At 72.6% G+C, this 57,671-nt stretch carries 46 protein-coding genes (1 of these 46 running past the window's edge); 32 read left to right on the forward strand and 14 right to left on the reverse strand.

The genetic code is table 11. The features are described from left to right. Positions 1-23: 23 nt before the first annotated feature. Positions 24-1,475, reverse strand: coding sequence for a glycoside hydrolase family 3 N-terminal domain-containing protein (locus ACNTMW_RS06680; RefSeq protein WP_426632526.1), 1,452 nt, complete (start codon positions 1,473-1,475; stop codon positions 24-26). Between the two features lie 135 nt (positions 1,476-1,610). On the opposite strand from ACNTMW_RS06680, the gene ACNTMW_RS06685 reads away from it, so the two are divergent. The 7 genes from ACNTMW_RS06685 (at position 1,611) to ACNTMW_RS06715 (ending at position 8,476) form a co-directional block, all read left to right on the forward strand. After that, positions 1,611-2,792 carry an ROK family transcriptional regulator gene (locus ACNTMW_RS06685; protein WP_426632527.1) on the forward strand — a complete coding sequence of 394 codons (1,182 nt, stop codon included), beginning with the start codon at positions 1,611-1,613 and terminating at the stop codon, positions 2,790-2,792. Between the two features lie 51 nt (positions 2,793-2,843). After that, positions 2,844-3,680, forward strand: coding sequence for an ABC transporter ATP-binding protein (locus tag ACNTMW_RS06690; protein ID WP_426632528.1), 837 nt, complete (start codon positions 2,844-2,846; stop codon positions 3,678-3,680). A 212-nt stretch (positions 3,681-3,892) separates the two neighbouring features. Beyond that, positions 3,893-4,306, forward strand: coding sequence for a YccF domain-containing protein (locus ACNTMW_RS06695; RefSeq protein ID WP_426632529.1), 414 nt, complete (start codon positions 3,893-3,895; stop codon positions 4,304-4,306). 71 nt (positions 4,307-4,377) lie between these two features. Further along, positions 4,378-4,929, forward strand: a complete 552-nt coding sequence (locus ACNTMW_RS06700) for a hypothetical protein (RefSeq protein ID WP_426632530.1) — start codon at positions 4,378-4,380, stop codon at positions 4,927-4,929. 147 nt (positions 4,930-5,076) lie between these two features. Continuing rightward, positions 5,077-5,850 (forward strand): enoyl-CoA hydratase/isomerase family protein, encoded by a 774-nt coding sequence (locus ACNTMW_RS06705; protein WP_426632531.1) that lies wholly within the window; start codon positions 5,077-5,079, stop codon positions 5,848-5,850. A 196-nt stretch (positions 5,851-6,046) separates the two neighbouring features. Continuing rightward, complete coding sequence (locus ACNTMW_RS06710) at positions 6,047-7,669, forward strand: acetolactate synthase (RefSeq protein WP_426632532.1); 1,623 nt, start codon at positions 6,047-6,049, stop codon at positions 7,667-7,669. A 78-nt stretch (positions 7,670-7,747) separates the two neighbouring features. Beyond that, positions 7,748-8,476: a phosphonatase-like hydrolase gene (locus ACNTMW_RS06715; protein ID WP_426632533.1), complete on the forward strand. Its 729-nt coding sequence runs from the start codon at positions 7,748-7,750 to the stop codon at positions 8,474-8,476. A gap of 41 nt (positions 8,477-8,517) precedes the next feature. On the opposite strand, the gene ACNTMW_RS06720 is transcribed toward ACNTMW_RS06715, so the two are convergent. From ACNTMW_RS06720 to ACNTMW_RS06730, 3 genes are all read right to left on the reverse strand, one after another. Beyond that, complete coding sequence (locus ACNTMW_RS06720; RefSeq protein ID WP_426632534.1) at positions 8,518-8,925, reverse strand: PLD nuclease N-terminal domain-containing protein; 408 nt, start codon at positions 8,923-8,925, stop codon at positions 8,518-8,520. Between the two features lie 280 nt (positions 8,926-9,205). After that, positions 9,206-9,544 carry a DUF202 domain-containing protein gene (locus ACNTMW_RS06725; RefSeq protein ID WP_426632535.1) on the reverse strand — a complete coding sequence of 113 codons (339 nt, stop codon included), beginning with the start codon at positions 9,542-9,544 and terminating at the stop codon, positions 9,206-9,208. Then, a complete protein-coding gene (locus tag ACNTMW_RS06730) occupies positions 9,541-9,921 on the reverse strand; it encodes a YidH family protein (RefSeq protein ID WP_426632536.1) in 381 nt (126 codons plus the stop codon). Before ACNTMW_RS06730 ends, ACNTMW_RS06725 begins: the two co-directional genes overlap by 4 nt. Before the next feature lie 425 nt (positions 9,922-10,346). Between ACNTMW_RS06730 and ACNTMW_RS06735 the strand changes: the two genes are divergently transcribed. The 5 genes from ACNTMW_RS06735 to ACNTMW_RS06755 all read left to right on the forward strand — a co-directional run bounded on the left by ACNTMW_RS06735 (position 10,347) and on the right by ACNTMW_RS06755 (position 15,682). After that, complete coding sequence (locus ACNTMW_RS06735; RefSeq protein WP_426632537.1) at positions 10,347-11,126, forward strand: electron transfer flavoprotein subunit beta/FixA family protein; 780 nt, start codon at positions 10,347-10,349, stop codon at positions 11,124-11,126. A gap of 14 nt (positions 11,127-11,140) precedes the next feature. Next, a complete protein-coding gene (locus ACNTMW_RS06740) occupies positions 11,141-12,103 on the forward strand; it encodes an electron transfer flavoprotein subunit alpha/FixB family protein (RefSeq protein ID WP_426632538.1) in 963 nt (320 codons plus the stop codon). Positions 12,104-12,220: 117 nt separating this feature from the next. Beyond that, positions 12,221-13,399, forward strand: coding sequence for a cysteine desulfurase family protein (locus tag ACNTMW_RS06745; protein ID WP_426632539.1), 1,179 nt, complete (start codon positions 12,221-12,223; stop codon positions 13,397-13,399). 117 nt (positions 13,400-13,516) lie between these two features. Further along, on the forward strand, positions 13,517-14,614 hold the full coding sequence (gene mnmA / locus ACNTMW_RS06750; protein ID WP_426632540.1) for a tRNA 2-thiouridine(34) synthase MnmA: 1,098 nt from the start codon (positions 13,517-13,519) through the stop codon (positions 14,612-14,614). A gap of 66 nt (positions 14,615-14,680) precedes the next feature. Next, positions 14,681-15,682 carry a uroporphyrinogen decarboxylase/cobalamine-independent methonine synthase family protein gene (locus tag ACNTMW_RS06755; protein ID WP_426632541.1) on the forward strand — a complete coding sequence of 334 codons (1,002 nt, stop codon included), beginning with the start codon at positions 14,681-14,683 and terminating at the stop codon, positions 15,680-15,682. A 40-nt stretch (positions 15,683-15,722) separates the two neighbouring features. Here the strand turns inward: ACNTMW_RS06755 and ACNTMW_RS06760 are convergent, their stop codons facing one another. After that, positions 15,723-16,244, reverse strand: a complete 522-nt coding sequence (locus ACNTMW_RS06760; protein ID WP_426632542.1) for a type II toxin-antitoxin system PemK/MazF family toxin — start codon at positions 16,242-16,244, stop codon at positions 15,723-15,725. 170 nt (positions 16,245-16,414) lie between these two features. Between ACNTMW_RS06760 and ACNTMW_RS06765 the strand changes: the two genes are divergently transcribed. The 6 genes from ACNTMW_RS06765 (at position 16,415) to gatB (ending at position 25,112) form a co-directional block, all read left to right on the forward strand. Continuing rightward, entirely contained in the window at positions 16,415-18,685 is a 2,271-nt protein-coding gene (locus ACNTMW_RS06765) for an MMPL family transporter (RefSeq protein WP_426632543.1), read from the forward strand. Positions 18,686-18,867: 182 nt separating this feature from the next. Further along, positions 18,868-21,006, forward strand: coding sequence for an NAD-dependent DNA ligase LigA (ligA, locus tag ACNTMW_RS06770; RefSeq protein WP_426632544.1), 2,139 nt, complete (start codon positions 18,868-18,870; stop codon positions 21,004-21,006). A gap of 80 nt (positions 21,007-21,086) precedes the next feature. Beyond that, positions 21,087-21,539: an NUDIX hydrolase gene (locus ACNTMW_RS06775; RefSeq protein WP_426632545.1), complete on the forward strand. Its 453-nt coding sequence runs from the start codon at positions 21,087-21,089 to the stop codon at positions 21,537-21,539. 281 nt (positions 21,540-21,820) lie between these two features. Next, complete coding sequence (gene gatC, locus ACNTMW_RS06780) at positions 21,821-22,120, forward strand: Asp-tRNA(Asn)/Glu-tRNA(Gln) amidotransferase subunit GatC (RefSeq protein WP_426632546.1); 300 nt, start codon at positions 21,821-21,823, stop codon at positions 22,118-22,120. 5 nt (positions 22,121-22,125) lie between these two features. Continuing rightward, complete coding sequence (gene gatA / locus ACNTMW_RS06785; RefSeq protein ID WP_426632547.1) at positions 22,126-23,616, forward strand: Asp-tRNA(Asn)/Glu-tRNA(Gln) amidotransferase subunit GatA; 1,491 nt, start codon at positions 22,126-22,128, stop codon at positions 23,614-23,616. Continuing rightward, a complete protein-coding gene (gene gatB / locus ACNTMW_RS06790; protein ID WP_426632548.1) occupies positions 23,613-25,112 on the forward strand; it encodes an Asp-tRNA(Asn)/Glu-tRNA(Gln) amidotransferase subunit GatB in 1,500 nt (499 codons plus the stop codon). The genes gatA and gatB overlap by 4 nt, the downstream gene beginning before the upstream one ends. A 59-nt stretch (positions 25,113-25,171) precedes the next feature. Here the strand turns inward: gatB and ACNTMW_RS06795 are convergent, their stop codons facing one another. Both ACNTMW_RS06795 and ACNTMW_RS06800 read right to left on the reverse strand, forming a co-directional pair. After that, entirely contained in the window at positions 25,172-26,782 is a 1,611-nt protein-coding gene (locus ACNTMW_RS06795) for a metallophosphoesterase (RefSeq protein WP_426632549.1), read from the reverse strand. A 21-nt stretch (positions 26,783-26,803) separates the two neighbouring features. Then, the gene (locus ACNTMW_RS06800; RefSeq protein ID WP_426632843.1) at positions 26,804-28,000 is read right to left on the reverse strand and encodes a PQQ-dependent sugar dehydrogenase; all 1,197 of its coding nucleotides are present in this window, start codon (positions 27,998-28,000) and stop codon (positions 26,804-26,806) included. Positions 28,001-28,161: 161 nt separating this feature from the next. On the opposite strand from ACNTMW_RS06800, the gene ACNTMW_RS06805 reads away from it, so the two are divergent. Then, complete coding sequence (locus tag ACNTMW_RS06805) at positions 28,162-29,076, forward strand: 2-hydroxyacid dehydrogenase (RefSeq protein WP_426632550.1); 915 nt, start codon at positions 28,162-28,164, stop codon at positions 29,074-29,076. A 3-nt stretch (positions 29,077-29,079) separates the two neighbouring features. On the opposite strand, the gene ACNTMW_RS06810 is transcribed toward ACNTMW_RS06805, so the two are convergent. Continuing rightward, the gene (locus ACNTMW_RS06810; protein WP_426632551.1) at positions 29,080-29,451 is read right to left on the reverse strand and encodes a PH domain-containing protein; all 372 of its coding nucleotides are present in this window, start codon (positions 29,449-29,451) and stop codon (positions 29,080-29,082) included. A 114-nt stretch (positions 29,452-29,565) separates the two neighbouring features. Between ACNTMW_RS06810 and ACNTMW_RS06815 the strand changes: the two genes are divergently transcribed. The 3 genes from ACNTMW_RS06815 to ACNTMW_RS06825 all read left to right on the forward strand — a co-directional run bounded on the left by ACNTMW_RS06815 (position 29,566) and on the right by ACNTMW_RS06825 (position 32,607). Beyond that, the gene (locus tag ACNTMW_RS06815) at positions 29,566-30,651 is read left to right on the forward strand and encodes a WD40/YVTN/BNR-like repeat-containing protein (RefSeq protein ID WP_426632552.1); all 1,086 of its coding nucleotides are present in this window, start codon (positions 29,566-29,568) and stop codon (positions 30,649-30,651) included. Then, on the forward strand, positions 30,651-30,926 hold the full coding sequence (locus ACNTMW_RS06820) for a MoaD/ThiS family protein (RefSeq protein ID WP_426632553.1): 276 nt from the start codon (positions 30,651-30,653) through the stop codon (positions 30,924-30,926). The genes ACNTMW_RS06815 and ACNTMW_RS06820 overlap by 1 nt, the downstream gene beginning before the upstream one ends. 676 nt (positions 30,927-31,602) lie before the next feature. Continuing rightward, positions 31,603-32,607 carry a hypothetical protein gene (locus ACNTMW_RS06825; RefSeq protein ID WP_426632554.1) on the forward strand — a complete coding sequence of 335 codons (1,005 nt, stop codon included), beginning with the start codon at positions 31,603-31,605 and terminating at the stop codon, positions 32,605-32,607. A gap of 106 nt (positions 32,608-32,713) precedes the next feature. On the opposite strand, the gene ilvD is transcribed toward ACNTMW_RS06825, so the two are convergent. Next, a complete protein-coding gene (gene ilvD / locus ACNTMW_RS06830) occupies positions 32,714-34,561 on the reverse strand; it encodes a dihydroxy-acid dehydratase (protein WP_426632555.1) in 1,848 nt (615 codons plus the stop codon). Between the two features lie 239 nt (positions 34,562-34,800). On the opposite strand from ilvD, the gene ACNTMW_RS06835 reads away from it, so the two are divergent. The 4 genes from ACNTMW_RS06835 (at position 34,801) to ilvC (ending at position 40,787) form a co-directional block, all read left to right on the forward strand. Then, complete coding sequence (locus ACNTMW_RS06835) at positions 34,801-37,083, forward strand: putative bifunctional diguanylate cyclase/phosphodiesterase (RefSeq protein ID WP_426632556.1); 2,283 nt, start codon at positions 34,801-34,803, stop codon at positions 37,081-37,083. 164 nt (positions 37,084-37,247) lie between these two features. Beyond that, complete coding sequence (locus tag ACNTMW_RS06840) at positions 37,248-39,083, forward strand: acetolactate synthase large subunit (RefSeq protein ID WP_426632557.1); 1,836 nt, start codon at positions 37,248-37,250, stop codon at positions 39,081-39,083. Between the two features lie 161 nt (positions 39,084-39,244). After that, positions 39,245-39,763 (forward strand): acetolactate synthase small subunit, encoded by a 519-nt coding sequence (gene ilvN, locus ACNTMW_RS06845; protein ID WP_426632558.1) that lies wholly within the window; start codon positions 39,245-39,247, stop codon positions 39,761-39,763. Positions 39,764-39,773: 10 nt separating this feature from the next. Further along, complete coding sequence (gene ilvC / locus ACNTMW_RS06850; protein ID WP_426632559.1) at positions 39,774-40,787, forward strand: ketol-acid reductoisomerase; 1,014 nt, start codon at positions 39,774-39,776, stop codon at positions 40,785-40,787. A gap of 57 nt (positions 40,788-40,844) precedes the next feature. Here the strand turns inward: ilvC and ACNTMW_RS06855 are convergent, their stop codons facing one another. Beyond that, entirely contained in the window at positions 40,845-42,095 is a 1,251-nt protein-coding gene (locus ACNTMW_RS06855) for an SGNH/GDSL hydrolase family protein (protein WP_426632560.1), read from the reverse strand. Between the two features lie 394 nt (positions 42,096-42,489). On the opposite strand from ACNTMW_RS06855, the gene serA reads away from it, so the two are divergent. From serA to cimA, 4 genes are all read left to right on the forward strand, one after another. After that, on the forward strand, positions 42,490-44,103 hold the full coding sequence (gene serA / locus ACNTMW_RS06860; RefSeq protein ID WP_426632561.1) for a phosphoglycerate dehydrogenase: 1,614 nt from the start codon (positions 42,490-42,492) through the stop codon (positions 44,101-44,103). A 96-nt stretch (positions 44,104-44,199) separates the two neighbouring features. Next, the gene (locus ACNTMW_RS06865) at positions 44,200-45,231 is read left to right on the forward strand and encodes a 3-isopropylmalate dehydrogenase (protein WP_426632562.1); all 1,032 of its coding nucleotides are present in this window, start codon (positions 44,200-44,202) and stop codon (positions 45,229-45,231) included. Positions 45,232-45,546: 315 nt separating this feature from the next. Then, complete coding sequence (locus ACNTMW_RS06870) at positions 45,547-46,644, forward strand: branched-chain amino acid aminotransferase (RefSeq protein WP_426632563.1); 1,098 nt, start codon at positions 45,547-45,549, stop codon at positions 46,642-46,644. A 635-nt stretch (positions 46,645-47,279) separates the two neighbouring features. Beyond that, positions 47,280-48,881: a citramalate synthase gene (gene cimA / locus ACNTMW_RS06875; RefSeq protein WP_426632564.1), complete on the forward strand. Its 1,602-nt coding sequence runs from the start codon at positions 47,280-47,282 to the stop codon at positions 48,879-48,881. A gap of 3 nt (positions 48,882-48,884) precedes the next feature. Here cimA and ACNTMW_RS06880 read toward each other — a convergent pair whose 3' ends face one another. Then, the gene (locus tag ACNTMW_RS06880; RefSeq protein WP_426632565.1) at positions 48,885-49,901 is read right to left on the reverse strand and encodes an endonuclease/exonuclease/phosphatase family protein; all 1,017 of its coding nucleotides are present in this window, start codon (positions 49,899-49,901) and stop codon (positions 48,885-48,887) included. Positions 49,902-49,964: 63 nt separating this feature from the next. Between ACNTMW_RS06880 and nfi the strand changes: the two genes are divergently transcribed. Continuing rightward, a complete protein-coding gene (gene nfi / locus ACNTMW_RS06885; protein WP_426632566.1) occupies positions 49,965-50,633 on the forward strand; it encodes a deoxyribonuclease V in 669 nt (222 codons plus the stop codon). A 62-nt stretch (positions 50,634-50,695) separates the two neighbouring features. On the opposite strand, the gene ACNTMW_RS06890 is transcribed toward nfi, so the two are convergent. From ACNTMW_RS06890 to ACNTMW_RS06900, 3 genes are all read right to left on the reverse strand, one after another. Next, positions 50,696-50,959 (reverse strand): hypothetical protein, encoded by a 264-nt coding sequence (locus ACNTMW_RS06890; RefSeq protein ID WP_426632567.1) that lies wholly within the window; start codon positions 50,957-50,959, stop codon positions 50,696-50,698. A gap of 271 nt (positions 50,960-51,230) precedes the next feature. Further along, positions 51,231-53,972, reverse strand: coding sequence for a helix-turn-helix transcriptional regulator (locus tag ACNTMW_RS06895; RefSeq protein ID WP_426632568.1), 2,742 nt, complete (start codon positions 53,970-53,972; stop codon positions 51,231-51,233). Between the two features lie 7 nt (positions 53,973-53,979). Beyond that, positions 53,980-56,796 (reverse strand): ATP-binding protein, encoded by a 2,817-nt coding sequence (locus tag ACNTMW_RS06900; RefSeq protein WP_426632569.1) that lies wholly within the window; start codon positions 56,794-56,796, stop codon positions 53,980-53,982. Between the two features lie 219 nt (positions 56,797-57,015). On the opposite strand from ACNTMW_RS06900, the gene ACNTMW_RS06905 reads away from it, so the two are divergent. Next, on the forward strand, positions 57,016-57,671 hold the 5' portion of the coding sequence (locus ACNTMW_RS06905; RefSeq protein ID WP_426632570.1) for a hypothetical protein. It continues 91 nt past the right edge of the window; only the first 656 of its 747 coding nucleotides appear in the window; its start codon is at positions 57,016-57,018; its stop codon lies beyond the right edge, outside the window.

Here is a 57,671-nt window from a genome sequence, read left to right on the forward strand (position 1 = left end):
GGAGTGGGGTGGGACGGGGGTGGCTAGGCGGCCAGGCCGAGCGTCTGGGCGGCGGCCCGGCCATTGGCGTGGCTGGCGCCGTACGTGGTCACGAAGGCGCGGACGTGGCGCGGCCGCCACGACGACGGCCAGCCCATCTCCACCACCACGGCGGGTACCGCGGCGGCGACCGCCTCGACCAGCACCGCCGCGCCGGGCAGGCGGTGCACGTTGCGCCCGACGAACACGACCGGGCGGCCGGCGGCGCGCGTGACCAGGCCGGCCGGGTCGGTCCCGGCGGGTACCAGCCGGACCTCCTCGGTGCCGTCGAGGTGGGGGCCGAGGCCCCACGGCACCCGGCCGACGGCGATGGACGACTCGGACTCCAGCTGGACGACCAGGGGAGTGTCGAAGCCGTCGAGGGAGCCCTCGACCCGTACGGCGCCCAGCGCGGCCGGGTACCCGAGACCCAGGTCCGCCTCGACGGCGCGCGGTCCGCGGGCGGTCCACGACGCCAGCGCCGCGGCGCGCCCGGCCGCCTCCTCGACCCGCGCGAGCGACAGCCGGCCGTCGCCGATCGCGGTGGCGATCTCCGCGGCGGTCGCTTCGACCAGCGGGGCGTCCACCCGGGCGCCGATGCAGAGCAGGTCCGCGCCGGCCGCGAGGGCGAGGACCGCCGCCTGCGGAATGCCACCGGCGTGGTCGGTCGAGCCGCGCATCTCCAGCGCGTCGGTGATCACGGCACCGGTGAAGCCCAGCTCGTGGCGGAGCAGGTCGACCAGGGCGGCGCGGCTGAACGTGGCGGGCAGCGCGCCGGTGAGGGCGGGTACCCGGATGTGCGCGGTCATGATCGCCTGGGTGCCGGCGGCGAACGCGGCGGCGAAGGGCGGTAGTTCACGGGCGCGGAGCACGTCCAGGGGTGCCTCGACGGTGGGCAGTTCCAGGTGCGAGTCGGCGACCGTGGCGCCGTGGCCGGGGAAGTGCTTGGCGCAGGCGGCCACGCCGACCTCCTGCAGGCCGGTCACCGCCGCGGCGGCGTGCGCGGCGACCCGGGCGGGGTCGGCGCCGAAGCTGCGGGTACCGATGACGGGGTTGTCGTCGGCGGTGTTGACGTCGATGGTCGGGGCGATGTCCAGGTTGACGCCGACGCCGGCGAGTTCGGTGCCGATGGCGCGGTACACGCGGCGGGTGAGGTCGGTGTCGTCGACCATGCCGAGGGCGGCGTTGCCGGGGTACGGGCTGCCCTCGGCGTGGGCCAGCCGGGTGACGTCGCCGCCCTCCTCGTCGATGCCGACCAGCACGTCGGCGCGCGCGGCCCGCAGCCGGGCGGTCAGGGCGGCCAGTTGCGGGCGGTCCACGACGTTGTACCCGAACAGCACGTGCCCGGCGAGGCCGTCGGCGACCAGTTCGGTGGCCCAGGCCGGTGCCTCGGCGCCGGGGAAGGCGGCGAGCAGCGTGCGCAGCGCGAGTCGGCGCAGACCTCTGTCAACCGTCACGATCTCTCCCTTCGCCGCCGGTGCCCGCCCCACCGAGGTGTCGAAAGCGGCCTACCAGCCCGTACGCTAACCCTATTCTTAAGGTGATCACACGCATTAGTAAACTTTCTTAACCTGAAAAAGGTCGTCCCTCCCATGAGTCCATCCCCCATGCCGGGCACGCCGCGTCTGCTGCGCGCCCTCAACGACCGCGCCGCGCTGGAACTGTTGCTGACCAAGGGCCCCCTCACGCGTGCGCAACTGGGGGAGCTGACCGGCCTGTCCAAGGTCACCGCATCCCAACTGGTGGAGCGCCTGGAGGAGCGGGGCCTGGTGACCCGGGTCGGAGAGCTCGCCGGCGGCCGTGGCCCCAATGCCCAGATGTACGCCGTCGTACCCGCGACCGCGTACGTCGTGGGCGTGGAGGTGGGGCCGCAGCACGTGGTCGCCGCCGCCGCCGACATCACCGGTACCGTCGCGGGCCGGGTCGACGTGTCCATCGGGGACGCGGACGACCCCGTCGGCGTCGTCCACGCCGCCGTCGTCGAGGCGGCCGAGGCGGCCGGCGCGCCGCTGTCACGGGTACGCCGGGTCGTCCTCGGCACCCCCGGCCTGGTCGACCCGACGACCAACGAGATCTCGTTCGCATGGGACCTGCCCAAGTGGCACCGCGGTCTGCTCGGCGCGCTGCGGGCCGACCTCGACCGCCCGGTGGTGTTCGAGAACGACGTCAACCTCGCCGCCGTCGCCGAGGCGCACGCCGGCGCCGCCGTCGACGTCTCCGACTTCGTCCTCGTCTGGGTCGGCCGGGGCGTCGGCCTCGCCGTGGTCCTCGGCGGCCGCCTGCACCGGGGCGCCACCGGTGCCGCCGGCGAGATCGGCTACCTGCCGGTACCGGGTGCGCCGGTGCCGCGTGACGTCTCCCGGCGGGCCAAGGGCTCGTTCCAGCAGCTCATCGGCGCCGACGCGGTCCGCGCCCTGGCCCGCGAGCACGGCTTCAAGGCCGCCAGCGGCGCCGAGGCCGTCCGGGCGGCCGTCGCCGCGGGTACCCAGGGCGGCCCGATCCTCGACGAGATCGCCCGCCGGCTCGCGCTGGGCGTCGCCGCGGTCGGTGTCGTGCTCGACCCGGCGCTGGTCGTCCTCGCCGGGGACATCGGCCAGGCCGGCGGCGCGGCGCTGGCCCAGCGGGTGGAGCACGAGGTCGCCGCGATCTCGCTGGCCTCGCCCCGGGTCGTCAGTACCGGGGTGGCCGCCGAGCCGGTACTCAACGGCGCACTGCTGACCGGGCTGGAGGCCGTACGCGAGGAGGTCTTCGGCTCCACCGTCGACGGCACCTGACGCCCACCGCCGACGTACCTCACACCCACGGCGCGGCGGTGACGTGGTTGGATGGTCGGCGTGTCCGCACCTGCTCAATCCGCCGTGCACCCACCCACCGTCGACCCCGACGTGGTGATCGACCTCGACTCGGTGACCGTACGACGCGGGAGTACCGACCTCGTCCGGGACGTCACCTGGCGGGTCGAGCTGGACGAGCGCTGGGTGGTGCTCGGCCCGAACGGCGCCGGCAAGACCACGCTGCTCAACCTGGCGTCCGCCCGGCTGCACCCCACCCGGGGCACCGTGCACGTCCTGGGGGAGCGGCTGGGCCGCGTCGACGTGCACGAGCTGCGGACCCGTATCGGCCTGGCCAGCGCCGCGCTGGCCGGGCGCATCCCGCCGGACGAGACCGTGCGCGACGTCGTGGTGACGGCGTCGTGGTCGGTACTGGGCCGGTGGCGCGAGAGCTACGACCCGATGGACGTCGCCCGCGCCGGTGCGCTGCTGGAGCAGTTGGGCATGGCCGCGCTGGTCGACCGGCAGTACGGCACCCTGAGTGAGGGCGAGCGCAAGCGCACCCAGATCGCCCGGGCCCTGATGACCGACCCGGAGCTGCTGCTGCTCGACGAGCCGGCGGCCGGCCTGGACCTCGGCGGCCGGGAGGATCTGGTGCGCCGGTTGGCCGAACTGGCCATGGACCCGGACGCTCCGGCCATGGTGCTGGTCACCCACCACGTGGAGGAGATCCCGCCCGGGTTCACCCACGCGCTGCTGCTGCGCGAGGGTGCGGTGGTGGCCGCCGGGCTGCTGCACGACACCCTGACCGCGGAGAACCTGTCCAAGACGTTCGGGGTGCCACTGGCGCTGACCGTCGCCGACGGCCGGTACGCCGCCCGCGCCGCCTGACCAGCTCGCCGGGCGCCGCCCGACGCCGTTCGGCGCCGCCCGGTCGCCCTTGATCGTCGCAACTTACCGGAAGTTGTGGTCTCCATAGGCCTCTGTGACCACAACTTCCCGGAAGTTGTGACGATCATGGGGGTGAAATCGACGATCATGGGGGTGAAATCAGGGTCGCGTCCCTGAGGTTCAGGTTGCGCGCACCGGGGACCATCGAAGACGTGCGACTCGTTCTCAACGTCCTGTGGCTGGTCTTCGGCGGTCTGTTTCTCGCCCTCGGGTATGCGATCGCCGGGCTGGTCTGCTGTGCCCTCATCGTCACGATCCCGTTCGGGGTGGCCTCGTTCCGGATGGCCAACTACGCGCTGTGGCCGTTCGGGCGCACGGTCGTACCGAAGCCGACGGCGGGCATCGCCTCCGCGGTCGGCAACGTCATCTGGTTCGTCGTCGCCGGCTGGTGGCTCGCGCTCGGCCACATCCTCACCGCCATCGCGCAGGCGGTCACGATCATCGGCATCCCGCTGGCGATCGCCAACCTCAAGCTCGTACCGGTGTCATTGATGCCGCTGGGCCACGAGATCGTCGACGTCGACGAGCGGCGGGTGGGTGACCTGCGGGCGGCGGGGGCGCGCTGAGGCGCGCCGCTTGGCCGGGTTCCGCGGGGCCGGGACCGCGACACCCATCCGAACCCACCGACTGGAGAGCCGTGAGCGCAGCCATCGACGTGACCGTCGCCGCGCCGGTCCATCCCCGGGATGGGCGGCCCGCACCGCGCTGGGCGGTCCGGATCGCCCACCTGATCCCGCTGCTGGTGCTGCCGTCCGGGGTGTGGCGGCTCTGTCTCGCCCTCGGACTCTCCATGGGCCTGGTGGAGAACGGCACCCCGGTGCGGATGCACGGCTGGGTCGAGACCGCCTATGTGATCGGGCTGAGCGTGGTCTCCGAGGCGGTCGCCCTGCTCTCTCTCGGGCTGGTGCGGCCCTGGGGTGAGCGGGTGCCGCGCGGGGTGCCTGTGCTGGGTGGCCGGCGGGTACCGCCGCTGGCCGCGGTCGCCGCCGCCACCGCCGGTTCGGTCGCGCTCATCCTGATCTGGACCTTCGCCACGGTCAACTTCCTGACCCCGGGCCGTAACAGCCTCGAGTTCGGCAGCGGATGGGCCGGCCCCCTGCTGATGGTGTGCTACCTGCCGCTGCTGTCATGGGGGCCGTTGCTGCTGGTGATCACCTGGGCCTACCGTCGCCGCCGCTGCCGGGACTGACCGGCATCGGCGTCGCCGGCGCTCCGCGGCCCGCCGTGCCGCCCGGTGCTGGGGCTGGATCGCCAAGGCCCGGAGGACCCACGCCGGGGCCAGGCGCAACTCGATAGGCTGCCGGCGAGGTCACGACGAGGTGAGGAGGCGGGCGTAGTGGGTGAGCTCGTGCGACTGGAGGTCGCGGACGGTATCGGCACGATCCGGCTGGACCGGCCGCCGATGAACGCGCTCAACATCCAGGTACAGGAGGAGCTGCGCGAGGCCGCGCGCCGGGCGACGGTCGACGACGCGGTCCGCGCGGTCATCGTGTACGGCGGGGAGAAGGTCTTCGCCGCCGGCGCGGACATCAAGGAGATGGCCGGCATGGGGTACGCCGACATGGCGCCCCGCGCACCGGAGATCTCGCGTGCCGTGGACGCGGTCGCCCGCATCCCCAAGCCCGTCGTCGCGGCCATCACCGGGTACGCCCTGGGCGGCGGCTGCGAGCTGGCGCTCGCCTGCGACTGGCGGATCGTGGCGGCCGACGCGAAGCTCGGCCAGCCGGAGATCAACCTGGGCATCATTCCGGGTGCCGGCGGTACCCAGCGGCTGGCCCGCCTGGTCGGCCCGGCGAAGGCCAAGGACCTGTGCATGTCCGGCCGGTTCGTGGACGCCGACGAGGCGCTGCGCATCGGGCTGGTCGACAAGGTGGTGCCGGCCGGCGAGGTGTACGACGCCGCCCTGGCCATGATGCGGCAGTACACGAAGGGTCCCGCGCACGCGCTGCGCGCGGTGAAGCTCGCGATCGACGGCGGTCTGGACATGGACCTCGCCTCCGGCCTGGCGTGGGAGAGCCAGCTGTTCGCCGCGTTGTTCGCCACCGAGGACCGTTCCGAGGGCATGGCAGCGTTCGTCGAGAAGCGCAAGCCCGAGTTCAAGGGCCGTTGACGCGGCAGCCGGCGCCGCTCGGCACGGCCGGCGGCCCGGTGGCCGGCGCGATCGGTCGCCCGGTACTGGTCGGCACGGTCGCCCGGCGCCGGTGGCCGGCGCGATCGGTCGCCCGGCGCCGGTTTCCCGAGAACGCTTCACGTTTTTCCTACCGGGCGGTAACCTGCACCGACGGTATGCGACAGGAGGGCCGGCGATGACGGAGCAGTACGAAGGCCACGGCGGGGACCTTGCCCTCGCGGCGTTGAAGGCCTTCGGCGTCACCGAGATGTTCACGCTCTCGGGAGCGCACGTGTTCCCGCTGTACGACGCCGCCCAGCGGGCCGGGGTGCGACTGCTGGACGTGCGGCACGAGCAGTCGGCGGTCTTCGCCGCCGAGGCGGTGGCCAAGCTCCAGCGCCGGGCCTCCCTCGCCGTTCTCACCGCCGGCCCCGGCGTCACCAACGGCATCTCCGGCCTGACCAGCGCGTACTTCAACGCGTCCCCGGTCGTCGTGATGGGGGGAAGGGCCCCGCAGTTCCGCTGGGGCTCGGGCAGCCTGCAGGAGATGGACCACCTGCCGCTGGTGCGGCCGGTGACCAAGTACGCCGAGACCGTCTTCGCCACCGAGGACATCCCGGCGAAGGTGCACGAGGCGGTCACGGCGGCGCTGACCGCGCACCGCGGCCCCGTCTTCCTCGACTTCCCACTCGAGGTCATCTTCGGTCAGGCCGAGGTGGCGCTGCCCGGACCGGCCGACGTACCGGTGATCGAGCCCGACCCCGACGAGGTCGCGAAGGCGGCCGCCCTGCTCGCCGGCGCCCAGCGGCCGGTCATCATCGCAGGTTCGGACGTGTACACCGGCGGCGCGGTCGCCGCCCTGCGTGAGGCGGCCGAGGCGCTGACCGTACCGGTGTTCACCAACGGGATGGGGCGCGGCGCGCTGCCCCCGGAGCACCCGCTCGCGTTCGCCAAGGCCCGGCGGGTGGCCCTGTCCGGAGCCGACGTCGTCTGCGTCGTCGGTACCCCGCTGGACTTCCGGCTCGGCTTCGGTGACTTCGGCGAGGCCCAGGTCGTCCACATCGTCGACGCGCCGTCGCAGCAGGCGTCGCACGTATCCCCGGCCGCCACGCCCGTCGGCGACCTGCGCCTGATCCTGACGGCGCTGGCCGACCACACCGGCGCCCGGGCCGACCACTCCGACTGGGTGGACACCCTGCGCGCGGGCGAGGACGCCGCCAAGGCCAAGGAGGCCGACGCGCTCGAGGCCGACACCGACCCGATCAAGCCCAGCCGGGTGTACGGCGAGCTGCGCAAGGTGCTCGACCGGGACGCGGTCACGATCGGTGACGGCGGCGACTTCGTGTCCTACGCGGGCAAGTACCTCGAGCCGGCCCAGCCGGGCACCTGGCTCGATCCGGGCCCGTACGGCTGCCTCGGCACCGGCATGGGGTATGCGATGGGGGCCAGGGCGACCTACCCCGAACGGCAGATCTGCGTGCTGATGGGTGACGGAGCGGCCGGCTTCTCGCTGATGGACGTGGAGTCGCTGGTACGGCAGAACCTGCCGGTGGTGATCGTGGTCGGCAACAACGGCATCTGGGGCCTGGAGAAGCACCCGATGCGGATGCTGTACGGCTACGACGTCGCCGCGGACCTCCAGCCGGGCCTGCGCTACGACGACGTGGTCCGCGCGCTCGGCGGTGCCGGCGAGACCGTGGCGAAGGCCGGCGATCTCGGACCGGCGCTGCGGCGGGCGTTCGACGCCGGCGTGCCGTACCTGGTGAACGTGCTGACCGACCCGGAGGACGCGTACCCCCGCTCGTCGAACCTGGCCTAACCTGCACTGAAAGTCACGCCGCGTTCATATTTGCGCCGTATCCGGATGGTTGTATCGGGTGACCCCCGGACTTGCGGAATGGATGCGAAGGATGTGGGCGTGACGCGCTGGCAGGTGGCCTGTATCGACATGGCGGGGACCACGGTCCACGACGAGGGCCTGGTGGATCAGGCCGTCACGGTGGCGCTCGCCGGTCAGGGGGTGGCGCCGGGAACGGCCGAGTACGACCGGATGCGGGCGGTGGTCCGTAAGACCCACGGGCAGAGCAAGATCGAGGTGTTCCGCCTCCTGCTCGGCGGGGACGAGCAGCGGGCCCGCGCGGCAAACGAGACGTTCGAGGAGGCGTACGGCCTCCTCGTCGACGACGGCGCCGTGACGCCCATCCCGGGTGCGGTCGAGGCGATCGAGGCGCTGCGGTCCGCCGGCGTGAAGGTGGCGCTCACGACGAGCTTCGCGCGGGCCACCCAGGAGGCGATCATCGAGGCCGTCGGCTGGCGCGGCCTCGTCGACCTGGCGCTGTCTCCGGCCGACGCGGGGCGTGGGCGCCCGTATCCGGATCTGGTGCTCGTCGCCGCGCTGCGGTTGGGTGCGGACGACGTCCGCCGGGTCGCGGTCGTCGGCGACACCCCGCTCGACATGATCGCCGGGCGCCGCGCGGGGGCCGGCCTCGTCGCGGGCGTCCTCACCGGCGCCTGCGACCGGCCGACGCTGCTGGCCGCCGGCGCGACGCACGTGATCGGCTCGGTGGGCGACCTGGCCGACCTGCTGGGCGTACCGCAGTGGCAGCCGTCTCTGCGCCTGGCCTGACGCCGGTCCGGCCGCCGGTGTCGTCCGTGGACTCCGGCGGTTCAGCTCTCGGTCTCGTCCTTGGAGGTACGCCGGCGCAGTTCCTCCTCGCGGCGGCGCAGGTCCGCCTCCCAGCGCCGCAGCAGGTCCTCGTCGTCGCGGCGGGTGCGGGCGGCGAGGTCGCGCAGGAACTCGGGGTCGTCGTCGGGTGCGAGCTGGCGTGGCCGCGACCGCTCGGGGAACCCGTTACCCGCCCGCCACGTTCCCGGTGGCGCCGGCATCTCCCGCTGTGGCCTGCCGGCGACGAACCACACGATCGCGCCGAGCGGGGAGAACAGCAGAATGATGAGGACCCAGGCTGCTTTCGGCAGCCCGCGGATCTCGAAGTCTTCGCAGGACAGACAGTCGATCAGCGCGACGACGAGGAGCGCCAGGTAGACGAGCGCGAGTAAGACGAACAGGCGGCCCATGGCGCCTATCATCGCGCAGACCTCAACCTCTCCGCAGTCTCAGTTTCTCCGCCCAAGATCCGCGCAATGTCGCACTCATTGCTGCCATCCAGGCCGCCGGGACAGCAATGTTCGCGACATTGCGCGGATCTTGGAGCGGATCTCGAAGCGGATCTCGGACCTGTGGCGCTCGCGGTGCCGGGCCTTCCGGCGCGTCCTCCGTGGCCTCAGCCGTTCCGCAGAAGCAACGCGTCCTCCGTGGCCTCAGCCGTTCCGCAGAAGCAACGCGTCCTCCGTGGCCTCAGCCGCTCCGCAGAAGCAACAGGACGGCGCCGACGACGGCGTAGCCGACGACGGCGGCCGTGAGTACGGGCGCCGACCGGCCGGCGGTGCGTGGCCGGTCGGCGGTCAGGGCGCCGATGCGCCGGTGGGCCACCGTGACGACCAGCAGCCAGAGCGCGGCGACGGCGGCGACGCCGAGCGCCCCGCGTGCGGTCAGCCGGGTACCGGCGGCCAGCCGGACGGCCAGTATGGACACCGCCGTCGCCGCGAGGACGGTCCGCCGCCACGACAGGCGTGTGCGCTCCGGCTGCCGACCGGGATCCGGGCGGCCGGGTTCGTCGGGGGAGCCGCCGCTCACCTGCCGACCGCTCCCGCCAGCACCATCGTCACGAGGATGCCGGCACCGAACGCGACGAGCAGGGCGAGTACGGCGGGGAAGCGCGACGGGGGTAGTTCGGTGCCCCGGCGGATCGCCCGCTCGCAGCGGGTCCAGTGGTCGAGTGCCCGGACGGCGACGAGCCCGCCGAGCGCGAGCAGTACGAGGGCGAGCAGGTCACGGGCGATGCCGCCGGACAGGAACTGGGCCACGGCGAGGCCGCCGCCGATCAGTGCGAGCCCGGTGCGCAGCCAGGCCAGGAAGGTGCGTTCGTTGGCCAGCGAGAAGCGGTAGTCGGGCCGCTCACCGACCCGGTGGTTCCCGCTGGGGTCGAACCAGGCGCGGATGGAGCTGAACACTCCGGGATTATGGACCCCAGATGGCGCGCACCTTCCGGCGCAGGCACTTCTCCCGCAGTACCCCACAGGTGCAGCGCGTGCCGTCCAGGTGTGGGCGATGGGGTACGGCCGGCTCGGTCTCCGGCGGGGCCGCCGGATCACTCCGCGCGTCGGCGGACGGGCCGGCCTCCGCCGCGTCCGAGGGCGCCGGATCGTTGTCGGAGTCGGTGGACGAAGTCGACATATCAGACCCCGGTCTCTGGTGCCCCATATTCCAAGGACGGTGAGCCGAGTCACGCCGGTTCAACGCGGGCCGAAACTTACTCGACGGTAACATCGAGGTGTCCGGGGCGAGCCAGGTCACACCGGTCTGTCCCGTAACGTGTGGCGGGGCGAAGGCGCCGTGTCCATCAGGACACTGTCGAGCAGGAGGACGTCGGAGAACGATGAAGATCGTCGTACTCGTCAAGCAGGTGCCGGACTCCGGCGCGGAGCGCAACCTGCGCAGTGACGACAACACCGTCGACCGTGGGTCGGCCAATAACGTGATCAACGAGATGGACGAGTACGCCATCGAGGAGGCGTTGCAGGTCCAGGAGAAACACGGCGGCGAGGTCGTCGTGCTGACCGTGGGCCCCGACCGGGCGACCGAGTCGATCCGCAAGGCGCTGTCGATGGGCCCGGACTCCGCCGTCCATGTCGTCGACGACGCCCTGCACGGCTCGTGCGCCGTCACCACCTCGAAGGTGCTCGCCGCGGCGATCGGTCAGCTCAACGCCGACCTGATCATCTGCGGTGCCGAGTCGACCGACGGTCGGGTGCAGGTCATGCCGCACATGATCGCCGAGCGGCTCGGGGTAGCGGCGCTCACCGGCGCCCGCAAGCTCACCGTCGACGGCTCCACGCTCACCATCGAGCGCCAGACCGAGGAGGGCTACGAGGTCGTCACCGCCTCCACGCCCGCCGTGGTCAGCGTCTGGGACACCATCAACGAGCCGCGGTACCCGTCGTTCAAGGGCATCATGGCGGCCAAGAAGAAGCCGCTGGAGACCAAGTCGCTCGCCGACCTGGGTGTGGCCGCCTCCGAGGTGGGCTTCGAGGGTGCCACCAGCGCGGTCGTCGAGCACAGCAAGCGTCCGCCGCGGCAGGCCGGCAACAAGATCAACGACTCGGGTGACGGCGGCGTGAAGCTCGTCGAGTACCTCGCGTCCGAGAAGTTCGTCTGAGAGGCACGGAGAAGATGGCAGAAGTACTCGTCGTCGTCGAGGCCACGCAGGCGTTCGGCGTCAAGAAGGTCACCCTCGAGCTGCTGACGATCGCCCGTGAGCTGGGCGAGCCGTCCGCGGTCGTGCTCGGCGGGTCCGGTGCGGCCGCCCAGCTTTCGGAGAAGCTCGCCGAGTACGGCGCGCAGAAGATCTACGCCGCCGAGAGCGAAGAGATCGACGGTTACCTGGTCGCCCCCAAGGCGGCCGTGCTGGCCAACCTGGTCAAGTCGGTGTCGCCGGCCGCCGTCCTGCTCGCCTCCAGCCAGGAGGGCAAGGAGATCGCCGGTCGCCTGGCGGTCAAGCTGGAGAACGGCATCCTGACCGACGCCGTCGGCCTGGACGCCTCCGGCGTCGCCACCCAGGTCGTCTTCGCCGGTAGCACCATCGTGAAGTCGAAGGTCACCAAGGGCATCCCGCTGGTGACCGTCCGGCCGAACTCGGTGACCCCGACCCCCGCGCCGGCCTCTCCGGCGGTGGAGAACGTGGCCGTCGAGGTGGGCGCCAACGACAAGTTGGCGAAGGTGGTCAACCGCGTCGCGGAGCAGAAGGGCTCCCGTCCGGAGCTCACCGAGGCCTCGATCGTCGTCTCCGGCGGCCGCGGCGTCGGCAGCGGCGACAACTTCAAGCTGGTCGAGGAGCTGGCCGACCTGCTGGGCGCGGCCGTCGGCGCGTCCCGCGCGGCCGTCGACTCGGGCTTCTACCCGCACCAGTTCCAGGTCGGCCAGACCGGTAAGACGGTCTCGCCGCAGCTGTACGTGGCGCTGGGCATCTCCGGTGCCATCCAGCACCGGGCCGGCATGCAGACGTCGAAGACGATCGTCGCGGTCAACAAGGACGAAGAGGCTCCGATCTTCGAGCTGACCGACTTCGGCGTGGTCGGCGACCTGTTCAAGGTCGTACCGCAGGCGGTCGAGGAGATCCGCAAGCGCAAGGGCTGAGACACCGTACGGCGACGGCGGGGTGGGTGCGTTCGCGCCCACCCCGCCGTCGTTCGCGTTCCCGGCACCCAGGGCGCCACCGGCGGGCGGTACGGGCGGGCCGATAGGCTGGACGCGATGGCCTACCTGGATCATGCCGCTACCACGCCGATGCTGCCCGAGGCGCTGGACGCTTACGTGGCGACCGCCCGCGAGTTGGGCAATGCCTCGTCGCTGCACGCGCCGGGCCGCCACGCCCGCCGCCGGGTGGAGGAGTCGCGGGAGCGGATCGCCGCGGCGCTGGGCGCCCGACCGTCCGAGGTGATCTTCACCAGCGGTGGCACCGAAAGCGACAATCTCGCCGTCAAAGGCATCTTCTGGGCGCGGCGCACCGGTGACCCGGCCCGGACCAGGGTGGTCGCTTCCTCGGTGGAGCACCACGCGGTCCTGGACTCGGTGGAGTGGCTGGCCCGGCACGAGGGCGCGACGGTCACCTGGTTGCCCGTCGACGGCGCCGGCCGGGTCGAGGTGGATGCGCTGCGCGAGGTGCTCGCCGAGTACGGCGACGAGGTGGCGTTCGTCACCTCGATGTGGGCCAACAACGAGGTCGGCACCGTCCAGCCGGTCGGCGAACTGGCGGAGATCTGCGCCGGGTACGGCGTGCCGCTGCACACCGACGCGGTACAGGCGGTAAGCCAGGTACCGGTCGACTTCGCCGGCAGCGGGGTCGCTGCCCTCACCGTGACCGGCCACAAGCTGGGCGGCCCGATCGGGGTCGGCGCCCTCGTGCTCGGCCGGGACGTCGAGTGCACGCCCCTGCTGCACGGCGGCGGGCAGGAGCGGGATGTCCGCTCCGGCACCCTCGACGTGCCCGGCATCGTGGCGTTCGCCACCGCCGTGGAGAGCTCGGTCAAGGGCCGGGCCGAGTACGCCGCACGGGTCGGCGCGATCCGGGACGCGCTGGTCGCCGGGGTATGCGCCGCCGTGCCGGACGCGGTCCTGAACGGCGACCCGGTCGACCGGCTGCCCGGCAACGCGCACTTCTCGTTCCCCGGCTGCGAGGGCGACGCGCTCCTGCTGCTGCTCGACGCGCAGGGCATCGCCTGCTCGACCGGTTCGGCGTGCTCGGCCGGGGTGGCCCAGCCCTCCCACGTCCTGCTCGCGATGGGTGCCGACGACGACCGCGCCCGGTCGTCGCTGCGGTTCACCCTCGGGCACACCTCGACCCTCGATGAGGTCGCCGCGCTGGTCGCCGCGCTGCCCGCCGCCGTCGAGCGGGCCCGGCGGGCCGGGGCCGTGCGGGCTGCCCGCGGCTGACACCACCTGGCTCTGGTCCGACGGGCACCGGTTGGCCCGCGGCTGACACCACCTGGCTCTGATCCGACGGGCACCGGCTGGCCCTGGCCCGTCCGACACCGGTTAACCTCGGTAGCTGTGAAGGTTCTCGCGGCGATGTCGGGCGGCGTCGATTCGGCGGTCGCGGCCGCCAGGGCGGCCGAAGCCGGGTACGACGTGACGGGCGTGCACCTGGCGCTCTCGCGCAACCCGCAGACGTACCGGTCCGGTGCGCGCGGCTGCTGCACGCTCGAGGACGCCCGCGACGCCCGCCGGGCGGCGGACGTGATCGGCATCCCGTTCTACGTCTGGGACATGGCCGATCGCTTCCACGACGACGTGGTCGACGACTTCGTCGCCGAGTACGCGGCCGGCCGCACGCCCAATCCGTGCCTGCGCTGCAACGAGAAGATCAAGTTCGCGGCGGTGCTGGACCGCGCCCTCGCCCTCGGCTTCGACGCGGTGGTGACCGGCCACCACGCCCGCAAGGGCGCCGACGGCCTGCTGCGTCGGTCGGTGGATGCCGGCAAGGACCAGTCGTACGTGCTGGCCGTCCTCACCCGCGAGCAGCTCGACCACTCGATCTTCCCGCTCGGCGACTCCACCAAGGCGGAGGTGCGGGCCGAGGCCGCCCGGCGCGACCTCGCCGTCGCCGACAAGCCCGACAGTCACGACATCTGCTTCATCGCCGACGGCGACACCCGGGGCTTCCTGCACCAGCGGCTCGGCGCGGCGCCGGGCGACATCGTCGACTCCGAGACCGGCGAGGTCCTGGGCAGCCACGACGGGGCGTACGCGTACACCATCGGCCAGCGGCGCGGCCTGGACCTGCGCCGTCCCGCCCCGGACGGCCGCCCCCGGTACGTGTTGTCGATCACCCCGGTCACGAACACGGTGACCGTCGGGCCGGCCGAGGCCCTCGAGGTGTCCCGGGTGTCCGGCGAGCGCCCGGTGTGGTCCGCCGGGCCCATGCCGGGGACCGAGGTGGAGTGCCAGGTACAGCTGCGGGCGCACGGCGAGCCGGTGTCGGCGACCGTGCGCGTCGACGCCGACCGCATGGTCGCGTCCCTGCACCGGCCGGTCCGCGGGATCGCCGCAGGCCAGGCCGTCGTCGCGTACCGCCCCGACCCGGGCGGCGACGTCGTGCTCGGCTCGGCGACCATCACCGCGACCGACCGGGCCGCCGCGGCGGCGTGAGCCGGCGGTGGGCACCCGAGCCTGCGGTGGGCCGAGCCGACCGGCCCGACGGTAACCTCACCTGACGTGACCACTTCCTGGCCCTGGCCGCCGGGCGCGGCGACCGGCATCGGCTCGCTGCCCGGCACCGACATCGTCGAGGCAGTCCGCGTCGTGCTCGGCGAGCTGCCCGACCTGCCGTACCTGCCCGAACTGCCCGACCGGGGACCGGGCGCAGACCTGATCGGGCGCGGCGCCGGGCTGCTGGTGGAGCTGCCGGTCGAGGTGTACGCCAACCGCTGGCGGGTCGCCTCGCGGCCCGGTCACGACCTGCGGGTCACCCGCGACCTGTTGGAACGGGACCTGGACGCGGTGACCGAGCTGGCCGCCGACTACACCGGGGCGTTCAAGGTACAGGCGGCCGGGCCGTACACCCTCGCGGCCGGGATCGAGCTGCCGACCGGTGGCCCGGTGCTGCACGACCACGGCGCCGTCCGTGACCTGGTGGAGTCGCTGGCCGAGGGGCTGCGCGGGCACCTGGCAGACCTGGCCACCCGCCTGCCCCACGCGCGACTGGTGCTCCAGCTCGACGAGCCGTCCCTGCCGGCGGCGCTGGCCGGCCGGGTACCGACCGAGAGCGGCTTCGGCACCCTGCGCCGGGTGGAGGAGCCGACCGCCCGGTCGGCGCTGGCCCGCATCGTCGACGCCGTCGGCGTGCCGGTGATCGTGCACTGCTGTGCCCCGGCCGTACCCGTCGACCTGGTGCGTACCGCCGGCGCCGCGGCCGTCGCGCTCGATCTGAGCCTGCTGGACGACCTCGACCCGCTGGGTGAGGCGCTCGACGCCGGGCTGGGGCTGGTCGCCGGAGCCGCGGACACCCGCCCGTCGGCGGGCGGCCGGCCGCCGACGTCGGCCCAGGTCGCCGCCCGCGTCCGGGAGGTCTGGGCCAAGCTCGGCTTCCCCGCCACCCGGCTGGCCGAGCAGGTCGTGGTCTCCCCGGCGTGCGGGCTCGCCGGTGCGACGACCGGGTACGCCCGGGCGGTCACCGCCGCGTGCCGGGATGCCGGGCGGCGGCTGGCCGAGGACTGAGGTTTCCTGCCGCACCCGGCCGGTGGCGTGCAGTCGCCGGCTATGCCACCCAGCCGGTGGCGTGCAGTCGCTTCACCGCGCGCCAGGTCTCGGCGTCCACCGTGCCCGCCTTGCGGGAGAACGCGGCGTCGCGCAGCCGGTACGGGTCGGACAGGTCCAGGAAGCTGTTGTGGGTCGCCTTGCGGTCCCACGCCCTCGTGGGAATCTCCAGGTGGTCGCGGCGGTCGCGCTGGTCCTGACTTGTGATCTTGAGGACCTCGACCTGCCGACGGTGCGTCCGCAGGACCAGGCAGGGGCGGACCTTGTGTCCGGTGCCGTCGTCGAACGGCACGTCGGCCCACCAGATCTCACCCGGCTGCGGTCGACTGCGCCAGGACGCGTCCGGTGGCTGCTCGCGCAGCCGGGCCGGTCCCGGTGGTCGTTCGCGTAGCGGTGGCCGGGCCGGTCCCGGCGGTCGTTCGCGCAGCCGTGGCCGGGTCGGCCGCCGCAGCCGTCGCCACACCCACCAGGCCAGCGCGGCGACCACCGCGAGCAGGACCAGCCACGCCACCTCGGTACGCACTCTGTCGACCTCCCGAACACCTGCCGAGAGCATAGGTCGGATGAGCCCGTCATCCCCCGATGTGGCGAGCATCTCGTCACGCTAGGTCGTGAATTAGGAACAATCCGTCACGCCATACGGTTTTTCGCTACCAGTGCGTCTGCACCAGTGCGTCTGCCGTAGGGAGTCACGTGTTCGCAGCGTTGGGCAGGGCCAGCTTCCGGTTCCGTTGGTGGTTCCTGGCGGTGACGGCGCTGTTGACGATCGTTTCGGCGGTCTGGGGTACCGGGGTGTTCGCCAACCTTGGCGGCAACGGGTTCGACGACCGGCGCAGTGAGTCCCACCGGGCCGCCGTGGCGGCCCAGTCCGTCCTCGGACGCGATCCCGACGTGGTGCTCGTCGTCGACCATCCCCGGCTGACCGTGGCGGACGCGGAGTTCCAGCAGGCGGTGACCGACGTCGTCGACTCGCTACCGAAGGCCGACGTCGACACCGTCGCCACGTACTGGAGCACCGGCTCGCCCACCATGGTGTCCCGGGACCGGCACACCACCTACGCCGCGATCCGGCTCGCCGGCAGCGGTGGCCACGCGGCGGACGTGTACGAGCGGGTCGCCGACCGGATCCACGCCCCGGCCGGCTTCACGGTGCAGCGCGGCGGCGACGTGCCGCTCAACCACGACCTCAACGCCCAGGTCAGCAAGGACATCAAGCGGGCTGAGCTGCTGTCGCTGCCGGTCGTACTGGCCCTGCTCGTGGTGGTGTTCGGCGGCCTGGTCGCGGCCAGCCTGCCGCTCGCCGTAGGCGGGGTGGCGATCGTCGGCGCCTTCTCCGTGCTGCGGGTCATGACCGGGTTCACCGACATCTCGGTGTTCGCGATCAACATCGTGACCATGCTCGGGCTCGGGCTGGCCATCGACTACGCCCTGTTCGTGGTCGGCCGTTTCCGGGAGGAGCTGCGCGCGGGCCGGGACGTCGAGCGGGCGCTGGTGACCACGATGTCCACCGCCGGGCGGACCATCGCCGTCTCCGCGGTCACCGTGGCGGTGTCGCTGTCGTCGCTGCTGCTGTTCCCGCAGGGCTTCTTCCGGTCCATGGCGCTCGGCGGCATCGCCGCCGTCGGGGTGGCCGTACTCGCCGCGCTGACCGCGCTGCCCGCCCTGCTGGCGGTGCTCGGGCGCCGGGTCGACGCGCTCCGCCTGCCGGGTCCGCGGCCGCGCGCCGGCGCGGGCGAGGACCGCGGCTTCTGGTTCCGGGTCGCACGCAGTGTGATGCGCCGGCCCCTGGTGTACGTGGCCGTGATCGTTCCGCTCCTGCTGCTGGCCGGCTCGCCGTTCCTGCGGGTGCAGTTCGGGGGCGTCGACTACCGGGCACTGCCCGCCGGGGCGGAGAGCCGGCAGGCGGCCGAGCGGATCCTCACCGACTTCCCGGGCAGCGGCGACAAGATCCGGGTCGTGGTGGACGGCGCCAGCCCGGCCGGGCTCGACCGGTACGTCGGCGAGCTGGGGAGCTTGCCCAACGCGACGGGCGCCGCGGTCACCGGCGCGGCCGGCGGCCGTACGGTCGTCGACGTCGCCCACGACCTCGACGCGAACTCGTCGGCGGCCCGGAACCTGGTCACCGAGGTCCGGGACACGCCGGCGCCGCCGGGTGCCCGGGTCGAGGTGGGCGGCACGACGGCGAGCCTGATGGACCTGCTGCACACCCTCGGCGCGAAGCTGCCGTGGATGGGGCTGTGGGTGTTCGCGGCCTCGTTCGTGCTGCTGTTCCTCGCCTTCGGGTCGCTGCTGCTGCCGCTGAAGGCGATCGTGATGAACCTGCTGTCGCTGACCGCGTCGTTCGGCGCGCTGGTCTGGATCTTCCAGGACGGCCACCTGTCCGGGCTGCTCGGCTTCACCTCGACCGGGACCGTGGAGGCCACCCAGCCGATCCTGATCCTGGCGATCGCGTTCGGCCTGTCCATGGACTACGAGGTGTTCCTGCTCAGCCGTATCCGTGAGCAGTGGGACGCCACCGGCGACAACACCCTCGCCGTCGCGACCGGGCTGCAGCGGACCGGCCGGATCATCACCAGTGCGGCGGCGCTGCTCATCGTGGTGATCGGTGCGTTCGCGACCGGCGGCATCTCGATCATCAAGATGGTCGGCGTCGGCATGGTCGCCGCCATCGTCATCGACGCCACCATCGTCCGTGCGCTGCTGGTACCGGCGACCATGCGGCTGATGGGCCGCGCCAACTGGTGGCTGCCCGGCCCGCTGGAGGCGGTGTGGCGCAGGTTCGGCATCCGTGAGGGCGAGGCCGGCCCACAGGCCTGTGTCGCGGGCGCCGGTGCCGAGGTCGGTGCGGTCGCCGCCGAGGTCGGTGTGGTTGCCGGTGACGGTGCCGAGGTCGGTGCGGTCGCCGGTGCCGAGGCCGGTGTGGCCGATGCCGCGGTCGGATCCGAGCGGGCGCTGCACTCCTGAACCGCCCGCTGCACTCCTGAACCGCCCGCCGCCGAGCCCCGGCCGGCGTCGCGTTCCCGGCGCACCCGCCGCGGGTACCGTGGATCTTGCGCGTGAATTGCCCTACTTCGGCAGGTCGCCGCGGGAGAATGTCGGACCGGCGGGCTACGGTGCGCAGGGAGCGCGACGGTCAGGGGGATGACATGAGCTCAGACGAGATCGGCGAGGTGGTCGGCGCCGTCACCCCGGCGCAGGAGGCGGCCGCCGGTGGGGAACCGCCCGCGGATGTGCGGGAGCGGCACGCCGCGCTGGCCGAGGAGCTGGGCGAGCACCAGTACCGGTACTACGTGCTCAGCTCCGTCACCGTCGACGACGCCACCTACGACCGCATGATGCGCGAGCTGGAGGCGATCGAGGAGCGGTACCCGTCGCTGCGCACGCCCTCCTCGCCGAGCCAGCGCGTCGGCGGCACCTACTCGACGCTGTTCACCGCCGTCACCCACCCGGAGCGGATGCTCAGCCTCGACAACGCGTTCGACGTCGACGAGCTGTCGGCCTGGGCGGAGCGGGTCGAGCGCGACGCCGGCGGCCCGGTCAGCTACCTGTGCGAGCCGAAGGTCGACGGCCTGGCCATCGACCTGGTCTACGAGCAGGGGCGGCTGGTACGTGCCGCGACGCGGGGCGACGGCCGGGTCGGCGAGGACGTCACGCTCAACGTGCGCACGATCGACGACGTGCCCGAGCGGCTGTCCGGCGACGACGTGCCCGAACTGCTGGAGGTCCGGGGCGAGGTCTACTTCCCGGTCGAGGCGTTCGCCGACCTCAACGCGGCGCTGGTGGCCGCCGGTGACAAGCCGTTCGCCAACCCGCGCAACGCCGCGTCGGGCTCGCTGCGTCAGAAGGACCCGCGGATCACGGCCGGCCGGCCGCTGCGGATGGTGGTGCACGGCATCGGCGCCCGGCGCGGGTTCGATCCGAAGACCCAGTCGGGGTCGTACGAGCAGTTGCAGGCATGGGGACTGCCGACCAGCATCCGCTGGCGGGCCGTCCCCGATCTGGCCGGGGTGCGCGGCTACATCGACTTCTACGCCGACCACCGGCACGAGGTCGAACACGAGATCGACGGTGTGGTGGTCAAGGTCGACCAGGTCTCGGTGCAGCGCCGGCTGGGCGCCACCAGCAAGGCGCCGCGCTGGGCGATCGCGTACAAGTACCCGCCCGAGGAGGCGATGACCCGGCTGGTCGACATCCGGGTCAACGTGGGCCGTACCGGTCGCGTCACCCCGTACGCGGTCCTCGAACCGGTCTTCGTCGGCGGCGTCACCGTCACGCAGGCGACGTTGCACAACGCGCAGGAGGTCGTCCGCAAGGGCGTGCTGATCGGCGACACCGTGATGATCCGGCGCGCCGGTGAGGTGATCCCCGAGGTGCTCGGCCCGGTCGTCGACAAGCGCGACGGATCCGAGCACGCGTTCGTCATGCCCACCCACTGTCCGGAGTGCGGCTCGCCGCTGGCCCCGGCCAAGTCCGGCGACGTCGACATCCGCTGCCCCAACAGCCGCACCTGCCCGGCACAGTTGCGCGAGCGGGTGTTCCACCTCGCCGGGCGCGGCGGGTTCGACATCGAGGTGCTCGGCTACAAGGCGGCGGTCGCGCTGCTCGACTCGCACGTGATCCTCGACGAGGGCGACCTGTTCAGCCTCGACGCCGAGCGCCTCGCCCGGTCGCCGTTCTTCGTCAACAAGAACGGATCCCTGGGTAGCAACGCCACCCGGCTGTTGGCCAACCTGGAGGAGGCCAAGAGCCGGCCGCTGTGGCGGATGCTGGTCTCGCTGTCGATCCGGCACGTCGGCCCGACCGCCGCGCAGGCCCTGGCCGGCGCGTTCGGTTCGATCGACGCGATCGAGGCGGCGAGCGTCGAGGAACTGGCCGCGGTGGAGGGGGTCGGCCCGACGATCGCGGAGTCGATCAAGGAGTGGTTCACCGTCGACTGGCACCGCGAGGTGGTGCAGAAGTGGCGCGCCGCCGGGGTGCGGATGGCCGAGGCGCACGTCGAGACCGGACCCCGGCCGTTGGAAGGCGTCACGGTGGTGATCACCGGCTCGCTGCCGACGTACTCCCGGGACGAGGCGACCGAGGCGGTCGCCGGTCGCGGCGGCAAGGTCACCGGGTCGGTGTCGAAGAAGACCCACTTCGTGGTGGTGGGGGAGGCGCCGGGCTCCAAGTACGACAAGGCGGTCGCCCTCAAGGTGCCGATCCTCGACGAGGACGGCCTGCGGGTCCTGCTGGAGGAGGGGCCGGAGGCGGCACGGGCGGTGGCCGCCACGCCGGAGGAGGCGTGAGCGCCGGCCGTGGTGTGAGCGCCGGAGGCGTGAGCACCGGTCGGGAGCGTGCGTAACGGCGGAGGCATCGGGGAGGCGACATGACAGAGCGGCACCGCAGCATCGTCGACGTCCACCTGATCCTTCGTCGCGACGGGATGATCCTGATGGGCCGGCGGGCCAACACCGGTTACGGCGACGGCCTGCTCCACCTGCCGAGCGGCCACCTGGAGCGCGGCGAGTCGGTCGTCGAAGGCGTCATCCGCGAGGCGCACGAGGAGATCGGCGTGACCGTCGAGCCGGAGGCGCTGCGGTGTCGGCACGTCATGCACCGGCACGACCCGGCCGGTCACGACCGGGTCGGGTTCTTCTTCGAGGCGGACCGGTGGGCGGGGGAGCCCGCCAACCGGGAGCCGGACAAGTGCTCCGAGCTGGTCTGGGTCGACCCGGACGCGTTGCCGGCGGACGTGATCGCGTACCCGGCGGCGGCGGTGGCGCAGGTCCAGCGCGGGGCGGCGTTCTCCCTGCACGGCTGGGACACGCCCATCCCGTGAGCGCTCGCCCCCATGATTACGAAGAGTCTGCGTTGCTGTACAGCAACACGGATGCCGATCCGGCCCGCCTGGGCGTGCGCCCGCTGCTTGGAGAGCCGGCCCTGCCATACCCCGGCGGGTTCAACTGCGGGCCGGGTACGACCGATCAGGGCCGGTGGCGGTAGCGATCGGGAACTGTGAGTGGGTGCACCGGCCGACACGGCATACCCTGCGCGGCTTGGGTGGGTCGGCAAATAGACTCGCAAGGTCGAAGGACATCTCAGACCGTAAAGGGGCACCCGATGGCTGCCATTTCCCGCGAGGAGGTCGCGCACCTGGCGCGTCTCGCGCGGCTCGCCGTGAACGATGCGGAGCTGGATACGTTCGCCGGGCAGCTCGACGTGATTCTTCAGTCCGTCGCCCGGGTGGGCGAGGTGGCTGCCGGGGACATCCCGCCGACCTCGCATTCGGTACCGCTGACGAACGTGCTGCGGGATGACGTCGTGACGCCGGGGCTGACCCAGCAGGCGGCGCTGTCGGGCGCGCCGGACGCCGCGGATGGGCGGTTCCGGGTACCCCGGATTCTGGACGAGGAGGCGTGACCGCCATGAGTGACGTGACCAGGGCGACCGCCGCCGAGCTGGGTCGCATGATCGGCTCGGGCGAGGTCTCCGCCGAGGAGGTCACCCGCGCCCACCTCGACCGGATCGCCGCCGTCGACGACCGGGTCAACGCCTTCCTGCACGTCGACGCCGAGGGCGCGATCGCGGCGGCCCGCGAGGTCGACGCCGCCCGCGCGCGCGGCGAGGAGCTGGGCCCACTGGCCGGCGTGCCGATCGCGATCAAGGACGTGATCGCCACCAAGGGTGTGCCGACGACCTGCGCCTCCAAGATCCTCGAAGGGTGGCGGCCGCCCTACGACGCCACCATCATGGAGCGCATCCGCGCCGCCGGCATGGTGATGCTGGGCAAGACCAACATGGACGAGTTCGCGATGGGCTCGTCGACGGAGTACTCGGCGTACGGCCCGACCCGCAACCCGTGGGACCTCGACCGGATCCCGGGCGGCTCCGGCGGCGGCTCGGCCGCGGCCGTCGCGGCGTACGAGGCGCCGCTGGCGATCGGCACCGACACCGGCGGCTCGATCCGCCAGCCCGGCGCGGTCACCGGCACCGTCGGCTCCAAGCCGACCTACGGTGGTACGTCCCGATACGGTCTCGTGGCCTTCTCCTCGTCGCTGGACACGCCCGGCCCGGTGTCGCGCAACGTCCTCGACGCGGCGCTGCTGCACCGGGTCATCGGTGGCCACGACCCGCGCGACTCGACGTCGATCCCGGCGCCGGTGCCGCCGGTCGTCGAGGCCGCCCGCCTCGGCGCGACCGGTGACCTGTCCGGCGTGCGCCTGGGCGTGGTGCGCGAGTTCACCGGCGAGGGTGCCGAGCCCGGTGTCGCCGCGGCGGTCCGCGACTCGATCGAGGCGCTGGTCAAGCTCGGCGCCGAGGTCGTCGAGGTGTCCTGCCCGCACTTCGAGTACGCGCTGCCGGCCTACTACCTGATCGCGCCGAGCGAGGCCTCGTCCAACCTCGCCCGGTTCGACAGCGTGCGGTACGGGCTGCGCGTCGGCGACGACGGCCGGCGCTCGCTGGAGGAGGTCATGTCGCTGACCCGGGAGGCCGGCTTCGGCCCCGAGGTCAAGCGGCGGATCATCCTCGGCACGTACGCGCTGTCGGCCGGCTACTACGACGCCTACTACGGTCAGGCGCAGAAGGTCCGCACGCTCATCACGAACGACTTCCAGGCGGCGTTCGAGCAGGTTGACGTGCTGATCGCGCCGACGACGCCGTTCGTGGCGTTCCCGTTCGGCTCGCGTACCTCCGACCCGTACCAGATGTACCTCGCCGACCTGTACACGATCCCGACCAACCTGTACGGCGGCCCGGCGATCTCGGTGCCGGCCGGCCTGTCCGACGGGCTGCCGGTCGGCCTGCAGATCATGGCCCCCACCATGGCCGACGACCGGATGTACCGGGTCGCCGCAGCCTTGGAGACCGCGATCCCCGCACTGACGCCGCCCGCCCTGTCTGGGAGCAACTCATGACCATCGTCGCCCCGCCGGAATTCGAACAGGTCGTCGCCCGCTACGAGCCGGTGATCGGCCTGGAGACCCACGTCGAACTGGGCACCAACACCAAGATGTTCTGCGGCTGCCCGACCGAGTTCGGCGCCGAACCCAACACCCAGGTCTGTCCGGTCTGCCTGGGCCTGCCCGGCAGCCTGCCGGTCGCGAACAAGGCCGCCATCGAGGCGACCATCCGGATCGGCCTCGCGCTCAACTGCTCGATCGCGTCCTGGTGCCGGTTCGCCCGCAAGAACTACTTCTACCCGGACATGCCCAAGGACTACCAGATCAGCCAGTACGACGAGCCGCTGTGCGTCGACGGCTACCTGGACGTCGAGGTCAACGGCCAGACCGTACGGGTCGGCATCGAGCGGGTGCACCTGGAGGAGGACACCGGTAAGACGCTGCACATCGGCGGCGCGACCGGGCGGATCCACGGCGCGACCGAGTCGTTGGTCGACTACAACCGGGCCGGCATCCCGCTGGTGGAGATCGTCACCAAGCCGGTCACCGGCACCGGTGCCCTGGCACCCGAGGTGGCTCGGGCGTACGTGACCGAACTGCGCGACATCATCCGCTCGCTCGGCGTCTCCGACGTGCGCATGGAGCAGGGCTCGCTGCGCTGCGACGTCAACACCTCGCTCAACCGGTCCGGCGAGGAGTGGGGCACCCGTACCGAGACCAAGAACGTCAACTCGCTGCGCTCGGTCGAGCGGGCGGTCCGGTCGGAGATGCTGCGCCAGGCGTCGGTACTGGACGCGGGCGGAAAGATCATCCAGGAGACCCGGCACTTCCACGAGGACACCGGCGAGACCACCTCGGGTCGCAGCAAGGAGGAGGCGACCGACTACCGGTACTTCCCGGACCCCGACCTGGTGCCGCTCGCCCCGGACCCGACCTGGGTCGAGGAGCTGAAGGCCGCCCTGCCCGAGCCGCCGCGGGTACGTCGCGAACGGCTGCGCGAGCAGTGGGGCGTCTCCGAGCACGACATGCAGTCGATCGTCAACGCCGGTGCGGTGGAGCTGATCGAGGCGACCGTCGACGCCGGTGCGTCGCCCGAGGCGGCCCGCAAGTGGTGGCTCGGCGAGCTGGCCCGGCGGGCCAACGAGGCCGGCGTGGAGCTGGCCGAGGTGGGCGCCTCGCCGGCCCAGGTCGCCGAGCTCCAGCAGTTGGTCGACGCTGGCAAGCTGACCGACAAGCTGGCCCGGACCGTCCTGGAGGGCGTCGTGGCCGGCGAGGGCAACCCGGCCGAGATCGTCGCGGCGCGTGGCCTGGAGGTCGTGTCCGACACCGGTGCGCTCACCGCCGCCGTGGACTCCGCGATCGCCGCCAACCCGGACGTGGCGCAGAAGGTCCGTGACGGCAAGGTCGCCGCGGCCGGTGCGCTGGTCGGCGCGGTCATGAAGGCCACCAAGGGCCAGGCCGACGCCAAGACGGTACGCGAACTGATCCTGTCCCGGCTCGGCGCCGCCTGATTCCCGTCGATCGTGGACACCTAGGCCGGTTATAGCCGGTCTAGGTGTCCACGATCGCGTCAGGAACTCGGGGTCGGTGCCGGGCTCGGGCTGCCCGATGGCGTGACGGCGGGCTTGGCGTCCTTGACGAGGTGCCGCTGCAGGGCCACCTCGGTCTGCCCGGTACCGCCGACGGTGATGTCGTCGTACGCCTGCAACGTGTGCGTCTTCTGGTCGAAGTACAGCACCGACAGCGCCAGCGGCGTCGGCTCCTTGCCTTCCAGCCCGCGCAGCCCCGCCCCACCGGTCGAGCCCTCCACCATCAGCAGCGTGTGGGCGACGTCCGGGCTCGTACCGTCGGGGTTGTCCAGCCGGCGTACCTCGCGCTTGTGCGTGTGGCCGGCCAGGACCAGCGGGGCCCGGCCGGCCAACTCGGACGCCGAGACCGGATCGTGCACCAGCGCGATGTCCGGGGTCTTCTGCATCTCCAGGATCGCGTTCCCCAGCAGCCGCCCGGCGTTGAGCTGGGCCTGGATGCCCATGTCCGAGGCGCCGGGCGCGTTGGCGGGCGAGGACTTGTCCGGGGTGAACTCCGGGTCGCCGATACCCGTGATCGTGAGGCCGTCGATGGTGACCGTGCCGCCGTCGAGCACCGTCGCGTTCGGCTGCCTGGCCACGGCGGCCTGGGTACTGGCCGAGTCGTGGTTGCCGCGGATGAACACGTACGGCACCTTCAGCGCGGCGATCGACGAGACGTACGAGTCCTCGGGCTCGCTGCCCCAGTCGGTGATGTCGCCGGTGTCGATGATCACGTTGATGTTGAACTGCTGCACGACCGTCCGCACCACCGACCAGGCGGCCGGATTGAGGTGCATGTCGGAGATGTGCAGCACCCGGATCGTCGAGTTGTCCGGCTCGTACACCGGCAGCGTGGACATCGTGTCGTAGAGCTTGCCGACGTTGCCGACCAGCTGTTGCAGTTGGGCGCGGTACAGCTCGTACCGGCCGGCGATCCGCCGGGCGTCACCGACCACGGCCGGCGCGTTGGCCAGCAGGCCCTCGTAGCGCGGCTCCGCGATGGAGGAGGGGCGGAAGGTGCCCAGCGAGATGAGCGCGGTGGCGGCGAGCAGGGCCAGGGACAGCCCGCCCGCCAGGGCCACCCGCCGCATCGAGCGGTACAGCACCGCGGCGAGGGCCATCGCGCCGAGGACGGACACGGCGGCTACCTGGAGGATCAGTCGTTCGATGCCCCTGCGTACGTCATCCACGGCGCCGCCGCTGGCCTGCGCGAGCGCGTCCGGGTTGGTGACCAGTGCCGTGGTGCGCCGCTGGTCGAGCGCGGTGAGCTGGACCGACAGGTGGGCCGGGCCGGAGTGGCTGGCCAGGTGCAGCGAGCCGAGCGGCGGGATCGAGATGTCCGTACCGCCGCTCACCGCGGGGGTGACGGCGAACTGCGCGTGGAACGGCCCCACGTCGGCGTTGATCCGTCCGGCCACGAGTACGCCCAGGACCATGCCGGCGGCGGCCACGGCGAGCACACCGAGCAGCCGGCCGGCCTGCCGGACCCGGTGGTGGCGCGCCAGCCGTACGACCGGGCCGAGCCGGCGGCCGGCGCGCCGCAGGCCAGGGTCCAGCCGGCCGCGGGTGGCACCGAGCAGGCCCGTGCGCGAGGGATGATCGTACGACGACACGCCGTCTATAGTGCCCGACACTCAGCTACGATCGGCTCCACCTGCACCGGAGATGACAATTCTGATGATCCGATCATCATCCGGTTTGGGGTTGCCGCGGCCGTCGCGGTTGGACGTGGAGATCCACAGTGAGCCGTCCGGCGCCAGGGTCGCGGCGCGCAGCCGGCCGTACGCCCCGACCAGCAGCGGCGTCGGCGCACCGAACAGCGCACCGTTCGCGGTGAACTGGGTCAGCCACAGTCGCTGGCCCTTCAGGCACGCCGCCACCAGGATCCGGTCCGCGACCATGGCCGCGCCCGAACAGGACGCATCGGACGGCTTCCACTGCACGATCGGGTCGACGAAGCGGGGGTCGCGCGCCGCACCCTCCGCCAAAGGCCAGCCGTAGTTCTTGCCCGCCTCGATGACGTTGATCTCGTCCCAGGTGTCCTGGCCGTACTCGGTGGCGTACAGGCGCTTCGCCGAGTCCCAGGCCAGCCCCTGGACGTTGCGGTGGCCGTACGAATAGACCAGGTTGTTGAACGGGTTTCCGGGGGCGGGCTTGCCGTCGGGGGTCATCCGGAGGATCTTCCCGCCGAGGCTGTTCGGGTCCTGGGCGCTGGTGCGCTGGCCGGCGTCGCCGGTGCCGGCGTAGAGGAACCCGTCCGGGCCGAACGCGAGCCCCCCGCCGTCGTGGTTGGCCGCCGCCGGGATGCCGGTCACGATCGGCTCCGGCGTGCCACCGAGGGTCAGCCTGGCGATGCGGTTGTCGGTCGCCGTCGTGTAGTACACGAAGATGGTCTTGTCCGTGGCGTACCCGGGGGAGACGGCGACGCCGAGCAGGCCGCCCTCACCCCTGGGCGTCGCCTCCTCGACGGTCTGGACCGGGGAGACCGTGAGACCGTCGGCGCCGCCCTCGGGCCCGACCTTGAGTAGCCTCCGGCTGTTGCGCTCGGTGACCAGCGCCGTGCCGTCGGGCAGGAACCCGATCGCCCACGGCACCTCCAGGCGCTTGGCCAGGATCGTCGTGACCACGCCCAGATCGCCGGTGGTGGCGCTGGCCGAGGTCGAGGGGGTGGGCAGCTTCGGCGGCGAGCCGGCCTCGTCGGGTGGCGGCGGTCCGAACGAGCAGCCCGTGGCTACCAGGCCCGCGACCAGCGCACCAGCCACCGCGCGGACAGCGGCCGCGACTCGGGACGGGCAACCGCGGTCGACGGGACGCCGCGGGGCGGAGGCGATCACGCCGTCCAGCCTAATGGGGCCCGCCGGGATTGCTTCCGGTGATTCGACCCGCGGGGATTGCTTCCGGTGATCCGGCGGAACGGGCCGCGCTGCTCTCCACCCGTGGGGCCGTCGGGCGGTCCGACACGGTCGCGTCCGTGGCCGATACGGTCGTATCCGTGAAGATGTGGATCCCCCATGAGATCGGCCGGTCCCTGATCGGCGAGCTGCCCGAGGGTACGACGCTCGAGGTGTTCACCGGTACCGACGACGCGCCGCCGTCCGACCCCGCGACCGTCGAGTTCTGGACCCCGCCGTTCCTGTCGACCGGTGATACATCCGGCCTGCTCCAGAAGATGCCCGGGCTGCGCACCGTGCAACTGCTGTCGGCCGGCGCGGACGCCTGGGCCGACCGGGTACCGGACGGGGTGACGCTCTGCGACGCGCGCGGCGTCCACGACTCGTCGACGTCGGAGTGGGTCGTCACGACCCTGCTCGCGTACCTGCGCAACCTGCCGGCCTTCGTGCGCGCCCAGCAGCGGCGGGAGTGGGCGTACGGGCCGACCGACGAACTGGCCGGCAAGCGCGTGCTCATCGTGGGTGCCGGCTCGATCGGTACGGCGATCGCCCGCCGGCTGGAGCCGTTCGAGGTGTCGCTGACGCTGGTCGCCCGTACCGCCCGCAAGGGCGTGCACGGCGTCGACGAGCTGCCCCGGCTGCTGCCGCACGCCGAGGTGGTGGTGCTCGTCGTGCCGCTCACGCGGGAGACCACCGGCCTGGTCGACGCCGCGTTCCTCGCCGCGATGCCCGACGGCGCGCTGCTGGTCAACGCCGCCCGCGGTCCGGTCGTGGACACCGGCGCGCTGACGGCCGAGCTGGCGACCGGCCGGATCGGCGCTGCCGTGGACGTCACCGACCCCGAGCCGCTACCGGCTGACCACCCGCTGTGGGAGATGCCGAACTTCCTGCTCACGCCGCACGTCGGTGGATCGGTACGCGGCCTGCTGCCGCGCGCGTACCGGCTCGTCGGCGACCAGTTGCGGCGGCTGGCCGCCGGGCGGCCGCTGGAGAACGTGGTGACCGACGGCTACTGACGGCTACCGGCGCGCGCTGTCGGACGGGAGACTGTCCGCCTCGTCGGCGAAGGTCGCCAGGTCGTCGGCGCCGACGGCGGGCAGCCGGACCTGCCGGCCGGTGGTCAGGACCGCGTAGGCCCCCCGGCGACCCGCCGGCACCAGCGCGGTGACGTGCGACCACGGGATGAACCGTGAGCCGAACAGGGCGCGGATGCGCAGCCCCGCCGAGGTGACGTCGGTGCCGGCCCGCCAGCCCCACACCCCGACGAGGATCGGTACCAGCGCGATCGGCAGCAGGTACAGGCGCGAGGTGGCCAGCGGCACGGCGCCGAAGAAGGCGACGACGGCCGCGACGGTGATCGCCGCGTTGTACCGGAACTTGTGAGGGCGCACCCGGCCATCGTCCCATCCGACCGGGCGGGTCTCTCACACCAGGGCCGGAATTGTCGGTGGCCCGGACCATACTGTCGTGGTCCAGATCACAGGCAGCGTGGAAGGGTCCAGACGATGACGGCGTTGATCGCGATCGGCACCGGCAAGGGGTTGTTCCTGGCCCGCAGCGAGGATGACCGCAAGAGCTGGGACGTGTCCGGCCCGCACTTCCCCATGACCGCGGTGTATGCGGTGGCGGTCGACACCCGCGGTGGTTCACCACGGTTGCTGGCGGGGGTCAGCAGCTCGCACTTCGGCCCCACCGTCGCCGTCAGCGACGATCTGGGCGAATCGTGGCGGGAGCCGGAGACGGCGCCGGTCGCCTTCCCCGCCGACACCGGCGTGGCGCTGGAGCGGGTCTGGCAGCTCACTCCGGGGCCGGCGAGCCAGCCCGGACGCGTCTATGCCGGTACCCAGCCGTCGGCGCTGTTCGTGTCGGACGACGGGGGAGTCACGTTCGACCTGGTCCGCGGCTTGTGGGAGCACCCGCACCGGCCGGAGTGGGAGGGCGGCTTCGGCGGCCAGGCCATCCACACGATCCTGCCGCACCCGCACGACACCGCCACCGTGCTGGTGGCCATGTCGACCGGTGGGGTCTACCGGACCACCGACGCGGGTGCCACGTGGGCGCCGAGCAACACCGGTGTCAAGGCGTACTTCCTGCCGGATCCGTTCCCGGAGTTCGGGCAGTGCGTGCACAAGGTGGCCCGCCACCCTGACCGCCCGGACCAGTTGTTCCTGCAGAACCACCACGGCGTCTACCGGTCCGACGACGCCGGCGTGAGCTGGCAGTCGATCGCCGACGGGCTGCCCAGCGACTTCGGCTTCACGATCCTGGTCCACCCGCACCGGCCGGGCGTGGTCTACACCTTCCCGCTGGTCGCCGACGCGCACCGGTACCCGCCGGACTTCCGCTGCCGGGTCTACCGCAGCGAGGACGCCGGTGCGACCTGGACGGCGTTGACGGAGGGGCTGCCCACTGAGCCGTTCTACCCGGCCGTGCTGCGCGACGCGATGGGTGCCGACGACGCCGACCCGGCCGGAATCTACTTCGGGACCCGCTCCGGTGAGGTGTACGCCAGCGCCGACGAAGGCGACACCTGGCAGCGGGTCGCCGCGCACCTGCCCGACGTCCTGTGCGTACGGGCGGCGGTGGTGTAGTGGTCACCGTTCTGCTTCCCGGAGTGCTGCGGGCCGAAGCCGGCGGCGCCGCCCGCCTGTCGGTGCAGTCCGACGGCACGCTGAACGCCGTCGTCGAGGAACTCGCCGCGCGCTGGCCCCGGCTCGCCCGGCGGATCTGCGACGAACGCGGCCAACTGCGCCGCTACGTCAACGTATACATCGACGGAGAAGAATGTCGGACGATGTCGGGCCTGGCCACCCCGGTGGCACCCGGTGCGGAGGTCCTGGTGTTGCCCTCGGTTGCGGGCGGCTGACAAGGTAGCGGGGGTGAGTAGCGGAGAGAGCTGGAACGGCGATGCTGACCCTGCTGTCCCCGAGGACGGTGCGGCGGGCGGGGCGAGACCACGCCGCGCCCGTTTCCGCTGGCGTGACCTGAGCCGGTCGGCGCTCCGGGAGGAACCGCCGCCACCGACCGAGGAACTCGGCGAGGAGGAGTACTGGTCCTATCTGCGCGGCACTCGCGACCACTCACCGGTCGACACGCCGGCAGAGCCGACGACGGACCAGCCGGAGGCGCCGCCGGCCTGGCCGCTGCACCCGGAGCCCGCCGCGCCACCGCCGGGCCGGTCCGCGCCGATGGAACCGGAGGCGCCGCCGGCGCGGACCGCATCGTCGGGTGCTGACGTGCGGCTGGAGCCGGACGAGTCGGCCGGTCCCGACACACGGTGGGAGCCAGGCTGGTCGTTCAGGCCCGGAGCACGGCTGGACCGGGACGGGCCGCCCGGGCCTGACGCGCGGTTCGCGCGGGATGAGCCGTTCCGGCACGGCACATCGCCTGAACCCGTCGTCGCGCCGACGCCTGCCGCGTGGCCGGAGCCCTCCGGCATCGTGGCGCCTGCCGCACCATCGGGGTCCTCCGCCTGGACGGAGCCAGCCGCGCCTGGTGAGCCCGCCGCACCGCACGAGTCCACCACGCCACCGGACCACTCCATGCCGGTGTCGGAGCACACCAGGCCGGCCGGGTCGGGGCGCCGCACGCTGTCCCGTCCGGGCCGGCGTGCGCGGGTACAGCCGGGCATCGCGGGTCGGGTCGCGCTGACGGCCGCCGTCGCGGTCGGCTGGCTGGCGGTCGTGGCGTACGGCGTGGTCCGGTTCGATCCGCTGTGGGGCCTCGCCGCCCTGGCGGCAGGCGTCGGGGTGTTGGCGCTGGGGCTGCGCGGCCGTCCGGTGATCGGGCTGGTACCGGTCCTGGTCGGAGCGGTGGCGTGGGGCCTGGCCACCGGCGGCCAGGCCCCGGCGGAGCTGTCCGACGTACTGGGCGGCCTACGGCTGGTCGGGTGGAACGCGCTCTACGCCGTTCCGCTGCTCGTCGCGTACGGCCTCGCCACCGGCGTGGAGTCGGGCCGGGCGGCACGGATGCGGGTGCGGGCCGCACTGGAGGGCCGGCGATGGTGGGGAAGCGCCGACGTACCCGACGCGGAGCCCCGGATCGACGCGCTGGAGTCCGTGCCGGCGGCGCGGTTCTTCCAACTCACCGACGGTTCCTGCCCGCATCTCGTCACCGCCGGCCGGCGGGCGGCGCTGGTGCGCGCCACGGTGTGGCCGCGCGGCATGTACACCGTCACGGAGGCGGGGGAGGTCCACCGCGACGGCCGCCCGTTCGCCCCTGGCCGTCAGGATCTCACCGGCGTGCTGGCCGACGTCCACACCTGGGCCGAGCGGGTCGGATCCGCGGCGGAGGTGACCGGCTTCCTCGTGGTCCACCCTGCCAGCGACCGTCCCGGCGACGCGGTGGCGGTCGACATCCCGCCGGCCGGCGGCGTACGGGTGGTCACCGCCGACCAGTTCCCGGCGGTGGCGGAGGACTTCCTGGGCGCCGAGCCGTACCGGCTGGACGTGGGGCTCGCCGAACGGCTCGGTGAGCACCTGCCGATCTTCGAACCGGCGCCCCTGCAGACCCTGGGCCACGCCGGGGACACTCAGGCGGGGCAATGATCCGTGGTGTCTTCGTCTGGTGCTGCCCGACGCGGCCCGCTGGCACGGCTGCCCGGTGACCGCCACGGGCCGGCGAACCGGTTCGCCGGCCCGTGGCGCGGATACGTCAGTCGGGAACCTGCCGGTACGCGCCGTCGCTGGCGCTGGTCGCCATCGAGGCGTACGCCCGCAGCGCCGCCGAGACGGGGCGCTGCCGGTCCACCGGCGTGTACGGGCGGTCCCGCTTCTCCTGGGCCGTCCGGCGCGTCTCGAGGACGTCGTCGGGCACGTTCAGTACCAGCGACCGGGCGGGGATGTCGATGGCGATCTCGTCGCCCTCCTCGACCAGCGCGATCACGCCGCCGCTGGCCGCCTCGGGGGAGATGTGCCCGATGGACAGCCCTGAGGTGCCGCCGGAGAACCGCCCGTCGGTGATCAGTGCGCAGGCCCGGCCCAGCCCTCGGCCCTTGAGGAACGACGTCGGGTAGAGCATCTCCTGCATGCCGGGGCCACCGCGCGGGCCCTCGTACCGGATGACCACGACGTTCCCGGCCGTGACGGAGCCGTTGAGGATGCCGGAGACCGCGTCCTCCTGGGACTCGAAGACCCGGGCCGGGCCGCGGAAGGTGAGGCAGTCCTCCGGAACGCCGGCGGTCTTCACGACGCAGCCGTCGGGCGCCAGGTTGCCGAACAGGACCGCCAGGCCACCGTCGGCCGAGTACGCGTGCTCGAGGTCCCGGATGCAGCCCTCGGCGGCGTCGGTGTCAAGGCTCGACCAGCGGTTCTCCGTGGAGAACGGTTCGGTGGTGCGGACCCCACCGGGTGCGGCGTGGAACAGTTCGATCGCCTCCGGCTTCGCGGCGCCACCGCGCACGTCCCAGTCCGCCAGCCAGGAGTCGAGCGAGTCGGCGTGCACCGAGTGGACGTGCTTGTGCAGCAGCCCGGCCCGGTTGAGCTCACCGAGGATGGCCGGGATGCCGCCGGCCCGGTGCACGTCCTCCATGTGGTATTTGGGGCTGTTGGGCGCGACCTTGGCCAGGCAGGGCACCCGGCGGGAGACGGCGTCGATGTCGGCGACCGAGAAGTCCATCCCGGCTTCCCGGGCAGCGGCGAGCAGGTGCAGCACCGTGTTGGTCGAGCCGCCCATGGCGACGTCGAGGGCCATCGCGTTCTCGAACGCCTCGCGGGAGGCGATGGCGTGGGGCAGGACCGAGGCGTCGTCGTCGCGGTAGTAGCGGCGGGCCAGGTCGACCACGGTCCGCCCGGCGGTGACGAACAGGTCCCGCCGCGCCGCGTGGGTCGCGAGGGTCGAGCCGTTGCCGGGCAGTGACAGGCCGATCGCCTCGGTGAGGCAGTTCATGGAGTTGGCCGTGAACATGCCGGAGCACGACCCGCAGGTGGGGCAGGCGGAGCGTTCGATCTGGCCGAGCTGGTCGTCGCTCACCGCGTCGTTGGCCGAGGCGATCATCGCGTCGATCAGGTCGATCTTGGAGTGGACGATGCCCTCGATCGCGACCGTCTTGCCGGCCTCCATCGGGCCGCCGGAGACGAACACGGTGGGGATGTTGAGCCGCAGCGCCGCCATCAGCATGCCGGGCGTGATCTTGTCGCAGTTGGAGATGCAGACCAGAGCGTCCGCGCAGTGCGCGTTGACCATGTACTCGACCGAGTCGGCGATCAACTCGCGGCTGGGCAGCGAGTAGAGCATGCCGCCGTGTCCCATGGCGATGCCGTCGTCGACGGCGATCGTGTTGAACTCCTTGGCCACGCCGCCGGCCTCGGCGACCGCCCCGGCGACGAGCTGGCCGAGGTCTTTGAGGTGTACGTGCCCGGGTACGAACTGGGTGAAGCTGTTGGCGACGGCGACGATCGGCTTGCCGAAGTCGTCGTCGGTCATCCCGGTGGCACGCCACAGGGCGCGCGCGCCGGCCATGTTTCGACCGTGGGTGGATGTCTTCGACCTCAGTTCGGGCATGCGCACCAGTCTGGCACCGCTTCCGCCGACCGGGGAGGCCAAGGGCACGTGAAGTCCACGACGCGGGACATTCCCGGTCCTCCCGCCGGCGTACCGGTCCTCCTGCCGGCGTCCGTGATCCGCCGCCGGCGTACCACATCCGCCGCACCGGCGGCCGGATGTCACGTAAATGACCAGTGAGCCACGAATGAGCGATGGAGGTGGGACAGAATCCCGGCCAGTGGGGCACAGTGGAGTTCGTGCCTGTCATCTACGATCTCGCCCTCGCTGCGACGGCATCCGTCGTCGCGGCCGGGTGCTGCGTGATCGTTCTGCTCAGGCCCGGGCGGTCCACGGGTGACCGCGGCACCCGCCCGCTCCTCGCCGCCGCGTTCGGGGCGGGTGCGCTCGGTCTGGTGGCCGTCGCGGTCGACGCGGCCGTGACCGGTGGAGGGTCGCCGACCCGGATGGCCGGCGAGGCGGCGGTCGGGACCGCGTTGTCGACGCTGCTTGTCCTGGTCGGCGTGCTCGGCGTGCTCGGAGTGACGGGCGGTCGCCGTGGCCTGCTGCGGCACGTCCTGGACGGCCTGGTGATCGCCACCAGCGTGTTCTACGCCGGGTGGGTGCTGCTGATCGAGCCGCTGCACCGGTACCACCTGGGCACCGCCGTCCCGCTGCGCCTCCAGGCATCCTGCGCGGTCGCCGCCGGCCCGGTCCTGGTCGGCCTCGTCGCGCTAGGGATCCTCGCGGCGGTGGCACTCAAGTCACGCCCGGTCCAGCGGCTGTGCCTGGTCACCGCGGTGCCGTGCCTGTTCGGGGCCGGGCTGCCGGTCGCGGTCTACTTCCAGCATGGTGCGTTCACGCTGGTCGCAGCGGCGGGGTACGCGGTCGGCGGGGTGGTCCTGGCGAAGACGGTCCGGGCGGCACCGCCCCGGCGGCAGCCGGGCGGGCGGGCGGCCGAGGCGACCCACGACGGGCTCGCGGTCTCCCTCGGGCTGGTCGGGCTGGCGGCCGCGGCCTGCGTGATCCACCTGTTGTTCCTCAGCGGCTCGATCGACCAGGTCAGCATCGCCACCGCGATGATCATCGGCGGAGCGCTCGCCGCGCAGCAGGCGCTCGCCCGTACCGATCTGCGCCGTACCACCGAGCGGCTGGCGCAGAGCGAGCGGCACTTCCGCGAGATGGCCTACACCGACCCGCTGACCGGGCTGGCCAACCGGCGTCGGCTGCTCAACACCCTCCAGGAGGAGGCGGTGGGCGGGCCGCCGTGCGTACTGCTGGCGATCGACCTGGACGGGTTTAAGAACATCAACGACAGCCGGGGGCACGACGTCGGCGACGCGGTGCTGGTCGAGGTCGCTGCGCGGCTGCGGGGCAACGTACGGCCGGGCGATCTCGCCGTACGGGTGGGCGGCGACGAGTTCGAGGTGCTGATGTGGGCCCGGGCGACCGAGGCGACGGCGGTCGCCGAGCGCCTGCTGGCGGTGCTGTGCCGGCCGTACGAGGTGGAGGCCGGCTCGGTGTTCCTGTCGGCGAGCATCGGCCTGGCCGGCTGCGCGACCGCCGACTCGATCGAGGGGCTGATGCGCAACGCGGACGTCGCCCTGCGCTTCGCCAAGCAGCGCGGAAAGCAGCGCGTCGAGCAGTACGACCTGGCGTACGACCAGTGGCTGCGCCGGCGTACCGAACTTGAGCACGAGCTGCGCGGCGCCGCCGACCGCGGTGAGCTGATGCTGGTGTACCAGCCGGTGGTGCACCTGCCGGACGGCCGGGTGACCGGGGTGGAGACGCTGCTGCGCTGGCACCATCCCCGGCTGGGTACGGTCGGGCCGGACGAGTTCATCCCGCTGGCCGAGGAGTCCGGTCTGATCGACCGGCTGGGCGAGTTCGTGCTGCACGAGGCATGTCACCAGCTCTCCCGCTGGATCGCCGACGGCCACGACGTCTACCTGACGGTCAACGTCTCACCCCGGGAGCTGCACGACCCGGAGTACGCCACCCGGCTCGGGCAGCTGCTGCGTGGCCACCGGGTGCCGCCGGAGCGCCTGGTCGTCGAGATCACCGAGCACGCCGTGGCGCAGGACGTGCAGCAGGTGGTCGACCGGCTCACCGCGCTGCGCGCCGCCGGGGTACGGGTGGCGCTCGACGACTTCGGCTCCGGGTACTCGTCGCTGGGGCAGCTACGTACGCTGCCGGTCGACATCCTCAAGATCGACCGGACGCTCATCGCCCCCACCGGTACCGGGTCGGTGCGGTTCGCCCCGCCGCTGGCGGATGTGGTGGTCCAGCTCGGCAACCGGCTCGGCCTCGACGTGGTGGCGGAGGGGATCACCGAGGCCGGGCAGCGGAAGGTACTGGAGGATGCCGGCTGTCGGTACGCCCAGGGTGACCTGTTCGGTCGCCCCATGCCGGCGGAGCGGGTGGAGGTGTTGTTTCGCGCCGCAGTAGGGTCGCCAGGCGGGCGTGACGTCGACTCGGACGACGCGACCAAGGTCCAAAACGTGGGATCGGTTGACTCAGGGCGTGAGATGAGGCAGAGTTAGCGCCATGTCGACCTGGTCTCGCCGAGTACTTGTCACCTAGCGCGCCGACCTCGTTTGTCGACGCGCTAGCCCCCGTGCACCCCGCACGCGGGCTTTTTTAATGCCCTCGCCCCCCTGCCCCCGCGTACTCGCGAGCCCAACCCGTCCAACCCGAAGGCGATCCGATGAGCAGACCAACGCCAGAAGTCCTCGCCCACCGAACTGCTGCCCCCGCCGCATCCGCACCGTCCCACCAGGTGGCGCAGATCACCGAGGGGCCGATGAGCGGTGCCAGTGCACTCGTCCGTTCGCTCGAGGAACTCGGCGTGGACGTAGTCTTCGGCATCCCGGGCGGCGCGATCCTGCCGGCGTACGACCCGCTGTTCGACTCGCAGAAGGTGCGCCACATCCTGGTCCGCCACGAGCAGGGCGCGGGCCACGCGGCGACCGGGTACGCGCAGGCCACCGGCCGGGTCGGGGTCTGCATGGCCACGTCCGGACCGGGCGCGACCAACCTGGTGACCCCGATCGCCGACGCGTACATGGACTCGGTGCCCATGGTCGCGATCACCGGCCAGGTGGCCAAGAGCGCGATCGGTACCGACGCGTTCCAGGAAGCCGACATCCAGGGCATCACGCTGCCGGTCACCAAGCACAACTACCTGGTCCAGACCGGCGAGGAGCTGCCGCGCATCCTGGCCGAGGCGTTCCATCTCGCCAGTACCGGCCGCCCGGGCCCGGTCCTGGTCGACATCCCCAAGGACGTGCTGCAGGGCCAGACCATGTTCAGTTGGCCGCCCACGCTGGAACTGCCCGGGTACCACCCGACGCTGCATCCGCACGGCAAGCAGATCCGCGAGGCGGCGCGCCTGATCGCCGCGGCCAAGCGGCCGGTGCTCTACGTCGGTGGCGGCGTGCTGAAGGCGGGCGCCTCGGCCAGCCTGCGCAAGCTGGCCGAGCTGACCGGCGTGCCGGTGGTGACCACGCTGATGGCCCGCGGCGCGTTCCCCGACTCGCACCGGCAGCACCTGGGCATGCCCGGCATGCACGGGACCGTCTCGGCGGTGTACGGGCTGCAGCGTGCCGACCTGATCGTGGCGCTGGGCGCCCGCTTCGACGACCGGGTCACCGGCAAGCTCGACTCGTTCGCGCCCGGCGCGACGATCGTCCACGCCGACATCGACCCGGCCGAGATCGGCAAGAACCGCGCGGCCGACGTGCCGATCGTCGGTGACGCCCGGTACGTCATCGACGAGCTGATCACCGCGGTCGGCACGGAGTACGCCGCCGGGCGCAAGGCCGACCTGTCCGAGTGGTGGAGCCAGCTCGACGACCTGCGCGATCGGTACCCGCTGGGCTGGGAGGAGCCGTCGGACGGCACCCTCGCCCCGCAGCAGGTGATCAAGCGCCTGGGCGAGCTGGCCGGGCCGGACGCGATCTACGTCGCGGGCGTGGGGCAGCACCAGATGTGGGCCGCCCAGTTCATCTCGTACGAGAACCCGGGGACGTGGCTCAACTCCGGCGGTCTCGGCACGATGGGGTACGCCGTGCCGGCCGCGATGGGCGCCAAGGCCGGCGCGCCGGACAAGACCGTGTGGGCCATCGACGGCGACGGCTGCTTCCAGATGACCAACCAGGAGCTGGCCACCTGCGCCCTGGAGGGCATCCCGATCAAGGTAGCCGTGATCAACAACGGCAACCTGGGCATGGTGCGGCAGTGGCAGACGCTCTTCTATGACGAGCGTTACTCCAACACCGACCTGGGGACCCACAAGCACCGCATTCCCGACTTCGTGAAGCTGGCCGAGGCGCTCGGCTGCGTGGGGCTGCGCTGCGAGACCGTCTCCGACCTGGACAACACGATCGCCGCCGCGATGGCCGTGACCGACCAGCCGGTGGTCATCGACTTCGTGGTCGGCAAGGACGCGATGGTGTGGCCGATGGTCGCGGCCGGCACCAGCAACGACGAGATCATGTTCGCCCGCGGCGTGCGGCCGCGCTTCGACGAGGACGATGTCTGACATGAGCGAGCGTAGTGAGCGAATCATGGAGCACGGTCCATCGGTGGCTCATGCCGGTGACGAGCGAAGCGAGGCAGCGGCATGAGCGAGCGTAGTGAGCGAATCATGGAGCACGGTCCATCGGTGGCTCATGCCGGTGACGAGCGAAGCGAGGCAGCGGCATGACCACGCACACCCTGTCGGTTCTCGTCGAGAACAAGCCGGGCGTCCTGGCGCGGGTCGCGGGGCTGTTCTCCCGGCGCGCCTTCAACATCGACTCGCTCGCGGTGGGGGAGACCGAGAACCCCGAGGTCTCCCGGATCACCATCGTGCTGAACGCCGAGGCGTCCCCGCTGGAGCAGGTGACCAAACAGCTCAACAAGCTGGTCAACGTGCTGAAGATCGTTGAGCTGGAGCACAATGCATCGGTACAGCGGGAGCTGGTGCTGATCAAGGTGCGTGCCGACCGGCCGGTCCGGTCGCAGGTGCTCGAGACCGTACAACTGTTCCGCGCGCGCGTGGTCGACGTCGCCCCCGACGCGCTGACGATTGAAGCCACCGGCACGGCCGAGAAGCTGGACGCGTTGATCCGCGATCTGGAGCCGTACGGGATCAAGGAAATGGTGCAGTCCGGCATGGTCGCGATCGGTCGCGGTTCGCGGTCGATCACCACGGGACCAGCCCTCCGGGCCGCTAGCTGAAAGGAAAGACATGACCGCCGAGGTGTACTACGACGACGACGCCGACCTGTCGGTGATCCAGGGCCGCAAGGTGGCGGTCATCGGGTACGGCAGTCAGGGTCACGCGCACGCGCTGTCGCTGCGCGACTCCGGCGTCGACGTCCGGGTCGGCCTGCCCGAGGGCTCGAAGAGCCGGGCCAAGGCCGAGGAACAGGGGCTGCGGGTCGTGACCCCGGCCGAGGCGGCCGCCGAGGCCGACGTGATCATGATCCTGGCTCCGGACACCGCCCAGCGCAAGATCTACTCCGAGTCCATCGCCCCGTCGCTGACCGCGGGCAAGGCGCTGTTCTTCGGCCACGGCCTCAACATCCGGTACGGGCTGATCGAGCCCCCGGCCGACGTCGACGTCGCCATGGTCGCCCCCAAGGGCCCCGGCCACCTGGTGCGCCGCCAGTTCGTCGACGGCAAGGGCGTGCCCTGCCTGGTCGCCGTGGAGCAGGACGCCACCGGCAACGCCTTCGCGCTCGCGCTGGCGTACGCCAAGGCGATCGGCGGCACCCGGGCCGGCGCGATCAAGACCACGTTCAAGGAGGAGACGGAGACCGACCTGTTCGGTGAGCAGGCGGTGCTCTGCGGTGGCGCGGCGGCGCTGGTGCAGACCGGCTTCGAGGTGCTCACCGAGGCCGGGTACGCCCCGGAGATCGCGTACTTCGAGTGCCTGCACGAGCTGAAGCTGATCGTCGACCTCATGTACGAGGGCGGCATCCAGCGGATGCGCTACAGCATCTCCGACACCGCCGAGTTCGGTGACTACACCCGCGGTCCGCGCGTGGTCAACGCGCAGACCAAGGAGGAGATGCGCAAGATTCTCTCGGAGATCCAGTCGGGTGAGTTCACCCGGGAGCTCATCTCCGACGACGACGCGGGCCGGCCGCTGCTGACCAAGTACCGCGAGCAGGGTACCGCGCACCCGATCGAGGTCACCGGCAAGAAGCTGCGCGACATGATGAGCTGGGTGGACCGCCCGATCACCGAGACGGCCTGACCGTCCGTGACCCGGCGCCGGGGTGGCCACCATCGCCCCGGCGCCGGGAGGTCCGGTTCAGTCGCGCAGCAGCGCCGTCAGGTCGACCGCGTCCGCGATGGCCCGGCAGCCGGCGTCATTCGGGTGCAGGTGGTCGCCGCTGTCGTAGGCCGGGCGCAGCGCCCCCGGCCGGGCCGGGTCGGCCAGTGCCCGGTCGACGTCGACGACGCTGTCGAAGACGCCGCTGGTGCGTACCCATGCGTTGACCGCGTCGCGCACGGCGACCCGCGCCGGGGCATCCAGGAAGGACCCGCCGAACGGGGCGATGGTGGAGCCGTGTACCCGTAGTCCCTGGGCGTGGGTCTGCACGACGACCTGCCGGTAGCCCGCGATGATCTCGTCGGCCGTCGCGTCGAACCCGATGTCGTTGACGCCGATGTGGACGATCACGTCACGGGCACCGGTCTGGGCGAAGACGTCCCGGTCCAGCCGGGCCAGGGCGGGCACGCCGTAGTAGGCCTCACCGTCGCGCGGGGCGAGCAGGCGGTTGCCGCCCAGTCCCGCGTTGGCCACCGACAGGGTGGGGCCGCGCCGGGCGACCAGTCGGCGGGCCAGGTGGTCGGGCCAGCGCTGGTTGGCGTCGCCGGTGGTGGCGCTGGTGTCGGTGATCGAGTCTCCGAGGGCCACGACGGTACCCACGACCCGGTGCGGGGCGCGGACGTCGACGCCGTCGACGAACATCCAGCACGGCGTGGAGCCGTACCCGCCGCCGGTCACCGCGCCGGTCAGGTCGCCGCCGCCGAGGTAGTTGCCCTGTGCGGTGAACGGATGGTTCGTCACCGGTCCGGTCGCCTCCGGTACGTACACGCTGACCAGCAGTGTGCCCAGTCCGGTCACGGCCAGGGCGGTGGGGTCGCTGAATACCTGCGCGCCGGCGGGGATCGTGACGTCCGGCCGGCCGCCGAAGGTCAACGTGCGCATCGTGCCGGGTACCGCGTCCGCGCCCGACGACCGCACCGCGACCGTGGTGCGTCCGATGTGGACCGCCCGGGTGCCGAAGGTGTTGGTCAGCCGGATCCGTACCGCGTCGCCTCCGGTGCTCAGGAAGACCACGTTGCGCACGGTCTGGTCGCGCAGTCCGCTGCCGGCCGGGCAGGTCGACCACGGGATCTCGGTGCCGGCGACGGGGCTCGCGGCCCAGCCGGTGACCCATCTCGCCGCGCCGGTACCGCTGGCCGGCGCGGTTGGCAGCGCCAGCGCGCCGGCCAGGGCGAGCAGTCCGGCGATCGCCGTGACCAGTGCGGTACGGGCCGCGCCCGGACGGTTCATGGCCGCTCCTCACCGATAGACATCGATAAACTTCTGTCGAGCCAACAACTTAACCGGTCCACTGTCAATAGCGGCATCTCCGGCATGGCCGCCCGGCGGATCGACGCCGGTGGAGCGTGCTGGCAGGTGGTGCACTGCTGAACCGGTTCGGTTAACGGTTCCTAAGACGAAAATCGATGCGTACGGTCTGTCGGATCGGCCCACGCGACGCCCCGGGCCGCCCTACGATCGCCGGGACGGCAGCCACCGCCGTCGCTCTCGCTCCCGTGGCGGCGGTGGCCGCTGTTGCTCCGCTCCGCGAGCGGCGACGACCGGGCGTTGCTCGGCCCGTCGGCGGCGCCGGCCGCCGGTGACAGCTCTGTCCCTCCCGATCCCGATCGAGAATCGAGGAGCCTTGACATCCTCCGTCACTGACCGCCCGGTGGTGCTCGTCGCGGAGGAGCTGGCTCCCGCCGCGATCGACGTGCTCGCGGACGACTTCGACGTCCGGCACGTCGACGGCACCGACCGGGCCGCCCTGCTCCACGCTCTCGCCGGCGCGCACGCCGTCGTTGTCCGCAGCGCCACCGTGATCGACGCGGAGGCGATGGCCGCCGCCCCCCGCCTGAAGGTGATCGCCCGCGCCGGCGTCGGGCTCGACAACGTCGAGGTACCGGCCGCCACCGCCCGGGGCGTGATGGTGGTCAACGCGCCGACCTCCAATATCGTCTCCGCCGCGGAGCAGGCCGTCGCGCTGCTGCTGGCGGTCGCCCGGCACACCGCGAGCGCCAGCGCCGCGCTGAAGGCGGGGGAGTGGAATCGGTCCCGGTACACCGGGGTGGAGGTGTCCGGCAAGACCGTCGGCGTGGTGGGCCTGGGCCGTATCGGAGTGCTCTTCGCCCAGCGGATGGCCGCGTTCGGGGTACGCCTGATCGCCTACGACCCGTACGTGCAGCCGGCCCGCGCGGCGGCGCTCGGCGTCCGCCTGGTCGGCCTGGACGACCTGCTGGCCGACAGCGACTTCATCTCCATCCACCTGCCGAAGACGCCGGAGACGGTGGGGCTCATCGGCGCCAGGGAACTGGCGATGGTCAAGCCGGGCGTCCGCATCGTCAACGCCGCCCGCGGCGGCCTGGTCGACGAGCAGGCTCTCGCCGACGCGGTCGCCGAGGGGCGGGTCGCCGGTGTGGGCATCGACGTGTACGCCAAGGAGCCCTGCACCGCGTCACCGCTGTTCGCCTTCGGCAACGTGGTCGCCACGCCGCACCTCGGAGCGTCCACGGTGGAGGCTCAGGACAAGGCCGGTCTCGCCGTGGCCCGCAGCGTGAAGCTGGCGCTGTGCGGCGAGTTCGTCCCGGACGCGGTCAACGTGCAGGCGGGCGGGGTGGTCGCCGAGGAGGTACGGCCGCTGCTGCCGCTGGCCGAACGGTTGGGCCGGGTCTTCACCGCGGTCGCCGGCGGCATCGCCGCCGCGGTCACCGTCGAGGTGCACGGCGACGTGGCGAACAACGACGTCTCGGTGCTGAAGCTGGCCGCCACCAAGGGACTGTTCGCCGGCGTGGTCAGCGACCAGGTGACATACGTCAACGCTCCGCTGCTCGCCGCCGACCGCGGTGTCGAGGTGGAGCTCGCGGTCTCACCGGAGTCCACCGACCACCCCAACCTGGTGACGGTCCGTGGCGCGCTGCCGGACGGCCGCGTGGTCTCGGTCTCCGGTACGCACGTCGGCGGGCCACGCGAGGCGCTCAAGCTGACCGGGCTCGACGGGTACGAGCTGGACCTGGCCGCCGACGGCGTGCTGCTGTTCCTGCGCTATGCCGACCGGCCCGGCGTGGTCGGCACGGTGGGTTCGATCCTCGGCGCGGCCGGCGTCAACATCGCGGCGATGCAGGTCGCCCGGCGCGAGGCCGGTGGCGAGGCGCTGATGACGCTGACCGTGGACAGCGCCCCCGACCCCGACCTGCTGGGCTCGGCGGCCGAGGCGGTCGGCGCGACGGCGGCCAGCATCGTGGACCTGTTCTTTTCATGATCAGAGCGTCCACCAGGTGGACCCGGTGTACCGATAGCTAGGACGATGGCTTAACGTTTCTTCGAACGCACGTGGCGAGAGAACGGACTGAAGACGGTGGCACGGATCGCGGTGGTGGCCGGCGACGGCATCGGGCCAGAGGTGATCGCACAGGCCCGCAAGGTGCTCGACGTGGTCCTGCCCGGTACCGAGGCGACCGAGTACGACCTGGGTGCGGCGCGATACCACCGCACCGGCGAGGTGCTGCCCGACAGCGTCCTGGCCGAGCTGGCCCAGCACGACGCGATCCTGCTCGGCGCCGTCGGTGATCCGTCGGTGCCGTCCGGCGTCCTCGAGCGCGGCCTGCTGCTGAAACTGCGGTTCGCGTTCGACCAGTACGTCAACCTGCGCCCGTCGCGGCTGTGGCCGGGCACCACGAGCCCGCTGGCGGGCGCCAAGCCGGGCGACATCGACCTCGTGGTGGTCCGGGAGGGCACCGAGAGCCTGTACGCCGGGGCCGGCGGGAACCTGCACCAGGGCACCGCGGCCGAGGTCGCCACGGAGGAGAGCCTCAACACCCGGTTCGGCGTGGAGCGGGTCGTCCGTGACGGGTTCGCGCGCGCCATGCGGCGCCCGCGCCGCACGCTCACCCTGGTCCACAAGAACAACGTGCTCACCCACGCCGGTGGTCTGTGGGCGCGCACCTTCGCCGAGGTGGCGGCCGAGTACCCCGACGTCACCACCGAGTACCAGCACGTCGACGCGGCCGCGATGTTCCTGGTCACCCAGCCGCAGCGGTACGACGTGATCGTCACCGACAACCTGTTCGGCGACATCCTGACCGACGTGGCCGCGGCGGTGACCGGCGGCATCGGCCTCGCGGCGAGTGCCAACATCAACCCCGATCGACGCTACCCGTCGATGTTCGAGCCGGTACACGGCTCCGCGCCGGACATCGCCGGCCGGGGCATCGCCGATCCGGCCGCCGCGGTACTCTCCGTGGCGCTGCTGCTCGACCACCTCGGCCACCCCGAGGCGGCCGGACGGGTCACCGACGCGGTCGGCGCCGAACTCGCCGCCCGTACGCCCGGCGCCCCGCTGCGCACCGACGAGGTGGGCGACCGGCTCGCTGCCGCGGTATCCGCCTGACCGGTATCCGTCTGACCGGTTCCCGGCTCGCCGGCGTGATCCGCGCCGCGTGTCAGAGGTGGCTGCCCGGCGGTCACGCGCGCCCGCCGACCGGGGACAACGGCATCTCGCCCACCCGTTGTGGGGTGTCATTTTCCGCCGATCGAAGCCTTTGACCCTTACGGCCGACCTCTTTAACGAGCGTTCGGGGTAGGTTGCAGGAACGGCTTTAACGAGCGTTCGGGGTAAGTTGCAGGCACGGCGGATTCGGTGGTCGACCTGTCACGCCGATCAACACTACGATTCTCATCGAGAGATCACACTTACGGAGGGCACATGAGCGGCGGTGAGAGCCTCGCGTTCGAGATTCATCCGAATCCGGCAGCGGTATCCGCCGCCGAGCGGGCCGCGATGCTGGCCAATCCCGGGTTCGGGCGGATCTTCACCGATCACATGGTCACCATCCGGTACGCGGAGGGCAAGGGCTGGTACGACGCCCGGGTCGAGGCTCGCGCGCCGATCCCGATGGACCCGGCGACGGCCGTCCTGCACTATGCGCAGGAGATCTTCGAGGGGCTCAAGGCGTACCGGACCGACGACGGCGGCCTGACCATGTTCCGGCCCGACGCCAACGCGCGCCGGTTCCGGGCGTCCGCTCGGCGGATGGCGATGGCGGAGCTTCCCGAGCAGGTGTTCCTCGACTCGCTCACCGAGCTGGTGCGCATCGACCGGGGCTGGGTGCCCGACGACCCCGAGGGCAGCCTGTACCTGCGCCCCTTCATGTTCGCCAGCGAGGTGTTCCTCGGCGTCAAGCCGTCCGCCGAGTACCTCTACGTCGTGATCGCCTCGCCGGTCGGCCCCTACTTCAAGGGCGGCTCCGTGGCGCCGGTCACGGTCTGGGTGTCGAGCGAGTACACGCGGGCGGCGCCCGGCGGCACCGGCGCGGCCAAGTGCGGCGGCAACTACGCCACCAGCCTGGCGGCGCAGGCCGAGGGGATCGAGCACGGCTGCGAGCAGGTGGTGTTCCTCGACGCCGTGGAGCGCCGCTACGTCGACGAGCTCGGCGGCATGAACATCTTCTTCGTGTTCGACGACGGCACCCTGATCACGCCGCCGCTCGGCACGATCCTGCCCGGGATCACCCGGGACGCCGTGATCACGCTCGCCCGCGAGCAGGGGCTCACGGTCCGCGAGGAGCCGTACTCGATCGACCAGTGGCGCGCCGACGCCGCGAGCGGCCGGCTGCGCGAGGTGTTCGCCTGCGGTACCGCCGCGGTGCTCACCCCGATCGGCATGGTCCGTTCCACCGACGGCGAGTTCGTCATCGGCGACGGAGGTACCGGCGAGGTGACGGCGCGGCTGCGCCAGACCCTCGTCGACATCCAGCGCGGCCACGCTCCGGACGCCCACGGCTGGGTGCACCGGCTGATCTGACCCGCGGGCCCCGGACCGTCGTGGCAGGCGGAGGCCGGCGCGACGGTCCGAGGGACCGGGAAACCGTGGCGGAGGCCGGGACGACCGCCGAAAGGGCGGGAACGGTGGCGGCGGCCGGCCCGTCCAAGGACGCATGTCGACCTCTGCCCGCTACACCGACCTGCCGCTGCGGACCCTGGTGCTCACGCTCCGGGTGCCGGTGCCCGCCGAGCCGCCGAAGCCGTCGGCCAAGCCGGACCGGGACGAGCGCTGACCGCCCGCCAGCGGGCCGTCTCCGCCGTCGGTGGGTGCGGCCCGCTGACCGCCTGTCGTCACATCCGGTAGCTCAGGTGAACCACGCCTGTCGCCGACGGGTACCTCGCCATGCCGGTGGTACCCGTCGGCGGATCACCGTGCGCCATGGTCGCTTCGCGCACCGTTCTCGTGCGGCTACACTATGAAGTCGGGCACTCTGCGCTCCCGATATTCGGAAAGTACTTCCACGATGTAGGCGTACGTGGCAGTGTACGAAGCGTGACCGCAGTCCCCGCCGTCCTGATTATTGGCCCCTAGCGCGCCCGGCACACCGACGCCGAGCGCGCAGACCTCTCGCATCCGCGGGGGGTCTTTTTCGTTGTGGAGAGGCTGGAGAATCAATGCAGGTATACGACACCACGCTGCGCGACGGGGCCCAGCGGGAAGGCATCAGCTACTCGGTGGTCGACAAGCTCGCGGTGGCGCGGCTACTCGACGACTTCGGTGTCGGGTTCATCGAAGGCGGCTGGCCGGGAGCCCTCCCCAAGGACACCGAGTTCTTCCGACGAGCCCGTACCGAGCTCAACCTCAGACACGCGCAGTTCGTCGCGTTCGGCGCGACCCGCAAGGCCGACACGGCGGTCGGCTCCGACCCCCAGGTCCGGGCGCTGCTCGACGCCGAGACGCCGGTCGTGACCCTGGTGGCCAAGTCGGACGTGCGCCACGTGGAGCGCGCGCTGCGCACCAGCCTGCGGGAGAACCTGGCGATGGTCCACGACACCGTCGCCCACCTCGTCGCCGAGGGGCGACGGGTGTTCCTCGACTGCGAGCACTTCTTCGACGGGTACCTCGTCGACCCGGACTACGCCACCGAGGTCGCCGCGACCGCCATCGCGGCGGGCGCCGAGGCCGCGGTCATGTGCGACACCAACGGCGGCATGCTGCCGTCGCGGGTCACCCGCGTGGTGGGCGAGGTGACCGGACGGCTCGCGTCCCGGCTGGGCGTCAGCGCCGACGAGGCGGTCGCCAGGCTCGGCATCCACTGCCAGAACGACACCGGCTGCGCGGTCGCGAACACGGTCGTCGCGGTCGAGGCGGGCGTGCCGCACTTCCAGTGCACCGCCAACGGGTACGGCGAGCGCGCCGGCAACGCCGACCTCTTCGCGGTCGTCGGGAACCTGCAGCTCAAGCTCGGACTGCCGGTCCTGCCGGAGGGCTGCCTGGACCAGATGGTGCGTGTCTCGCACGCCATCGCGGAGATCGCCAACATCGCACCCGACACCCACCAGGCCTATGTCGGGTCGTCGTCCTTCGCCCACAAGGCGGGGCTGCACGCGAGTGCGATCAAGGTCGACCCCCTGCTGTACAACCACGTCGAGCCGGAGGTCGTCGGCAACGACATGCGCATCCTGGTCACCGAGATGGCCGGCCGGGCGAGTGTCGAGCTGAAGGCCCGGGAGCTGGGCATCGACCTCGGCGACCACCCCGAGGCGCTCACCCGGGTGACGGCGAGGATCAAGGAGCTGGAGGCCGGCGGCTGGTCGTTCGAGGCCGCCGACGCGTCGTTCGAGCTGCTGGTCCGCGCCGAGCTGAACGGTGCGGTGACCCGCCCGTTCGCCCTGGAGAGCTACCGGGTCCAGGTCGAGCACCGCGAGGACGGCGCCGTGGTCAGCGAGGCCACGGTCAAGGTCCGGGTACGCGGGGAGCGGGTCATCGCCACCGCGGAGGGCAACGGCCCGGTCAACGCCCTCGACGAGGCGCTGCGGGCCGCCCTGGCCAAGCACTACCCGGAGCTGAAGAGCTTCGAGCTGGCCGACTTCAAGGTGCGCATCCTCGAAGGCAGCCACGGCACGGGCGCGGTGACCCGGGTACTGCTGGAGACGGCCGGTGGCACCGGTGACTGGACCACGGTCGGGGTGCACGAGAACGTCGTCGAGGCGAGCTGGCACGCCCTCGTCGACGCGCTCAGCTACGGCCTGTCCCAGCAGCACCAGTCGGTGTGACGATCATGAACGCGGTAGGACGAGTTCGGTGAAGATCGCGCGGTGGTCGGTGGCGGGTACGGTGTGGGCGGCGTACCGCGTCACGCCGACCCGGCGATCGACCAGGACGTGGTCGATCGTCACGCCGGGGATCCACCGCCGCTCGTCGTACGGCCAGCTCGCGGTGAACCCGTCGCCGGTCGCGGCGGCGGCGTCCCGGTAACCGGACGCGATCAGCCGGCGCAGCCGTACGTGGTCGAGGGTGGCGTTGAAGTCGCCGATCAGCACCCGGACCGTCCCGTCGCGGCTGGCCCGCGGCTCGGCCGTCAGGTCGATGCGGGAACAGTCCGGCGGTAGCGGCGCACAGGGGTGCGCCGACTCCAGGGCGACCTCCCGGGCGCCCGGCACCTGGATCGTCGCGGCCGCCTGGGTGAAGCCGGACGGGAGGGTACGCAGGCCGTCGTCGCGCAGTGGGAACCGGCTGAACAGCCCCGAGCCGCCGGCTCCGGGCTGCGGGTAGGAGACCCGGTGGGGCAGCAGCTCCGCCAACCCGGCCGCGTCGAGGGCCTGCTCCGCCTCCGGTGTGAACTCCTGTACCGCGAGTACCTGCACGCCCTGGTCGCGTACCAGCCGTACGATCGTCGCGGCGTCAGCGGCCCCGATCATCATGTTGGAACTCAGCACCCGCAGTCGGGGCCCGTCCGCCGCACCGCCGCCGGTGGCGAAGCCCCGGGGCAGTACGCACACCAGCAGCGTGATGGCCACTCCGGCCGCCACCCCGGCCGCCCACCATGACCGCAGCGCGCACGCCAGGCCGGTCACCACGACCGTGCCGCCGGCGACGTACGGGGTGAACGCGATCAGCGGGTACAGCGGGCCGCCCAGGTGGTCGAGGCCGAACACCCGGACCGCCGCCCACGCGGCGCAGCCGGCCACCGCGAACCACAGGGCGACGTGCAGGCCGGTGTGGACGGGGCTGGCGGAGTCGCGTGCGGTGGCGGCCGGGGCGAGCGTCGTCATTCCGGTCAATCTAGCGGTCATGGCCAAGGCACCTGCCCATCTCCACCCGATCATCACCATCTCTGCACCGCGTAGGGTGCGGTGATGGACCGGTGGCCGATGACCGCCGCCGAGGCGGAGGCCGTCCAGGACCGGCTGCGCCCGCGGGTACGCCCGGGCGGTGAGCCGCTGCGGCCGCGTACCGTCGCCGGGCTGGACGTGTCCTACGCGACCGGCTCCGACCGGCTGGCCGCCGCCGTGGTGGTCCTCGACGCCGACACGCTGGAGGTGGTCGAGGCGTCGGTGGTCGACGGCACCGCCGCGTTCGACTACGTACCCGGGCTGCTGGCCTTCCGTGAGATCCCGTCCCTGCTCACCGCGCTGGACCGGCTGGCGGTCACGCCGGACGTACTGGTCTGCGACGGGTACGGGGTGGCGCATCCGCGCCGGTTCGGGCTGGCCTGCCATCTCGGTGTGCTCACCGACCTGCCGGCGATCGGGGTGGCGAAGACCCCGTTCACCTGGGCGTACGAGCCGCCGGGACAGCGGCGCGGCGACTGGTCCCCGCTGGTCGGCGACGGGGAGGAGCTGGGCCGGGTGCTGCGGACCCGCGACGGTGTCAGGCCCGTCTTCGTCTCCACCGGCCACCGGGTCACCCTCGGTTCGGCCTGCGACCTGGTGCTCCGGCTGTGCCCGCGGTACCGGTTGCCGGAGACTACCCGGCTGGCCGACCGGCTCTCGCGGCACCGGCTGGCGCGGGTTCCGGCCGGGTAGCGGCGCGTACACGCGGGACAGTCGGGCGTCCCGGCCGGCGGGGTGGCGGGCCCGCCGGCCGGTCAGTGCCGCAGTGGCAGCCGGTTCAGGCGGGCGCGGCCGCTCAGGAACCGGCGCTGGTTGGGCATCTGGGGCGGGGCTTCGGTCACCGGCAGTCCGTACGCCGCGAGCGTGTTGGCGGCGTTGTTCGCGGCGTCGCAGGGACAGTCGCACCCGCACGCCGCGCAGCGGCCGGTCTCCCGCTGGATGCGGTGGCGCGCGAGGGTCATCTTGGCGCTGGTGACCCGGATGCCGACCTCGTGGGGGGAGTTTGGTGCGGTGGTCATTGGTGTACTCCTGGATCGGCCCGTGCTGACATCGAACAGCGAACCCCCGTCCCCGTACGTTCGCGCTTCCGATGGTCTTGAAACAACCGCCATGTGACCCGAGTCGGCACGATTGGCGCTCGCCAGGAGCGCGGACGGTGACGCGCACAATGGGCCGGTACCCCGGTTTACCGCACCGTGCACCGGGCAGCCAGCCGGGTTGAGCCGCCGCGAACGCCACCGGCGGGGTGCCACGCGCCCGGCGGGGTGCCGCCATCGGGTGCGGCGGGCGCTACCGGGCGCCGTTCTCGTACGCGCTGACCGCCAACTCGACCCGGGAACTGAGTCCCAGCTTGGCGAGGATGTGCGAGACGTGGTTGCGCACGGTGCGCCGCGACAGGTACAGCTCGGCGGCGATGTCCGGATTGGACCGACCGGCGACGACGAGGGTGACGATCCGGCGTTCGGTGTTGGTCAGCGCGTCCCAGCCCGTCTTCGGCCGCCGCCGCGCATACCGGCGCCGGATGCCGGCGCTGCGCAGCCGTGCCTGCGCCCGGTCGGCGTCCCAGGTGGCGCCGAGCCGTTCGTAACACCCGACCGCCGAGTCCAGGGCGGACCGGGCCCGCACCGGGTTGCCGGCGGCCAACGCGACGGCGGCCTCCTCGTAGGCGTACCCCTCGTACAGCGGCCGGCCGCCCTCGGCGAACGCCTCCGCCGCGGCGAGCAGCAGGGTCGGGTCCACCCCGGCGACCCCGCGGCACAGCGCGACGGTCGCCCGTACGTGCGCGGCGCCGTGGTGCGCGGTGATCCGCTCGACGGTCTCGGCGACGGTCCGCGCCCGTACGCGCTCCCCGGTACCGGCGGCCAGCCGCGCCACGTCGGCGGCCAGGCAGGTGCGTGCCGGTTCCCGGGTCCACGCGTCGAACAGGGCCTGCAACGCCCGCTCCGGGTCGCCCTCGCGTTCCCACGCCAGGGCCCGCGCCGCCCGGCGCAGCCAGCCCCAGTGCGGGTTCGCGTCGGGTCGGACCAGCGCCTCCGCGTACGTGTCCGGTTCGCCGCGGTGGATCGCGATCAGGGCGGCCTGGCTGTGCAGCCCCTCCGCCACGCCCAGGCAGTCGGCCGCGCCGAGTCCGGCCCGGATCTCGGCCAGCGCATCGTCCCACCGGCCGTGCAGGTAGTTGGCTCGCGCGCCGGCCAGGTGGTGCCAGGTGAGGAAGGTCCGGCCGCCGTGCCCGCCGCCCGCCCGCCCGTCGCCGCAGGCGGCGTCGGCCTCGGTGAACCGGTCCAGTTCGGTCAGGCAGAGCGCCCGGATCAGGTGCGGGGCGAACGGGTGGTCGGGCTGGACCTGGTCACCGCCGAGCGCCGCGACGGCCCGATCGGCGAGGTCGAGCGCCTCCCCGGGCCGCTGGCGGGCCAGCCGGGCGCCGGCGCGCACCGTCAGGGCGTGCGCGGTGCCGTAGCCGTCGGATGTGGGACCGGCCCGGTCGACGGCGGCCTCGGCGGCCGTCACACGCCCGGACAGCAGCAGGCACAGCGCGGCCAGGCCGTGGAAGCGGGCCGCCTCGCCGGCGGGTAGGCGGATGGTCGCGAGGACCTCCTCGGCGACCGCGTGGGCGCTGTCGACCCGGCCGCTCTGCAGGTGGGCCTGTGCCAGCAGCCACCGCAGCGCCACCTCCCGGGGGTCCGCCGGCGGTACGGTGTCGCCGGCCGGCGGTGCGGTGCCGGTGCGCTCCGCCGGCGGTACGGTGTCGCCGGCCGGCAGGGCCGCCTGGGCGGCGCGCTGCGCCTCGACCGGGCGCCCGGCCCACAGCAGGGCCCGGGCGTACTGCACCCGCAGGATCTCCGGGGCGTCCGCGGTGCGCTGCGCCAGCGTCCGCTCCAGCAGCGGTGTGGCCAGTTCCGGGGCGCGTGCGACCAGGGCCTCCGCCGTCCGGGCGAGCCAGTCCACCAGGTCCGGGGCCAGATCGGTGGCGGTGGTCAGGTACCGGGCGACTCGTTCCACCCGGGCACCCGCGGTCGCGAGCGCCCGGCCGGCGCGCAACCGCAGCGCCTCCGCGGCGTCCGCGGAGACGTCGCCGGTCAGGACCCGCCGCACCACGTCGTGGCGGAAGACCAGTTGGCCACCGGCGTCGACGAGCAGGCCCGCCGCCACCGCCTCGCTGACCGGCTGCCACAGCGAGATCACCGGCTGGCCGAGGACGGCCGCCAGTTCGGTCAGGTCGAAGCCGGGGCCCAGGACGGCCGCGGCCCGCACCATGTCGCGGGTGCCCGGCGACAGCTCCTCGATCCGCTGCCGTACCAGGTCGAGCACGGTACCGGGGAGGGCCGGGCGGACGGTACCGCCGCGCAGCCCGGCCACCCCGCCGGTGACCTCGATGCGCCCGGAGCGGGCCAACGCGCCCAGCAGTTCCATGGCGTAGCGCGGGTTCCCGCCGGCTCCCGCGAGTACGTTGCGCAGGTCCGGCCCGGGCGGCGCGCCCAGCAGTCCGCCGGCGAGCGTACCGACATCCTTTTCGGACAGTGCGGCCAGCGTCATCCGCTCCGCGCCCCGGCGCTGCAGGCCGCGCAGCAGCGCCTCGACCCGCTTGTCGCGCGGCGCCGACCGGTACGCGGCGACGAGCAGCAACCGGCGGTCGCCGGCGTTACGGCCGAGCCGCCCGAGCAGCACCAGGCTCGACGGGTCGGCCCACTGGAGGTCGTCGACGAGCACGACCACCGGCGACGCCGCGCACCAGCCGTCGACGCGGTTCAGCACCGCCTCGGTGACGGCGAAGTCCCCGCCCGCCGGTTCCCCGTCCAACCAGGACCGGACCGTCGCGAACGGCGGCGCCGGGTCGGCCGGGATGCCTTGGCCGCGCAGGATCCGGGCGCCGGCCCGGCGCGCCTCGGCGGCGGCGACGGCGAGCAGGGCACTCCGGCCGATCCCGGGCTCGCCGTCGACGAGCAGGATCGCGCCCCGGCCGGTGGCCGTGCGGCGGACCAGTCTCCGCAGGTGCGCGGTCTCCTTCTCGCGCCCCACGAGGGTTGTGCGCATCCGGTACCTACCCGTGGTCGAGGACCTCCCGGGCGATGTCCACCCGCGAGTGCGCCTTGAGTTTGCCGAGGATGCTGGACACGTGCGATTGGACGGTGCGCCGTGACAGCAGCAGCTCGCCAGCGATGTCCGGATTGGACATACCCTGCGCCACCAGCCGCGCGATCGTCACCTCGGTCGGGGAGAGCGCGGCCCAGCCGTGCGCGGGCCGCCGGCGCGGACCCCGCGCGCCCCACCGGATGCCGAACGGGCGGAGGCTGGCGGTGGCCCGGCGGGTGTCCCAGCGGGCGCCCAGCCGCGCGTACACCTCCATGGCCGGCGCCAGCGCCGATTTCGCGGCTCGGCGGTCACCCCGTCGGGCCAGCAGGACGGCGACGTCCTCGCAGGTGCGGGCGTACTCGACCACCCGGCCGCGCTGGCGCAGGTAGCGGCCGACCTTCGTGAGCAGGTCGGGGTCGCCGTGCAACAGCCCGTGGCAGCGCTCCAGCGCGGCCAGTCGACCGGGGATCATCTGGCCCGGGTCACGGACGCACCGGTCGGTCGCCTCCCATGCGGTGGCCAGGTCGCCGACGGCCAGCGCCGCCCGGACGACGTCCGGCATCGGGGTGTGGCGCTCCATCCGCGCGTAGCGCGGGTCGAGCAGTTCCCGCCACGCCCGTACCGCGTCCTCGGGGCGGCCGTCGCGTTCGGCGAGCATCGCGCGGGCGGCGATCAGGAATCCGCGGTTGGCCACGTCGAACGCACTCTCGCTCGGCGGGTCGGGGAAGGCGTCCAGCCGTGCGGCAGCCGCGGCCCGGTCGTCGCGGTGGCAGGCGATGAGCGCGGCGATGCCGGCCGCGATGAGGGCGACCCGCGGGTTGTCGGGCAGGTCCTCGGCCGTGTCCAGCTCGACCAGGGCCTCGTCCCAGCGGCCGGTCCAGAAGTGCACGACCGAGGCGGGGGCGTGGAAGCGCGCCAGCCCGGCGTACCCGGTGCTCCGGTCGGCGAGGTCACTGGCGGCGGCGAGGGTGCGCTCCGCCTCGTCGAAGCGGTCGAGGATCGACAGCGCCAGCGCCCGGTTGCCCAGCAGCAGCAGCCGCAGCTCCAGGTGCTCCGTGCCGTCGGCGAGGACGTCCAGGGCCCGGTCCAGGTGGTCCAGCCGGGTCGGCTGGTCGCGGCGCATCAGGGCGGTCGTCGACAGGCTGAGCAGGCTGTAGCCGAGCGCGAGCCGGTCGCCCGAGGCGGTTGCCGAGACCAGGGCCGCGCGTGCGGCGGCCTCCGTCTTGTCGAGGTCGTCGACCGAGGTGGCGCGGATCCGTGCGGACATCGCCTCCAGCCGGTCCCGCCAGATCACCGGTACGAGCGCACCGCGCAGCCCCTGCCCGATCACCCGCAGCGCGTCGCCGGAGCGGCCGGCCCGCAGCAGCCGCTCACCGAGGATCCAGTGCATCTCGGCGGCCAGCGCCGGGTCGCGGGTGTGTGCGAGGACCTGCCGGGCCCGGGTCTCGGCGTCCCGGCCGAGCCGAAACAGTGTCCGCGCGTGCGCCCCGGCCAGTTCGTCCCAGTGCTCCGCCGCCGGGGGAAGCTGGCCGACCGCCCGGTCGAGCAGCTCCGCCGCGACCGCGGGTGCCCGGTCGATCAGCTCCGGCGCGGTGCGCACGAGCCAGTCGACGACCCAGCCGTCCACCGTGGCGCCGGCCCGCAGCAGCTGGGCGGCGACCCGCTCCGCCGCCGCGCCCCGGGCGGCCAGCGCCTGCGCCGCGTGCCGGTGCAGGGCCGACCGTACGACACCGGGCATCTCCTCGTACAGCGCCCGGCGGATCAGCGGGTGCCGGAACGACAGCCGGGTGCCGGGCGTCACCACACCGGCGGCCGCGGCCTCGGCGAACACCTCATGCAGGCCGTCCGGCGACTGTTGCAGGACGGTCGCCACGTCGTCGACCGGGAACTCGGTACCCAGCAGGGTGGCGACCCGCAGCGCGGTGGTGGCCTCGCCCGACAGGAAGCCCAGCCGCCCGGCGATGGCGGCCGCGAGCGTCGCCGGTACCCGGTGTGCCGCCTCGCCGACCAGTTCCGCGTGCCCGGTGCCGTCCATGGTCAGGGCGGCCTCGCGGCGCAGCGCGTCCACCAGCTCCCGCAGGTACAGCGGGTTGCCGGCGGCCTGCGCCGCCAGCGCGCGCAGCCGCGGCCCGGCGGGCGCGCCGGCGAGCCCGCCGACCAGTTCGGCCACCGCCGGTTCCGGCAGCGGGGCGAGCCGGACCAGCGTTCCCCGGCTGACGGCCGCCGTGCGCAACGGGTCCAGCCCGTCCCGGTGGGGTACCGGTCGGTACGCCCCGACCAGCAGCAGCGGGAGCTGCTCCACCGTGCGGGCCAGGCGCTGCCAGGCGAGCAGGCTCAGCTCGTCGGCCCACTGGAGGTCGTCGGTGACGATGACCAGGGGGCGGTCCGCGCAGAGCTTTTCCACCAGGGTCAGCACCCCGTCGACCACCGCGGCCAGCGGATCGCCGGTGGACACGAAGTCGCCCGCCGGGTCGCTCCGCAGGATCGCGGCGATCCCGGCCCGGCCGGGGTCGTCCGGCCGGCGCTCAATCTCCAGGCAGTCCAGCAGCAGCCGCAGCGGGATACCCGAGCTGAGCTCGTCAGCGGCGGCCCATCCGACCTCACAGCCGCGCCCCACGGCGTCGGCCAGACCGGCGCCCAGCAGGGCCGACTTGCCGATGCCGGGCTCGCCCTCGACCAGGACCAGACCGCCATGGCCGGAGGCGACGCCGATCAGGGCCGACCGGACGAACTCCACTTCGGAGTCCCGTCCGACGACCATGGCCGGCAGTGGCCCGGATGGCATGCACTTGAGCCTATTCCGATACCGTGGCGGCGCGACCGCAACGAGTTATCGATAGCCGTCGCGCATCGCAGGTCAGGGCTCCTACCTGCTGATTTCGTAACTCAGGCGCAACGGATTATCACTCAGCGCAACTTTGCCCATAGCGTGCACCTGCACTTGCATCAGCACGCGCCCGTCGCCGGGTCGGACGTGCGGCTCGGATCCGGCCACAATGGCGACGTGATCCGACCGCACCCGCGCTCCGGCGACGAGACGGTGGCGGCCCGCGCCGCCCGGTTGGAGAGGCTCGTCGGCAGGCTCGACCCGGCCAACCTGCCGGGCTGGCTGCGCCCGACCGGCGGAGAGCGGCGCTGGCCGGCCGCCGTCGCCATGCTGGGGGCGATCGGGCTGCAGGTCGCCCTTCCGGAGAACCTCGCGTCGACGCCGAGGTGGCTGCTGCCGCTGCTCGAATTCCTCTTGCTGGGCCTGCTGGTATTCATGAACCCGTTCCGGATCGACCGCGAGACGACGCTGCTGCGGATCGTCAGCATCACCCTGGTCGCCGTCGCGTCGGTGGCCAATGCCTGGTCGGCCGTGCTCCTGATCCGTCGGCTCGTGCACGGCGCGTTCTCGGACGCCGGCCCGCTGTTGTTCAACGGCGGCGCGGTCTGGATGACCAACGTGATCGTGTTCGCGCTCTGGTACTGGGAGGTCGACCGGGGCGGACCGGCTGCCCGGGCCAACGCCCGTGCGGACTACCCGGACTTCCTGTTCCCCCAGATGGCCACGCCGGAGCTGGCGCACCGCGACTGGGAGCCGCACTTCCTCGACTACCTGTACCTGTCGTTCACCAACGCCACGGCGTTCAGTCCGACGGACACGATGCCGCTGTCGCG

This window comes from Planosporangium spinosum (assembly GCF_049999945.1).
Taxonomy (GTDB): Bacteria; Actinomycetota; Actinomycetes; order Mycobacteriales; family Micromonosporaceae; genus Planosporangium; species Planosporangium spinosum.

What these genes read in the sequence shown, in the direction of transcription:
- ACNTMW_RS06685 (WP_426632527.1), top strand. Translation starts at nt 1,611, where the DNA reads ATGAGTCCATCCCCCATGCCGGGCACGCCGCGTCTGCTGCGCGCCCTC.
- ACNTMW_RS06690 (WP_426632528.1), top strand. Translation starts at nt 2,844, where the DNA reads ATGGTCGGCGTGTCCGCACCTGCTCAATCCGCCGTGCACCCACCCACC.
- ACNTMW_RS06710 (WP_426632532.1), top strand. Translation starts at nt 6,047, where the DNA reads ATGACGGAGCAGTACGAAGGCCACGGCGGGGACCTTGCCCTCGCGGCG.
- ACNTMW_RS06715 (WP_426632533.1), top strand. Translation starts at nt 7,748, where the DNA reads ATGGATGCGAAGGATGTGGGCGTGACGCGCTGGCAGGTGGCCTGTATC.
- ACNTMW_RS06720 (WP_426632534.1), bottom strand. Translation starts at nt 8,925, where the DNA reads ATGGGCCGCCTGTTCGTCTTACTCGCGCTCGTCTACCTGGCGCTCCTC.
- ACNTMW_RS06735 (WP_426632537.1), top strand. Translation starts at nt 10,347, where the DNA reads ATGAAGATCGTCGTACTCGTCAAGCAGGTGCCGGACTCCGGCGCGGAG.
- ACNTMW_RS06740 (WP_426632538.1), top strand. Translation starts at nt 11,141, where the DNA reads ATGGCAGAAGTACTCGTCGTCGTCGAGGCCACGCAGGCGTTCGGCGTC.
- ACNTMW_RS06745 (WP_426632539.1), top strand. Translation starts at nt 12,221, where the DNA reads ATGGCCTACCTGGATCATGCCGCTACCACGCCGATGCTGCCCGAGGCG.
- ligA (WP_426632544.1), top strand. Translation starts at nt 18,868, where the DNA reads ATGAGCTCAGACGAGATCGGCGAGGTGGTCGGCGCCGTCACCCCGGCG.
- ACNTMW_RS06775 (WP_426632545.1), top strand. Translation starts at nt 21,087, where the DNA reads ATGACAGAGCGGCACCGCAGCATCGTCGACGTCCACCTGATCCTTCGT.
- gatC (WP_426632546.1), top strand. Translation starts at nt 21,821, where the DNA reads ATGGCTGCCATTTCCCGCGAGGAGGTCGCGCACCTGGCGCGTCTCGCG.
- gatA (WP_426632547.1), top strand. Translation starts at nt 22,126, where the DNA reads ATGAGTGACGTGACCAGGGCGACCGCCGCCGAGCTGGGTCGCATGATC.
- gatB (WP_426632548.1), top strand. Translation starts at nt 23,613, where the DNA reads ATGACCATCGTCGCCCCGCCGGAATTCGAACAGGTCGTCGCCCGCTAC.
- ACNTMW_RS06815 (WP_426632552.1), top strand. Translation starts at nt 29,566, where the DNA reads ATGACGGCGTTGATCGCGATCGGCACCGGCAAGGGGTTGTTCCTGGCC.
- ACNTMW_RS06825 (WP_426632554.1), top strand. Translation starts at nt 31,603, where the DNA reads ATGCCGGTGTCGGAGCACACCAGGCCGGCCGGGTCGGGGCGCCGCACG.
- ilvD (WP_426632555.1), bottom strand. Translation starts at nt 34,561, where the DNA reads ATGCCCGAACTGAGGTCGAAGACATCCACCCACGGTCGAAACATGGCC.
- ACNTMW_RS06840 (WP_426632557.1), top strand. Translation starts at nt 37,248, where the DNA reads ATGAGCAGACCAACGCCAGAAGTCCTCGCCCACCGAACTGCTGCCCCC.
- ilvN (WP_426632558.1), top strand. Translation starts at nt 39,245, where the DNA reads ATGACCACGCACACCCTGTCGGTTCTCGTCGAGAACAAGCCGGGCGTC.
- ilvC (WP_426632559.1), top strand. Translation starts at nt 39,774, where the DNA reads ATGACCGCCGAGGTGTACTACGACGACGACGCCGACCTGTCGGTGATC.
- ACNTMW_RS06855 (WP_426632560.1), bottom strand. Translation starts at nt 42,095, where the DNA reads ATGAACCGTCCGGGCGCGGCCCGTACCGCACTGGTCACGGCGATCGCC.
- ACNTMW_RS06870 (WP_426632563.1), top strand. Translation starts at nt 45,547, where the DNA reads ATGAGCGGCGGTGAGAGCCTCGCGTTCGAGATTCATCCGAATCCGGCA.
- cimA (WP_426632564.1), top strand. Translation starts at nt 47,280, where the DNA reads ATGCAGGTATACGACACCACGCTGCGCGACGGGGCCCAGCGGGAAGGC.
- ACNTMW_RS06880 (WP_426632565.1), bottom strand. Translation starts at nt 49,901, where the DNA reads ATGACCGCTAGATTGACCGGAATGACGACGCTCGCCCCGGCCGCCACC.
- nfi (WP_426632566.1), top strand. Translation starts at nt 49,965, where the DNA reads ATGGACCGGTGGCCGATGACCGCCGCCGAGGCGGAGGCCGTCCAGGAC.
- ACNTMW_RS06890 (WP_426632567.1), bottom strand. Translation starts at nt 50,959, where the DNA reads ATGACCACCGCACCAAACTCCCCCCACGAGGTCGGCATCCGGGTCACC.
- ACNTMW_RS06895 (WP_426632568.1), bottom strand. Translation starts at nt 53,972, where the DNA reads ATGCGCACAACCCTCGTGGGGCGCGAGAAGGAGACCGCGCACCTGCGG.
- ACNTMW_RS06900 (WP_426632569.1), bottom strand. Translation starts at nt 56,796, where the DNA reads ATGCCATCCGGGCCACTGCCGGCCATGGTCGTCGGACGGGACTCCGAA.